Below are 53467 nucleotides of genomic sequence, written 5' to 3'. Positions count from 1 at the left end.
TTGCAGACTATCAGTCCATGCTCACAAGCACCCACACGAATTGCTTGATTCAATTTGTTAAAGAGCGGTTGGTTCGGCGTCTTTCGACTTGCTGAACCGAGGTGCGCATTCTACGCTTTCCTCAGAGCCTGTCAAGCGTTTATTTTGAAGTTTTTGTCGAGAAACTCGTTCAACTTCAACCACTTGACGCGCTGCGATCTCTCGTCAGCGGGAGGCGAATCATACAGCGTTGAAAACCGCTGTCAACCACCTTTTTCACCGCTGTCGATCTGTCGATCGAAGCCCTTCCCGCATCGCCTGAAACGCTTAACTCATTGATCTTCAAGGAGTTTCTCGTTCCAACTACGCTGGAAGTGGTGCGCATTATAAGGACCTGGAGAAATGCGTCAACCCCTTATTTCAACAAACATCAAATTAACCTAAAAACAACAAAGGGCGGCCTTCCGGCCGCCCTTTAGCTATATAGATAGTCACTGACCTTTCAAGGTAATGCGTGCAAAAGCCTTCTTGCCCGATTGGCAGACATGGGTGGCGCCCACAGCAAATACGAAGCCGCGGTCCACGACCGCTCCATCGACCTTCACGCTACCGGCCGCAAGAAGATCGCGAGCCGCAGCCGAATTCTTGACCAGCCCTGCCTTGTTGAGCACTGCAGCGATCGGCATGTCTTCAGCTGCCTCGACTTCTATCTCAGGCAGATCCTCTGGCAGCTCGCCATCCTTCATGCGATTGCCTGCGCCACGGTGCGCATTGGCCGACGCTTCTTCCCCATGGAAGCGGGCAACGATTTCTTCGGCTAGCTTGATCTTGATGTCGCGCGGATTGGCGCCGCGCTCGACGTCAGACCGAAACGCCTCGATCTCATCCATCGAGCGGAAGCTGAGCAGCTCGAAATAGCGCCACATCAATGTGTCAGGGATCGACACCAGCTTACTGTACATCACACCCGGCGCTTCCTGGATACCCACATAGTTACCCAGCGACTTGGACATCTTCTTCACACCATCCAGCCCCTCGAGCAGCGGCATGGTAACGATGTTCTGCGCTTCCTGACCGTAGCTGCGCTGCAGCTCGCGCCCCATCAGCAAGTTGAATTTCTGGTCGGTCCCGCCCAGCTCGACGTCAGCCTTGAGCGCCACCGAGTCGTAGCCCTGCACCAGAGGATAGAGAAACTCATGAATGGCGATTGGCTGGTTGCTGGTATAACGCTTGTCGAAGTCATCGCGCTCGAGCATGCGAGCGACCGTGTACTGTGATGCCAGACGGATGAAATCGGCAGGGGTCAGCTGGTCCATCCAGGTCGAGTTGAATGCAACCTCGGTCTTTGCCGGATCAAGAATCTTGAAGACCTGCTGTTTATAGGTCTCGGCATTGTCCAGCACCTGCTCGCGCGTCAAGGGCGGACGGGTCGCGCTCTTGCCGCTCGGGTCGCCGATCATGCCAGTGAAGTCACCGATCAGGAAAATCACCTGATGCCCCAGATCCTGGAACTGGCGCAGCTTGTTGATCAGGACCGTATGGCCCAGGTGCAGGTCTGGCGCTGTCGGATCGAAGCCAGCCTTGATGCGCAGCGGCTGACCACGCTTGAGCTTTTCGACCAGCTCGGATTCCACGAGCACTTCTTCCGCGCCGCGCTTGATAAGCGCCAGCTGTTCTTCCACCGACTTCATAAACAGACCCGCAAGGCTCAGATTCAAAGGGAGCCAACCATACAAGATCGGCCATCAAATACAAGATCTACCCAGGATGTGACCCGACCACCGTCTCGAAGCGTCTGTCACTCTTGCGCCGAAATGGATTTGGTTATATTTTATACAGTTATTTCATCTTCATCATGTCATTCATCTTTTCCATTTCACCTTTTCAAAGTCCTTTTCCCTATGACCAACGATACGCCTAAAGCGCCTCCGCTTTATCCGAAAAGCCATCTGTTGGCCGCGAGCGGCCTCGCCGCCCTTCTCAGCCTGGCGCTACTGGTATTCCCTTCCAGCGATGTAGAGGCCAAGAAAACCAGCCTCAGTCTCGAATTGGAAAGCCCTGCCGAACAACTCAAGGACGAGGCCAAGACCGCTCCACTGGTCCAGGCCGAACAAGACAATCCTTCCCCTTTCGTCCAGATAGAAAACGGCGAGTCAGCCACTGCCCAAAGCAATCAGGCTCAGCCTGTAGCCGAGGCGAAAGCCGAAGCCAAGGCACCTGACCACCGTGAAGTGACTGTGGCACGCGGAGACACCCTGTCGACGCTCTTTGCCAAGGTCGGTCTTCCATCCGCTGCAGTGCATGACGTCCTGGCCAGCAGCAAGCAGGCCAAGCAGTTCACTCAGCTCAAGCACGGTCAGGTATTGCAGTTCGACCTGGACAAGGATGGTCAGCTGAACACCTTGAATACCAAGGTCAGCAGTCTCGAGTCCATCCGCCTGACCCGCAGCACCAAGGGCTACAGCTTCGATCGAGTGATCAGCAAACCCATCGTACGTACCGCCTACGCACACGGCATCATCAACAGCTCGCTCTCGGCGTCCGCCCAGCGCGCGGGCCTTTCGCACAGTCTGACGATGGACATGGCACGCGTGCTCGGCTACGACGTCGACTTCGCCCAGGACATCCGCCAGGGCGATGAATTCGACGTGGTCTACGAGCAGAAGGTCATGGACGGCAAGGTTGTCGGCACAGGTAACATCCTGTCCGCGCGCTTCACCAACCGCGGCAAGACCTACACCGCTGTCCGCTACACCAACAAACAGGGCAACACCAGCTACTACACGGCCGACGGCAACAGCCTGCGCAAGGCCTTCATCCGCACCCCGGTAGACTTTGCGCGCATCAGTTCGCGCTTCTCGAATGGTCGCAAGCACCCGATCCTCAACAAGATCCGCGCCCATAAGGGTGTCGATTACGCTGCGCCACGCGGTACGCCGATCAAGGCTGCGGGCGATGGCAAGGTATTGCTGGCGGGACGTCGCGGGGGTTATGGCAATACCGTGATCATCCAGCATGGCAATACCTACAAGACTCTCTACGGCCACATGCAAGGCTTTGCCAAGGGCGTGAAGAACGGCTCCAACGTCAAGCAGGGCCAGATCATCGGCTACATTGGTACGACGGGTCTTTCTACCGGCCCGCATCTGCACTATGAGTTCCAGGTCAAAGGCGTCCATGTCGACCCGCTGAGTCAGAAGGTGCCCATGGCCGACCCGATCGCCAAGGCCGAACGTCAGCGCTTCCTTCAGCTGAGCAAGCCCCTGATCGCTCGCATGGATCAGGAAAAGGCAACCATGCTCGCCTCGAACAAGCGTTGACCCATGGCGCTCTACTTGGGAGTGATGTCCGGCACCAGCCTTGACGGTCTGGACATCGCGCTGGTCGATATGCAGCAGTGCCGATTGCTCGCCACGCACTACGTCCCCATGCCGACAGCATTGCGCAAGGATCTGCTGGCACTCTGTGCCAGTGGGGCGGACGAAATCGCTCGTGTGGCGATGGCGGAAAACCACTGGGCAAGCCTGGCAGCGCAAGGGATTCAACGATTGCTGAGCGAGCAGCGTGTCGATGCTGCCCGAATATCCGCCATCGGCAGCCACGGCCAGACCGTTCGCCATGAGCCCGCTCGTGGATTCACTGTGCAGATCGGTAATCCTGCGCTGCTCGCCGAGTTGACCGGGATCACCGTGATCAGCGACTTCCGTCGCCGCGACGTCGCGGCGGGCGGGCAAGGCGCTCCCTTGGTACCCGCATTCCATGAAACCCTGTTCGGCCATCTCGGCCAGCGCGTGGCGGTACTCAATGTCGGCGGCTTCAGCAACCTCAGTCTTATCGAGCAGGCTTCACCGGTGCACGGATTCGATTGCGGCCCCGGCAATGTGCTGCTGGACGCCTGGATAGAACGCAAGCGCGGGCAGCAGTACGATGCCGATGGCGCCTGGGCGGCCAGCGGTTCGGTGGTTCCAGAACTGCTCGAGGCACTGCTTGGCGATCCCTTCTTTGCCGGCACCGGGCCCAAAAGTACGGGGCGCGAGGTCTTCAACCTGACGTGGCTGGATGCACACCTGTGCAAACTGCCTGCTTACCGTGATGAAGACGTGCAGGCAACGTTGCTCGAACTCACCGCTCGCAGCATCCTCGAGTCATTGCAAACTGCGCAACAAGATACCGAAGCGCTGCTGGTCTGTGGCGGTGGCGCTCGCAACGGTACGCTGATGCGACGCCTGGCCGAGCTACTGCCAGGGACCACGGTCAGCAGCACGGCTCCCCACGGCGTCGACCCCGATTGGGTTGAAGCAATGGCGTTTGCCTGGCTGGCCCATTGCTGCCTGGAGCGGATCCCCGCAAACCGTCCCAGCGTCACCGGCGCTAGGGGGCTGCGTATTTTGGGCGCCATCTATCCGGCCTGAGCCGCCCTATCCAGCCCCGAAATGCAGAACGCCGCGTTAATACGCGGCGCTCTTGTTCCAGCTACCCAAGTCAGATCGAGAACGATGAACCGCAGCCGCAGGTCGTGGTTGCGTTCGGGTTCTTGATTACAAACCGAGAACCTTCCAGGCCTTCCTGGTAATCCACCTCTGCCCCTGCCAGGTACTGGTAGCTCATCGGATCGACCACCAAAGCTACACCCTCACGCTCGACGATGGTGTCATCCTCGGCAATATCTTCATCGAAGGTGAAACCGTACTGGAAACCCGAGCAGCCTCCGCCAGTCACGAATACCCGCAACTTCAGCCGATCATTGCCCTCTTCGCTAACCAGAGTCTTCACCTTGCTGGCTGCCCCTTGAGTGAACTGCAAGGCCTCGGGGGTAAAGGTTTCGACGCTCATGTTGATTCTCCCGGCGCTGTGCCGCCATAACACGTGATGACGCGCATTATCCGCTTCTCCGAGAAAATCGGTCAACAATACTATCCGGAAACTGACGGCCGTAGGTTGCAAGCCGAACAGACCGCTGCCTTTACGGCAGCAACCCTGCGTGGGACAGGCCCATCCGCTCGTCCAGGCCGAACAGGATGTTGAGGTTTTGCACCGCCTGGCCGGATGCGCCCTTCACCAGATTGTCGATTACCGACAACACGACGACCAGATCGCCATCCTGCGGCCGATGCACTGCGATACGGCAGACATTGGCGCCGCGCACGCTGCGTGTCTCGGGGTGGCTGCCAGCAGGCATCACATCGACGAACGGTTCATCGGCATAGCGTTTCTCGAACAGAGCCTGCAGGTCGACCGAGGTATCAGTGACCGTTGCATAAAGCGTGGAGTGAATGCCACGGATCATGGGCGTCAGGTGAGGCACGAAGGTCAGCCCGATATCGGTACCAGCCGCCAGGCGCAGACCCTGGCTGATTTCAGGCAAGTGACGATGGCCCTTTACAGCATAGGCTTTCATGCTTTCACCCGCTTCGCAGAACAGCGAACCCACCGAAGCACCGCGGCCAGCACCGCTGACGCCGGACTTGCAGTCAGCGATCAGGCGCAATGGATCGGCAAGGCCGGCTTCGAGCAAAGGCAGGAAACCCAGCTGGGTTGCGGTCGGATAGCACCCAGGCACAGCAATCAGGCGCGCCTGGCGAATCTTCTCACGGTTGACTTCGGGCAGGCCGTATACCGCGTCCGGAAGCAGATCGGGAGCGCCATGGGGCTGGCCATACCATTTTCCCCACTCGACCGCGTCCTGCAGACGGAAGTCAGCGGACAAGTCGATGACCTTGGTACCGGCGGCAAGCAGCTCACCGGCCAGCGCGTGGGCGACGCCGTGCGGCGTGGCGAAGAAGACCACGTCACAGGCGCCCAAGGCCTTGCTGTCCGGAACACTGAACGCCAGGCCGTCATAATGGCCGCGCAGGTTAGGGTACATATCGGCGACCGCAACCCCAGCCTCGGAGCGCGAGGTGATCACAGCGACCTCGGCCTGTGGATGCTGCGCAAGCAGACGCAGCAGCTCGACTCCTGTGTAGCCCGTGCCGCCGACGATACCGACCTTGATCATAACGCTTGCCCCTTATCAACGAACCGACTGGAAAGCCCACGATGATAGGCATCCCAGACGTCTGTAACAACTCTTGGGATGCCCTTCCGGCGCTTCGCCTCTACTATCTGACGACCGTGAAAACCTGAAGGAACTTCAAATGCTCTATCTCTGGATCAAAGCGCTGCACATCGTCAGCGTGGTCTGCTGGTTCGCCGGGCTGTTCTACCTGCCACGCCTGTTCGTCTACCACGCGCAGAGCAAGGACAGCATCAGCCAGGAACGTTTTGTCACGATGGAGCGCAAGCTCTACCGCGGCATCATGGGCCCGGCGATGATCGCGACCTTCGTCTTCGGCATCTGGCTGCTGGTGCTGAGCCCTGGATTCATGAGCCAGGGCTGGCTGCATGCCAAGCTCACCCTGATCGTGCTGCTGACCGGCTACCATCACGTCTGCGGCGCCAAGCTCAAGCGCTTCGCGCGCGGCGAGAATACGCGCAGCCATGTCTATTACCGCTGGTTCAACGAAGTACCGGTGGTGATTCTGTTGGCTATCGTGATTCTGGTAGTGGTCAAACCGTTCTGACGATAACCGCACTTTTTGCCGGAGCCTGCCATGCCCTTGCCCGCCTTGCTCGAACAACGCTTGCGCCTGCCCCTCGTCGCGGCACCCATGTTCCTGATCTCCAACCCACAGTTGGTGCTGGCCTGCTGCGGGCATGGCGTGGTCGGCAGCTTTCCCGCGCTCAACCAACGCGACACCGGAGGATTCAAGCGCTGGATTGAAGAGATCGAAGCCGGCCTCGCCGCTCTGGAGAAGCCTGCCCCCTATGCGGTGAACCTGATCGTCCACCCCAGCAATCCTCGTCTGCAAGCCGACCTGGCCGTTTGCGTGGAGCATCGCGTGCCCATCGTCATCACCAGCCTGGGCGCAGTGAAGGAAGTGGTGGAGGCCGTCCAGGCTTATGGTGGCCTGGTGTTCCACGATGTCACCACTCGTCGCCATGGAGAAAAGGCCGCCGAGGCCGGTGTGGATGGGCTTATCGCGGTGGCGGCGGGTGCAGGTGGACATGCCGGAACCTGGAGCCCCTTCGCCTTGGTAGCCGAGTTGCGACAGTTCTTCGACAAGACCCTCTTGCTGGCCGGATGCCTGAACCATGGCCATGAAATGCTTGCCGCGCAGATGCTGGGCGTGGACCTCGCCTACATGGGCACACGCTTCATCGCCACCGAGGAGAGCCAGGCACAACCCGCCTACAAGCAGATGCTTCTGGGAGCGAAGGCCATGGATATCGTCCACACCCCAGCGGTATCCGGCGTGCCTGCGAGTTTCCTGCGCCAGAGTCTCGAGCAGGCAGGCTTCGACATGACTGCACTCAAGACCCGTCATGATCAGGGTCGCCTCAAGCCGCTGGATGAAGAAGCCAAAGCCTGGAAGACCGTCTGGTCTGCAGGCCAGGGCGTAGGTGGAATCCAAGACCTGCCAGACACCGGCACGCTCATCGAACGCCTGCGTGACGAGTATCACCAAGCATTGGCTCGCGCCCACAACCTGCACGCCTGATCCATGTAGCAAAAGGCAACAACTTGCTTGGTCTAGCTGTACACTAGCTGCCCTCTTTTGCCGTCCCGGAGCCTTGCATGACCCGTTACGCCATGATCACCGGCGCCTCCAGCGGCCTGGGTCTTGCCTTGGCAGAGGCACTGGCGCGGCGCGGGCGCAATCTGATCCTGGTGGCACGGCAACGCGAGGCCCTGGAGCCGGTCGCCATCGAACTGACCCAACGCTTCGGCGTCGAAGTGCTTTTCCGTGCCTGCGACCTCAGTGAACCTTTGCGGGTGTCCGGCTTCGTCCTGGAATTGGAGGAAGGCGACCGACGCATCGACCTGCTGGTCAATTGCGCCGGGTTGCGCTCCTATGGCCCGTTCCTGGCCCAGGAGTGGGCCGACGAACAGGATTTGATAGAAGTCAACCTCGTCGCATTGACGCGGTTGTGCCACGCCATCGGCAACCTGATGGCCGTCCATGGCGGCGGGCAGATCCTCAACGTGGCATCGCTGGCGGGCTATGCACCTGGGCCTGGGATGGCTACCTATGCCGCAACCAAGGCCTACGTCTTGCACTTTTCCGAAGCCCTGCGTGAAGAGCTCAAGCGCACTGGGATAAAGGTATCGGTGCTCTGCCCGGGGCCCGTGCGTTCCTCGAAGCGGCGTATCCCTCGTCTCGAGGCGAGCAAGCGCAGTCTTACCGCTGAGGAAGTCGCGCTATACACCGTTCGAGCGCTCGACAAGAACCGCGCAGTGATTCTGCCAGGCCGGCGCAACCGCTGGCTGGCCCGCGCGCCGCGCCTGCTGCCGCGCTGGCTCACCCGCAAGCTCGCCGGACTGATCCATCGCACCTACCGCCCCCACGGCATACAATAGCCACTGGGCGCGTAGCGCCGGGCTGGGTACACTCGGCCTGACCCTCACCATGGAGCAAGCGCTGTGGAGACTCTCTTCACCAAGATCATCAACCGGGAAATACCGGCGAACATCATCTACGAGGACGACCAGGTACTGGCCTTCCACGATATCGCCCCCCAGGCCCCCGTGCATTTCCTGGTCATCCCCAAGAAACCCATCCGCACCCTCAACGACCTGGCCGAAGAGGACAAAGCCCTTGCAGGCCACCTCCTGCTCACAGCCCAGCGCCTGGCCAAGGAACTGGGTTGCGAGGAAGGCTTCCGCGTGGTCATGAACTGCAACGAATTGGGTGGCCAGACCGTCTACCATATTCACATGCACGTGCTCGGCCAACGCCAGATGCACTGGCCGCCGGGCTGATCCAAGGCAAGCCCGGGCCTTTGGATTGGGGTAGACTGTCGGGCACACTCTTGCGGAGGTGCCCGATGGCTACCGAACGTCACTATTCGCCGCTAGACCGCTTGTTGTTGCAGGCCGATACCGCCATGCGCACCTTGCTGCCCTTCAGCGGCCAACCGTCCCGCCCATCCCCGGCGATCATCCAACCCGACCCTGACCTGGGCGACACCCAGAGCCGTCATATTGCCGGGCTGATGCGCATCAACCACACCGGCGAAGTCTGCGCCCAGGCGCTTTATCAAGGCCAGGCTCTGACCGCCAAGCTGCCTGAAGTGCGCAAGGCGATGGAGCATGCGGCCGAGGAAGAGGTCGATCATCTGGCATGGTGCGAGCAACGCATCCGCCAGTTGGGTAGCCACCCCAGCGTACTCAACCCGCTGTTCTATGGCATGTCGTTCGGTATCGGCGCCCTTGCCGGCCTGGTCAGCGACAAGGTCAGCCTCGGTTTCGTGGCGGCTACGGAACGCCAGGTCTGCAAGCATCTCGATGAGCATCTCGAACAGCTGCCCCCAGAAGACGAGAAGTCCCGCGCCATCCTCGAGCAGATGCGCATCGACGAGCAACAGCATGCTGAATCGGCCTTGGACGCTGGCGGCTACAGGTTCCCCGCCCCCGTGCGTTTCGGCATGAGCATGCTGGCGAAGGTCATGACCAAGAGTACCTACCGTATCTAAGGTGCGAGCATGACGGAACGTCTCGAAGCCAGGGATCTGGCACGCGCGGTACAGGCAGGCATACTCCTGCCGGGCCAGGATCAGGCCCTGTTGACGTTCCTGAGCCAACAGCCACAGCAACGCGCCACGTTTCAACTGACCCATGTAGCCTTCTATTTCGGTGCCTTGCTGATCATGGGGGCGATGGGTTGGCTCCTCACCGAGGCATGGATGAGCGTCGGCGATCTCGCCCTGTTGGCCGGCGCGGCACTCTACATCTGTCTGCTGACCGCGCTTGCCCTCCGGCTGCAGGCCCGCGACCAGCCGATTGCCGCGGGTGTGCTGGCGGCCGTGGCGGTGAGCATCGTGCCTCTGGCCGTTTTCGCCCTTGAAAGGTTGACCGGTTGGTGGCCTCTGGAAGATGCCCAAGCCGACTACCACCAGTACTACACCTACGTGCAGGGAGGCTGGCTGCTGATGGAAGCCGCGACCGTACTGGCCGGCCTTCTGATGGTGCGCCTGGTGCCCTTCCCTTTCATCATCATGCCCATTGCCGTTGCCCTGTGGTTCATGTCCATGGACCTCAGCGAATGGTTTCACGGTGCCGAATTCACCTGGGAACAACGCCGTGGCGTATCGCTCTGGTTCGGCCTTGGCCTTTTGCTGGCCGTCTTGTCGGTGGATGGTCGCACGCGCTAGGACTATGCCTTTTGGGGATATCTGGCCGGCCTCCTGGCGTTCTGGGGTGGCTTGTCCTCGATGGGCAGTGACAGCGAAATGGGCAAGGCGTTGTACTGCCTGATCAACCTGGGCCTTATCGGGCTCGCGATACTGTTACGTCGACCACTCTTCCTGGTCTTTGGCGCACTGGGTGTAGCGGCTTACCTGGGTTACCTGTCATACGAAGTCTTTGCCGATTCGTTGCTGTTTCCCGTGGTACTGACCTTGATCGGCCTTGGCGTCATCGCACTGGGCCTGTTCTACCAGAAGCGTCGCGAGCGCTTCACCCATGCGCTTCGCGCAATTCTGCCGTCTTGGCTGCAAGACGCCCTGCCAGCGTTGCGTCGCTGACCTGCCGCGCGTCGTGGCCGCTGCGCGCCCGCACTCTTGCGGGACGCCAGCGGCCAGTGCGTTCAACTAGCGTGCTCAGCTCAACTCGACGATTTCGTAGCTATGGGTAATCTCGACACCTGCGCGATCAAGCATGATCGATGCAGAGCAGTACTTTTCCGCCGACAGTTCGACCGCACGCTTGACTTGCGCTTCCTTGAGGTTGCGCCCTTTGACCACGAAGTTCATGCGGATCTTGGTAAACACCTTCGGGTCCTCATCCGCGCGCTCCGCGTCCAGGAACGCCTCGCAGCTTTCAACCGCCTGACGTGATTTCTTGAGGATGCTCATCACATCGAAGCTGCTGCAGCCACCAAGCCCCAACAGGAGCATTTCCATCGGCCGCACGCCCAGATTACGACCACCCGCCTCGGGCGGGCCGTCCATGACAACGACATGTCCGCTTCCCGATTCCCCGAGAAACATGGCTTCACCGGCCCACTGGATACGTGCCTTCATCTAACCGGACTCCCTTGCATTGGAAAAGGGTGCCAGCTTAGACCTTGCGAGGCTGGCGGAAAAGCTCAAGAGAGACCGTTTTTGTGCCGATACAGGCAACAGCGTCTGATAAGCTGGCGCCAAATCACTGGCGCATCACGCCAGGCTGCTCGCCATAACCACTGTAGCGCTTTCGAACGGGATTTCGTGATGGTCGCCTCCGCCCTCTCCGCAAAGATCAAGAATATCGACAAGGTGCTGGTTCATTGCCAGCGCCGCCGCTATGCGGCCAAGAGCAACATCATCTGCGCAGGCGACCGAGCAGATACCTTGTCGTTCATCATCAAGGGCTCGGTGACCATCCTGATCGAGCACGATGACGGTCACGAAATGATCATCGCCTACCTCAATACCGGGGATTTCTTCGGTGAGCTGGGCCTTTTCGAACCTGCTGGCCAGCAGCAGGAACGCAGTGCCTGGGTGCGCGCCAAGACCGAATGCGAAGTGGCCGAGATCAGCTACGACAAGTTTCGTGAACTCGCCTGCCACGACCCGGAAATCCTCTACGCCCTGGGTGCACAGATGGCCCAGCGTCTGCGCAACACCACTCGCAAGGTGGGCGACCTGGCGTTCTTCGATGTGACAGGCCGAGTCGCGCGCTGCTTGCTGGACCTGTGCAAGCAACCCGATGCCATGACCCACCCGGACGGAATGCAGATCAAGATCACCCGTCAGGAAATCGGTCGCATCGTTGGCTGCTCGCGCGAAATGGTCGGCCGTGTCCTCAAGGATCTGGAAGAACGCAGCCTGGTGCAGGTCAAGGGCAAGACCATGGTCGTCCACGGCACTCGTTAATCCTTGGGCAACGTCTCGATCACCTCGGCATAGGCCTGGCTCAGACGCTCATACAAGGGCGCCTGGGGTGCCACTTCATGCAAGGCGATATGGCTATCCGCCTGGCAGCGCTGTTCAAGATCGCAGCATTCGTTGAAACGATTGACCGCCGCGACCATCGACTCGCGCTCGTTGTCCAACAGCAACGCGCCATGCACCAGGACCACGGGACGCTTGCCACCCAGCCCCTGGCGCCAGCGCTGGGCGGTGCCGACCAGCTTGCGTCCGTTCAGGTTGACGTTGTAACGGCCGTCACAGAACGCGCCCTCGATTTCTCCCACCGAGGCGACTCCACCCCATTCGCGCAACACCTCACACAGTGGCAGGCACAGACGTTCATAGGCATTCTCGATGCGCCCATGGTCGCCCTCGCTACGCGGCGCCACATACACCAGCGCCACGTTCACTACGGCAGATGACTGCGGAACCGGCTCTCCACCCGTTTCACGCAACAGGACCGGCCAACCGGCAATTGCCAGCTCAGCACAGGCGGCCTCGAAATTCTCCAGTCGACTCATGCGACGCGGCATGACCAGCGCCCGATCGGAAGGCCGCCAGAACAGCACCCCCGCTTCACGCTCCCCACGGCACACGGCCGCCAACAGATCTTGCTCGGCTTGCAGACCTGCCTCGACAGTCAGGCCGAGAGGTTTTCCCGTCATCACGATCACCTTGCGAATACAAAGAAGCCGGCGATTGCCGGCTCCGAAGTCGATCAGTCCAATGCCTGGACCACGTTATGCACTGCCCTTTGCGGGAAGAACAGGCGCTGAAGTTCCAGCCCCGGTTGCTCGGCACGCATGAACGCCTCGCCGACCAGGAAGGAATAGACCTCGTTGATTTCCATGAGCTCGACATCCGCGCGGTTGAAGATGCCGCTTTCAGTGATGGCCAGGCGGTCACGCGGGATACGGGGCAACAGGTCGAGAGTCGTCTCCAGGCTGACCTCGAAGGTATGCAGGTTGCGGTTATTGACACCGACCAGCGGAGTATCGAGGATTTTCAGGGCACGCTCCAGCTCGTCGCCGTCGTGTACCTCTACCAGCACATCCAGACCAACCCCTTTGGCGGTCGCCGCCAGCTCCGCCATCTTGACATCGTCCAGCGCGGAGACGATCAGCAGGACGCAGTCAGCCCCCAAGGCACGTGCCTCGACGATCTGGTAAGGGTCGATCATGAAATCCTTGCGGATGACCGGCAGGCTGCACGCCGCCCTCGCCTGCCGCAGGTATTCATCGGCACCCTGGAAATAATCGACGTCGGTCAGTACGGACAGGCAGGTCGCCCCGCCTTTCTCGTAGCTGACGGCAATTTCGGCAGGCACGAAGTGCTCGCGAATGACGCCTTTGCTCGGGGAAGCTTTCTTGATTTCGGCGATCACCGCCGGCTGCTTGCGCTTGGCCTGTTCCAGTAACGCACGGGCAAAGCCGCGTGGCGCATCAGCTGCCTTGGCCATCGTTTCGAGCTCGGCCAGGCTGACCCGCGCACTGCGCTCGGCCACTTCCTCGACTTTGCGCGCGAGAATCTTCTCCAGCACCGTCGGTACACTCATGCTTCGTTCTCCTGCTTGAACACCGCCGTAAAGGCGCCCAACTCCTGCAGCTTTTCCCACGCCAGACCGGTATGCAGCACATCGTGCGCCAGCTCCACACCCGACTTCAAAGTCATTGCGTGGTCGGCAGCGTACAACGCCGCACCGGCATTGAGTACGATCATTTCGGCAGCCTTCTGCCCGTTTTCGGTCTTGCGCCGACCCAAGGCATCGCGAATCAGCTCGAGCGATGCCTGCGGATCTTCTACCGACAGGCCGTGCAGGCTCTGACTCTTGATACCGAGATCTTCAGGCTCGACCCAATACTCGGTGATTTCGTCTTTATTGAGCTCCGCCACGAAGGTCGGCGCCGCCAGGCTGAATTCGTCCAGCCCATCCTTCGAATGCACCACCAGCACGTGCTTGCTGCCCAGACGCTGCAGCACTTCAGCCAACGGACGGCACAGCGCCTGGTTGAATACCCCGACGACCTGATGCCTGACGCCAGCCGGATTCGTAAGCGGGCCGAGCATGTTGAACAGCGTCCGCAGGCCCAGATCGCGACGCGGGCCGGCCGCATGCTTCATCGCGCTGTGATGACTCTGGGCGAACATGAAACCGATGCCCAGGCTGTCGACACAACGCGCCACCTGGACGGGCGTCAGGTTCAGGTAGATACCGGCCGCCTCGAGCAGATCGGCGCTGCCGCTCTTGCCGGACACCGCCCGGTTACCGTGCTTGGCCACCGTACAGCCGGCCGCCGCCAGAACGAATGCCGACGCAGTGGAGACGTTGAAGATGTTGGCGCCATCGCCACCCGTGCCGACGATGTCGACCACACCATCGAGAGTCTGCAGTTCGACCTTGCTCGCCAGCTCGCGCATCACTGAAACGGCACCGACGATTTCATCGATGCTCTCGCTCTTCATGCGCATGCCCATCAGGAAGGCACCGATCTGCGCTTCGCTGCATTGACCGGTCATGATCTGACGCATGACGTCGCGCATTTCCTCGGTGGACAGGTCCAACTGGCCGACGATGCGGCTCAACGCGCTCTTGATATCCATATGCGATCCTTAGCGGTGGCCGCCGGTCTGTTTGAGGAAGTTGGCGAACAGCTCATGGCCCTGCTCGGTGAGGATGGACTCGGGATGGAACTGCACACCTTCGACGTTCAGGCTCTTGTGCCGCAGCCCCATGATCTCGTCGGCCGAGCCGTCGTCATGGGCGGTCCAAGCGGTGACTTCCAGGCAATCGGGCAGCGTGTCGCGCCGGACCACCAAGGAGTGGTAGCGCGTCACGGTCAGCGGGTTGTTCAAGCCGGCGAAGACGCCGAGATCGCGGTGCAAGACAGGGCTGGTCTTGCCATGCATCACCTGACGGGCACGGACCACATCACCCCCGAAGGCCTGACCGATGGACTGATGCCCAAGGCAGACCCCAAGGATCGGCAGCTTGCCGGCGAAATGCAGGATCGCCTCGATGGAAACACCCGCCTCGCTTGGCGTGCAGGGACCTGGGGAAACGACGATACGCTCGGGTTCGAGCGCCTCGATCTGTGAAAGGGTCATTTCGTCGTTGCGAATGACCTTGACCTGCGCCCCCAATTCGCCGAGGTACTGCACGACGTTGTAGGTGAAGGAATCGTAGTTGTCGATCATCAGCAGCATACTGCACCTATGCACTTGATTCTAAGAGATGAAATTCCAGCAACCAGCACTTGGGATGCTTGCAGGTCACGCTGAAGAACGCGCATTGACTCCAACGCCACTGACGAGCCCGAGCCGTCCACGACTGGGCGAGGACGCCCACCGCGTTCCCGCCCAGGGCTCACACGCGCAATGTCTGGCCGTCGCCATGGAACGAATGAGAGCCACCCGCCGCCATTCAAAAGCGGACGCTTTGTGGAGGTCGTTCGATACGCAGGGGGAGATTGTTGCATGGTGCGTTCTCCTGGGGGTTGGAGCCGCCGCACCGGTGAGCTATCTGAATCCTGACCTGCTTGCCGATGCTGGCGGCAGGGTTCGGTTTCAAACCGCAACGACTTGCCGCTTCCTATTGGAAGCGCCACCACTGGGTGAGGAGGGTCGTTGCGAGACAGGTCATGCTACCTAACCATTCAAGGTTTCGAGACACAGCGAAGGGGTGTGCTCGATCAAATTTCACCGAGTATAGCGTTCACCCAAGCCGAGAGTCGATCCCTTTTTCCGGGGTTTCACGGCCTGTTGCGGTCCGCGGAATCTGATACGCAAAAGCGATGCACCAGGTGTGATGAACCCCCCTTTTGCGACGCAGATTGCGGCACACTGGCATGCCAAGACCTAGCTGGCGCTTTCCTAACAGGCCGCAAGCCCTGCAGCCGGGAGGTCATCCCCCAAGACGGTGGCGGGCAGGCCACCCAGGATCAGAACCGGTCCAGCCGGTACGCCATTGGACGTTTGCTTGCGCACGACGCAACCATTTCCCCTATCATCTCGGCGGTTACCGCTGCCTGGGTAAGCCCCAGATGCTGATGGCCGAACGCGAGCATGACTCGACCATCGCACACCTTGTCGATGATCGGCAGCGAGTCCGGCAAGGACGGCCGAAAGCCCATCCATGCAGTCGCACCCTCTACAGTGAGATCACTGCGGAACAGCCCCTTGCTCAGCTTATGCAGCTGCCAGGCACGCTCCATGTTCGGCGGACTGTCGAGCCCGGCGAATTCGACCGTCCCCGCCAGCCTCAGCCCGCCTTCCATTGGCGTCATGATGAATTTGCGCTCCAGCGACGTGACGGCAAACGGCAGCCGATCGCATTCGTGAGGCAACATCAAGTGATAGCCGCGTTCGGTATCGAGCGGAACGCTCTTTCCGGTCAAGGCTTCGGTAAGCCTGGCCGAGTGCGCGCCACAAGCGAGCAATACCTGCCGCGCCTCTACCTTCCCTTGCCCAGTCATCAAACACACACCGCCCTGATGCAGCTGGCCACCCTGGACCTTTTGCTCGATGAATCGCACTCCGCTCGCCTTTGCCGCCCTCACCAGCTCGCAGACGACCCGATAGGGATCGAGAAAGTGTCCCGTGCTCGGGAAGAACAGGGCTCCCTGGATCCGCTCGCTCAATTGCGGAGCGGCCGCACGCACTGTCCTTGCATCCCAGACATCCACCGGCACTGCCTGCTGACGCATACGCGCATGTACGGCGTCGAGTGCCGTACGTGATTCAGGACGCTCGAAGACCAACAGCGAGCCATCTTCCTTCAGCAGATCGGGACGATCGATCGCCGCCAGCAGTCGCTTCCAGGCTTGCAGGCTGCCTTCGTTGAGCGTCCGCAGACCCGCGACCGTCCGCTGGAACGGTGCCGATCGCAGGTTAAGCAGCAGACGCATGAACCAAGGCATGGCGCGTGGCATGTATTTCCAGTCCAGGCGTAACGGCCCCATCGGGTCCATGAGCATCGCTGGCAAGCGTTTGAGAATGGACAGATCGGCGATGGGAAACACCTGCTCCGTCGCCAAGTGTCCAGCGTTGCCGAACGACGCGCCATGGCCAGGCGCCTGCTGATCGATGACCGCTACGCGCAGGCCCTGGCGCGCCAGTTGCAGAGCGCAGGCGACGCCGATGATGCCGGCACCGATCACCGCAATGTCCACGGGGTCCTGTGAAGAATTTGACGCGCGGGTATCGAGCATGCGCCTAGCCTTCTCTCTGGCCATCGAGCAGGCGCCGCAACCCGAGCGGGTTGGCGTGCCTGAGCGCTTCAGGCAACAAGCTGTCAGGGAAGTCCTGGTAGCACACCGGGCGCAGGAAGCGCAGGATCGCCGCGGTACCGACCGATGTACTGCGCGCATCGGAAGTGGCCGGGAACGGACCACCATGAACCATCGCGTCGCACACCTCCACGCCAGTCGGCCAGCCATTGACCAGCACGCGACCGGCCTTGCGTTCCAGGGTCGGCAGCAGCGCACGGGCCGCATCAAGGTCGGCATCGTCCAGGTGCAGGGTCGCGGTCAACTGACCTTCCAGATGCTCGGCAACCTGACGCACCTGGGCATCGTCGGCGCACTGCACGATCAGCGACGCGGCACCGAAGACTTCAGCCTGGAGCGCAGGATCCGCGAGAAAGTCCTGTGCGCTGGTCATGAACAGATGTGCCTGGCATTGGTTCGGACCTCCGACCTGCTGGCCGGACGCCGCTGCCTGTGCGCGGACATTGTCGAACAGCGACTCGACGCCTTTTCCGTAAGCCTTGCAGATACCTGGGGTGAGCATGGTCTGCGCCGGGCTGCGCTGTAGATGCTCCGCCGCCGCCGCGACGAAACGGTCCAGGAACGCACCCTGCCGCGCGATGACCAGTCCCGGGTTGGTACAGAACTGGCCGGCGCCTTGTGTCAGCGAGGCAGCGAACCCCTGGGCCAGGGCCTCGCCGCGTGCCTGCAGCGCCGCGGGGAAAAGAAACACCGGATTGATCGAGCTCATTTCTGCATACACCGGAATCGGCTCGGCGCGACCGTTGGCGGCATTGCACAGCGCGATGCCGCCATTGCGCGAACCGGTGAAGCCCACTGCCTTGATGCGCGGGTCCGTCACCAGGGCAATGCCCACCTCACGACCGGAGCCGAACAATAGCGAGAACACGCCTTCAGGCATGCCACACCTGGCTATGGCATTGGCCACGGCCCGACCGACCAGCTCGCTGGTTCCGGGATGCGCACTGTGCGCCTTGACCACCACGGGACAACCGGCGGCCAAGGCAGACGCCGTATCACCGCCGGCCACGGAGAATGCCAGCGGAAAGTTGCTGGCGCCGAACACAGCCACCGGCCCCAAGGGTATCTGGCGCTGACGCAGGTCCGGACGTGGCAGCGGCTGACGCTCCGGCAGCGGGTTGTCCACACGTACGTCCAGCCACTCACCGGCGCGGACCGTGCGCGCAAAAGTGCGCAACTGACCACAGGTACGACCACGCTCTCCCTGGATACGAGCACGCGGCAGACCGGTTTCTGCCACGGCGCGATCGATCAGCTCATCGCCTAGGGCTTCGATCTCCTCGGCGATGCTTTCCAGAAACGCGGCACGCGCCGCCAGCGAGGTTTCGCGATAGCGGTCGAACGCGTCCCAGGCCAGAGCGCATGCCTGCTCGACCTGCTCGCCGGTGCCGCCGGGGTAGGCTGGTTCAAGGGGTTTGTCGGTAGCCGGATCGATTGCCCGGATCGTTTCGCGGCTGCCGGTAATGGCACGCTGGCCGATCAGCATGTTGCCTGTCAGGGTCATGGCGTTTCCTGGAAAAAAGAGTGGGCCCGACTGCGCAACGAAGGTTGCGCAGGGGGTTGGAAAGGTGCTGCGCAGTATCAGGCGACGTTCTGTTCGGCCGACCAGCTCGCATACCACTGGCGGAACAGGTTGTACTGATTTTCGGCGTAATGCCGCTGGGCATCGCTGAGCACGTCGGTCTCGTTGAAGTGCAGGCTGTATTCCTGGGCGCCGTTGAGCACCATCAGGTGCTTGTAGTACAGAACCAGATCGCAGCCTTCGTCGAACGAAGACAGCACGGCCAGGGCGGATTCCAGTTCTCGGGCCAGGCGACGTGCGCGGGCGTCGCCCTTGGCGGCCTGTTTGCTCAGGGCAACCAGGTGCAACACCTCACGCGGAAGGACGTTACCGATACCGGTGATGGCGCCAGTGGCATTGCAGTTGACGAAGCCGTGCACGACCTGGGTATCGACGCCGACCATCAGGATGACGTCATCGTCCTTGGACGTGATGTTCTCGGCGGCATAGCGCATGTCGGCGGCGCCACCGAACTCCTTGAAGCCGATCAGGTTGGGATAGTGCTCGCGCAGCTCGAAGAACAGGTCGGCGCGCGTGGCGAAGCCGTAGTAAGGGCTGTTGTAGATCACCGCCGGCAAGCCCGGCGCGGCTTGCAGGATCGCTGCGAAATGCGCTTTCTGCGCGGCGAGCGAAGCGCCACGGGACATGACGCGAGGGATCACCATCAGGCCATGGGCGCCGACCTTGGCCGCGTGCGCCGCATGGGAAACCGCTTCACGGGTGTTCACCGCACCGGTACCGACGATGGTCGGAATACCGGCGGCAACCAGGCGAGCCACGCCTTCCTGACGCTCGGCCTCGGTCAGCAGCGGCCAATCGCCCATGGAGCCGCAGTACACCACCGCGCTCATGCCGAGATCGATCAGCTCGCGCCCCTTGGCTACCAGTGCATCGAAATCCGGCTTGCGCTCGGCGGTGCATGGGGTCATCAAAGCGGGAATGGTGCCGGTGAAGATAGTGGTAGTCATTGTTGTCTCTCCTTGAAGCATCTATTCAGAGGTAATGAGGTGCAGGCGTAGCCGGGACTTCAGATGCCCCAGGCGAAAGGATCCTGTTCGTCGATAAGCAAGGTCGCGTCGGCGGTCATGTAGGCGCGGCCGGTGATGAAAGGGCGAATACGTTCGCCTTCCCATTCGTAGCGGCCTTCGAACTGGCTGCCGGTGATGCTGAGCTGGACCCAGGTTTCACCGGCCTGGAGTTTTCCATCGGCTGCCAGGCACGCGAGCTTGGCGCTGGTGCCGGTGCCGCAGGGCGAACGGTCGTAAGCTTTGCCCGGGCACATGACGAAGTTGCGGCTGTCGGCCTTGTCGCTGGCGGCGAAAAGCTCGACATGATCGATGAGCGCACCGTCCTCGCCATGAATGCCTTGGGCTTCCAAAGCCTTGAGCATCGCCCAGGTGAACTCCGTCAGCGCTTCGACGTTATCCATCTCCAGCGTCTGCCCGTGCTCGGAAACCAGGAAGAACCAGTTGCCGCCCCAGGCGATGTCGCCCAGTACCGGGCCATGGCCCGGTACCTCGACCGTCACCTGTCGCCGATAGCGATAGGAAGGGACGTTGCCAACGGTGACGGCTCCATCGTCGTGCAACGTGGCGCTGACTGGGCCGACCGGCGTGTCGATCTTGTGCACGCCAGGGCTGATATGACCCAGGTGATGCAGCGAGGCGACCAGACCGATGGTGCCGTGGCCGCACATGTTCAGGTAACCGGCATTGTTGAAGAAGATCACGCCGCAAGTGGCATCCGGCGAGACCGGCTCGCAGTACAGCGCGCCGACCAGGACGTCATTGCCCCGTGGCTCCAGCAGGCAGGCTCGGCGCCAGTGGTCATGCTGGTTGCGCAAGGCGTCACGCTTCTCGGCCATGGTGGCGCCGACCAGTTGCGGGAAACCTGTCATGACCAGGCGCGTGGGTTCGCCGCCCGTGTGTGAATCGATGATATGCACGTGCTTCATTGAACAATCCTCGTTAAAGCCTCAGGGCTTCGAATGCATCGAGCGAGTGCTAGACCAGCAAGCTTTCGATGTCCTGCAACAACGCTTGCTCGACCCACACCCCTTCACTGCGCGAACGCTGCCTTGCGGCGAAACGGCGTTGCGAAGGCAGGCGGGCACCTTGGTCGGTGATGGCCGAAAACAGCTGCTCGGCGCGTTCCTGACCTAGTGCAAGGTCATCGCCCAGGAAGCGCCGCGGATCGAACGCCAGCAGCAATTCACCGTGGCAGGGGGTAGCGCCCGCCCCATCGTCGAAGGCCAAGGATTGAGCGCTGGTCATGTCGCCGATGAGCGCCCCGGCCAGCAGCTCGATCATGGCCGCAAGCGCCGAGCCCTTGTGCCCGCCGAACGTCTGCATGGCGCCGGCGAGTACGGCCTGTGCGTCAGTGCTCGGGACACCGTCGACATCCACGCCCCAGCCCAAGGGGATGGGCTTTTGCTGACGGGCGTGCAGCTCGATGTCGCCACGGGCGATGGCGCTGGTGGCAAAGTCGAAAACGAAAGGTTCGCCCTGCGGCCGCGGCCAGGCAAAGGCCAGTGGGTTGGTCCCGAACACCCCTTTGCTGCCGCCTTCGGGCGCTACCCAGGCATGGCTCGGCGTCATCGCCAGACCGACCAGTCCGTGGGCCGCGATGGCTTCGACTTCCGGCCATAAGGCGGAAAAGTGGAAGCAGTTACGGATCACCAAGGCTGCCACACCTTGCCTGCGTGCCTGCTCGACCAGTACAGGCAGGCCAGTTTGAAACGCCAGCAACGAATAGGCGTGGTGCGCGTCGACCTTGATGATCGATGGCGCAGGCTGGCTTACCGTCGGCAGCGCAGCCGGATCGACCTTGCCTGAGCGCAACGAGCGAACGCAGACGAGCACTCGATACAGCCCATGGGAATGGCATTCGTCACGCTGCCCCTGGGTAATCACATCGGCAATCGCTCGGGCGTGTTCTTCGGCCATGCCGTTATGGATCAACGCACGCAAGGCCAGGTCATACACTTGCTCAAGGCTGAGATTGATACGCTCGCTCATGCTCTTTTCTCCGTCTGCCGATCGCTCAAGATGCCGCATGGAGGCGTACGCCCACGGTGTCTTGGACGGTGGCAAGGTGCTCGCCTGTTTCGCTTTCATCCTCATCGGCATCCAGTCGAACAAGACGCGCCGGTACCCCGGTAGCCGCGCCCCAGTAGTAGATGCCCATGGCGCAGGCCGCCACTACCAGGGTGTCGAACGGATGAGCGAGCACGCCCACCCCGCCGAAGCTGCCAAGTTTCGACAGAACGATGGTCACGGCATAGAAACCGATCAACCAGGCGGAAGAACGGACCTGCTGCGCAAGGCTCAGGTGGGCGGTAGGCACGAAACGGGCGCAGAGCAGGTACACGACGAACATCACGATCTGCAGACCGAGCAGCCAGGACACCGTGTTCCAGCCCGACCAGTAGACGATCAACGCAGCAATGATGAACGACAGCGGACCGAGCACGCTCATGCCTTTGACCCGGAACGGGCGTGGCATGTCGGGTGCGTTGCGACGCAGGGCAGCCACCGTGACCGGCGCGACGGCATAGCTGAGCACCAAGGCGGCGGACACCACATTGATCAGCGCTTCCCAGGATGGAAATGGCAAGGTCCAGAATACCGAGAGCGCGAAGGTCAGCCACAACGCCGGACGCGGAATGCCGGACTTCTCGTCGATGCGGGTGAAGATCTTGAAAAAGGTGCCGGTTTGCGCCCACCCGTAGATCACCCGTGGTGTCGCGTTCATATAGATGTTGCCGCAACCGCTCGGGGAGATCACTGCGTCGGCGACGACCAGGTAAGCCAGCCAGCCCACGCCCAGCGCCAGCGCGATATCACGATAAGGGAGAGCCAGTTCCTTGGTCACGCCGGCCCAGCCATTGACGAGCATCTCGGTCGGTACACCGCCGAGAAACGCCACTTGCAGCAAGACATAGATCGCGGTGGAAAGCAGTACGGAAAGAATCAGGGCGATTGGAATGGTGCGTTGTGGATTCTTCACTTCACTGGCGACCGAGATGATCGGTGTCAGCCCCAGGTAAGCGAAGATGATACCGCCCGCGGACACGGCCATTTCGACGCCCGACAAGCCGAAGGGCGCGAAACCCTGTACTTCGAAGTTCTCCGGTTTGAAGAAGGTGAACAGCACGCCGATGACCAGCAAAGGCACGATGAACTTGAACACGCTGACCAGGTTGTTGGCCTTGGCAAAGGTTTTCACGCTGCGGTAATTGACCGCGAAGAACAGGCACAACAGGCCGAACTGCATCAACCAGCCGAGAACTGTCGGGTCGCTGGAGCCGACCTTGGTCAATCCTGGAAACCACGCCGCCGCGTATTGGCGCGAGGCAACCACTTCAATCGCCACCAGGCTCGAAAAGGCGATCAGGGTGATGAAGCCCATCAGGTAACCGAGCAGCGGACCGTGAGAGAAGACTGGATAACGCACCACCCCACCGGCGCGTGGCAACGCAGCGCCGAGCTCGCAGTAAACGATACCCAGCAGCAACACTGCAAAACCGCCCAGCAGCCAGGAAAAGATGCCCGCCGGCCCCGCGATTGCGGACACATGGCTGGCAGCAAACAGCCAGCCCGAGCCAAAGATGGCCCCTAGTCCGATGAACGTAAGGTCTATCAATGAAAGTTGTTTCTTGAACTTGCCTTGGCCTGACATAGGGGTGCCTTCTTGTGGGTTATTGGATAGGCAGTTGTTGCTTGAAACATCAATGCGAAGCGTGCTCGCATGAAAGCGCGGCATTGACAGCCGCTAATTTATCGAGCGTCCATGTTCAGGGAACTGGCCGATACAATGGACTCATCGACGCGCTGGCGCTTGATGCTTTTCATCAGCGCCGATGACGAAATCGGCACAATGAAAAAATTTCTGCCAGGCTCGACAGCGCGTTGGGCATGGGGCAATCTCGATTGGAGCCCTTGCTAACCGTGGGAGATAGAACGTCATGAAGTCGAACCTGCTGGCGATGTTGCGCCAGGAGCACGACCGGTTCCGGCCAGAGAGCATGGAGCAGTTGTTATCCGGCGCGGCACTTCTGCTGCCCATGCTGGATGTCATACCCAATGCGGCAATCTTCATTAAAGATGTACAGGCGCGCTATGTACTGGCCAATCAAACACTGGTTCAGCGCTGTGGTTTGAAACAATTGGACCCCTTGCTGGGCAAGACCAGCGCCGAGGTGTTTCCCGCGCAACTGGGCCCTGGCTATACCGAGCAGGACCGCCGGGTTCTACAAGAGGGAATGGTGCTGGAAGACCAACTGGAACTGCACTTGTATGGCAGCCGCGAGCCTGGCTGGTGCCTGACTTACAAACGGCCGCTGTATGACCGCAAAGGTGAAATCATCGGACTGGCGGGTATCTCGGTAGATCTGCAATCGGCCAGCGAAAAGCATCCGGCCTACCAGCGGCTGGCGGCGGTAGACGACTACATCCGGGCAAACTTCAGTCGTCCCGTGACGATGCGCGAGTTGACCCGTATTGCCGGTATTTCCGTGGCCCAACTGGAGCGCTACTGCAAGCGGGTGTTCCACCTCACGCCACGCCAGATGATTCACAAGGTACGGCTGGAGCACGCCCACCGCCTCTTGCACACCGACATGCCCATTACCGAAGTCGCCCTGCAATGCGGCTACACCGATCACAGCGCATTCAGCCGGCAGTTCAAGACCCTGACGGGTTTTACCCCGCTTCAGTATCGGAAGGCGACTGCTTCATGACGATCGGGTTGCCAGCAGCGAAGCTGGCACGTGGTTGGGACGGAGACTTTCAAATTTGCTACAGGGCCGCATCGTGTTCAGACTGCAGAAACGAACGCACGCACCGCATCCGGCGTCAGCCAGCGCTCTGGAGGTGCAGTTCATGGATAGATAATGACGTCGCAACAGCTATGCCAGTCCTCAAGCGCCACCTGCCCGCAAACTAATCCATGAGTAGTGGAATGTTTTTTCATCACCTTGATGAGTTCGCCTCCTGTAGCTACCCCATTCATGCCCTGAGCAATAAGTGCATATCTCTGCCGTTTGTACTAGATCAGGATTGACCCCTGCTGCTTCTAACAAATAAAGACAGTAAAGAGATAGATCCAGCCAGGCTTCATTATGGCTAGCGGGAGCTCGACAAAATCTTAGGGACAGCTCTGATTCCTCGCGAGAGGTCGACCAAGGTGCAAGCCTCCCACGCCACAAATGTCCATGTACATATTCTATCTGGTGGTCAAGGGTCCTTCCAACTTCATAGCAACATGCCCGTATAGCAGGACTATCGCAATCTGCAAATCTTCTACAGAAACACCAGCTAAGCGGAACCTATCAAAAGAGTGTTCGATTATGCCCGCCGCTAACCCTTGCCAGCCACCATGTATGGCTGCGGCGAATCGACCATCTTCAGATGGCTATGAGGATAGGCAGGCAATCTGCCGTGACGATTCCTATTGGCCGCGCTGTACGTGTGAAGAGCGCATCGCCAGGCATCACTCCGGCTTCCTGCCCCTCGCCTACCTCAATGACGGTAGAGCCATTTTTCTGAGCGCAATAGAAAAGATCAGAAGGTTTGCTGATATCACCCACTGTACCAAATCCATGAGTTAGACCCGGTAGCGCCTCCAGGTTTTTAGCAAAAATCGGCATTTAGACCTCACCCGGATAAGAACATTGCTCAGGTACAGATCGGCAAAACAAAAACAATAATTAGTACGCTATATTTATTAATCACGAGCACGACTTATGGCCTTCCGGAAATGGTCAGAGCCGCAACCGGGTAGCTAGCAGCCTTCATATCATGAACCAGCCATATACCTGAGATCCTTATACATAAACATCGACATTCCAAGCACTAAAATTTTTCAGAAAACGTACAAGCGGCTCAATCCTCAATAAGCTTGGGAAATTTCCCTCTCCCAACACGGAAAGATCCGCTTTCTCTGTCACCGCATGAAATTCATCATCGCCATTTTAGTGTACGCCGCGCGCTCACTGACATGTTTGCAATAGCTATTGCCAGACGAAAACAACCCCTGTCGCGTACATAGCATCCTGATACCCAACAGAACTGCTGAACCATCCCTAACCAAGGAATACCCAAATGACCCCCATTGTCCTGGCCAGCCATCAACAACGCTGCCTCATTCACGGAGAGGTGAAGTCACCACTGGTGCCCTCTCCGTCACCGTCAACGGCAGGCCAGTAGCCCGCGTAGGCGCCGCCCCTCCCGCGGCGCGGTCATCGAAGTGTGCTCGCCAGGGCGATTCCACCACTCATGGCGAAACATTGATCGACGGTGAGCCGACATGGCGGGGTGGATTGACCATCGCCACTTGAACGCACTGCGTCGTCAGAGCCACGCGAACCCCCCAGGATTCGAGTACCAACGTCCCAGGTTTTGCTACTGTCTATGACGACCTTTCTCTAAAACAAAGAAAAGGATCTTCCCGATGCGTAACCCTCCCTTCCTGCGCTCGCTGCTCGGCATGCTGGTGCTTTCCTGCGGCCAGGCCATTGCCGCACCGGCGCCCTACTCCACCCTGTTGGTATTCGGTGACAGCCTCAGCGATGCCGGACAGTTCCCGGACCTCACCGGCCAGTCCAACGGCATGCGTTTCACCAACCGCGATGCCAACGGCAATTACGCGCCCGTCTCCCCGATGATCCTGGGCAGTCGGCTGGGGATCGCGCCTGCGGAGCTGGGTCCGTCGACTTCCGCCGTCAATGCGGCGCTGGGCCTGCCAGACGGCAACAATTGGGCCGTCGGGGGCTATCGTACCGATCAGATTCTGGATTCGATCACCGACACATCGGACGTCGCCATCCCTCCTGGAAATCCGGGTGCTGGGCTGCCCTTGCGCAATCGCCCCGGCTACCTCGCAAACGGCGCGTTAGCCGACCCCAATGCCTTGTACTACATCACCGGCGGCGGCAACGACTTCCTCCAGGGCCAGGTCAACAGCCCCGCCGACGCTGCCGCCGCTGGTGCGCGCCTGGCGGCCAGCGCGCAGGCGCTGCAACAGGGTGGTGCCCGCTACATCATGGTCTGGCTGCTGCCCGATCTGGGCCTGACACCCAACTACAGCGGTTCGCCTCTGCAAGGGGCGCTGTCGCAGCTGTCCGGGGTGTTCAATCAGTCGCTGGTCAGCCAGCTGAGCCAGATCGATGCCGAGATCATTCCGTTGAACGTGCCTGGACTTTTGCAGGAAGCACTGGCTGAACCCGCCCAGTTCGGCCTGGCAGCCGATCAGAACCTGGTCGGTACCTGCTACAGCGGCAACAGCTGCGTGGAAAACCCTCTGTATGGCGCCAACAGCGCCACTCCGGATCCGACCAAGCTGTTGTTCAACGACGCCGTGCACCCCACCATCGCCGGCCAGCAATTGATCGCCGACTATGCCTACTCGATTCTCTCCGCGCCCTGGGAGCTGACGTTGCTTCCGGAAATGGCCCACTCCACCGTGCGCGCCCATCAGGACGAGTTACGCAACCAGTGGCAGAACCCCTGGCAAGCCGTGGGTCAGTGGCAGGCGATACTGGCCACCGGGGCGCAAGACCTCGACTTCGATAGCCAGGACAGCGCCAGCAGCGCGGACGGTCGAGGCTACAACCTGACGCTGGGTGGCAGCTACCGTCTCGATGAGGCCTGGCGTATCGGTCTGGCCGCGGGCGTCTATCAGCAGAAGCTCGAAGCCGGCGAAGAGGACTCGGACTACAAGCTCGACAGCTACCTGGCGACGGTCTTCGCCCAGTACCGGCTGAACCGCTGGTGGGCGGACGCGGCGCTGACCGCCGGCCATCTGGACTACGGCAATCTCGAGCGGACCTTCGCCCTGGGCGTCAACACCCGCGCCGAAAAAGGCGATACCGATGGCGAAACCTGGGCAGTGACCGGGCGGCTTGGCTTCAACCTCGTGCCCGACACCAGCGCCTGGCAACTTTCGCCCTTCGTCAGCGCCGACTATGCCCGCGTCAAGGTCGACGGTTACGAGGAAAGAAGCGATCGCTCCACGGCCCTCGTTTTCGATGATCAGGAACGTACATCACGTCGCCTGGGCATCGGCCTGCTGGGCAGCGTCGATGTGGCACGCACGACCCGGGTGTTCGCCGAGGTCGCTCGCGAGCACGAGTTCGAGGATGACCGCCAGGACATCGACATGCACCTCAAGGGTCTGTCCGAGAACGATTTCACGCTGACCGGCTACACCCCTCAGAGCAACCTGACCCGCGCGAGCCTGGGCCTGAGCCACGAGCTGACGCCAGGGGTACATCTGCGTGGCAACTACAACTGGCGCAAGAGCGACGATCTCACCCAGCAAGGCATCAACCTTGCTCTGAGCCTGGACTTCTAGGTTGGCGGCATAAAAAAACGGCGCTCACCAGGAGCGCCGTTTTTTGTATGCCATTCAGGTGCGCGGTGTCTGCTCCGCCAAGGCCACGGCGCGGAACATCGCGCGGCGCTTGTTGATGGTTTCTTCCCATTCCAGGGCTGGCACCGAGTCGGCGACGATACCGCCGCCTGCCTGGACATGCAGCTCACCGTCCTTGATCACCGCGGTACGAATGGCGATAGCGGTGTCCATGTTGCCGTTCCAGGCGAAATAGCCCACGGCACCGCCATACACGCCACGCTTTACCGGCTCCAGCTCGTCGATGATTTCCATGGCACGGATCTTCGGCGCGCCGGACAAGGTGCCCGCCGGCAGGATCGCGCGCAGTGCATCCATCGCCGTGAGGTCCTGGCGCAATTGTCCGGTGACGTTCGAGACGATATGCATGACGTTGGAATAGCGCTCGATCACCATCTTCTCGGTCAGGCGCACACTGCCCGTCTCGGAAACACGACCAGCGTCGTTGCGGCCAAGGTCGATGAGCATCAGGTGCTCGGCGATTTCCTTCTCGTCCGACAGCAGATCATCCTCGAGCGCCCGGTCCGCTTCCTCAGTAGCGCCCCGTGGGCGGGTGCCAGCGATCGGGCGGACGGTGACCATCTTGTCCTCGACCCGCACCAGGACTTCCGGCGAACTGCCCACCACATGGAAGTCGCCGAAGTTGAAGAAGTACATGTACGGCGTCGGGTTGAAGCAACGCAGTGCCCGGTACAGGTCGATGGGCGCTGCCTTGAAGTCGATGGACATGCGCTGGGAGGGCACGACCTGCATGCAGTCACCCGCCAGGATGTATTCCTTGATGGTATCGACCGCGCGCTCGTAGTCATCCTGGGTGAAGCTCGAGCGGAAAGCAGGCTCGGCCGCTTGTGGGCCACTCAAGTCCAACCCTCGACGTGGAGCGATCGGCTGGCGGAGTGTCTCCAGCAAGCCTTCGAGGCGTGCTTTACCTTGCTCGAAGGCGTGCTCTTCGGCCGGATCGACCAGAACGATCGCGTGCATCTTGCCCGCCAGGTTGTCGAACACCACCACGGCATCGGAAACCATCAGCAGGATATCGGGAACGCCCAGTGGATCGGGATTCGGGCACTTGCCCAGGCGCTTCTCCACATAGCGTACGCAGTCATAGCCGAAGTAGCCGACCAGGCCGCCGTTGAAGCGCGGCAGACCCGCGATATCGGCGACCTTGTAGCGATCCTTGAACGCCTCGACGAAGGCCAGCGGGTCTTCGACGTCGTGGCGCTCGATGACTTCGCCATCCTGCGAGATGCTGACCTGATGATCGTGAACGCGCAGTACCGTGCGCGAAGGCAAGCCGATCATCGAGTAACGACCCCACTTCTCACCGCCCTGAACGGATTCGAGCAGGTAGGAGTTGGGCTGGTCGGCAAGCTTCAGGTAGATCGACAACGGCGTGTCGAAGTCGGCCAGGGTTTCACAGGCCAGGGGGATGCGGTTGTAGCCGGCAGTGGCCAGGCGCAGGAATTCTTCGCGGGTCATGGGTAGCCTCGTGGCAAGCAGCAATGGAGTCAGGCAAACGAACGGGCCGGCAAGCGCCGGCGAGCAGGGATCAGGCGCGCCAGCGCCAACGGGCCAGGGCCTTGATGACTTTCATCCAGAGTTTGCCGATAACTGCCACGATGGAGTGCCTGCCTTGTGAGGCTTCGAGATCGTCCAACGTTATCCCAGCGGACTGGCTTAAGCAACCGGGCAAGAGCGCGCGCAGATCGTCGATGACCAGGCTGGGCGCCTCTTCGCTGACGGGACGACCATGATTGTAGCCGTAGCTCAGCGCCACGCACTGCACACCAGCCGCCCTGGACGCCAGCACGTCGCTGCGCGAGTCACCGACGAACAGTGACTGCTCGGGGCTGACCCCGGCCATCTTCATCACCAGCAACAACGCCGACGGATCAGGTTTCTTCTGCGGCAGGGTGTCGCCGCCGATGATCCAGCGGAAGTAGCGGCCGATCTTCATCTGATCGAGCAAGGGGCCAACGAACCGCTCGGGCTTGTTGGTGATCAGGGCCATTTCGACGCCCTGCTTGTGCAGCCACTTGAGCGTGTCAGGGACCCCTGGATAGAGCACTGTCAGGTCATGGCTCCTGGCATAGGCTGCCATGAACAGCTCAAGGCCGCGCTCGGCCAGTGCCTCGTCCACCGAAGCATGCTCCAGGCCATCCGCCAGGGCACGGCGCACCAGTACCGGTGCGCCGTTACCGACCCAGTGGCGCACAGCCTCGAGGCCAGCGGGCGGGCGACCCAGTTCGAACAGCATATGATCCACGGCAGCGGCCAGGTCGGGGACAGAGTCGATCAGGGTACCGTCCAGATCGAACATCACCAGCCTGGGCAGCGTTCCCGGAAACAGCTGCTCGAAGCCACTCATGGACGGGCCAGGGCCAGTTCGGCGTGCATCTTGGCGATGACTTCCTGGTAATCCGGCGCATTGAAGATCGCCGAGCCGGCCACGAAGGTATCGGCGCCCGCGACAGCGATCTCGCGGATATTGCCGACGTTGACGCCACCGTCGATTTCCAGGCGGATGTCACGGCCACTGGCATCGATCAGGGCGCGGGCTTCACGCAGCTTGTCGAGGGTGCCGGGGATGAACTTCTGTCCGCCGAAACCTGGGTTGACGCTCATCAGCAGGACCATGTCGATCTTGTCCATCACGTACTTCAGCGCATCCAGGCTGGTGGCCGGGTTGAATACCAGGCCAGCCTTGCACCCGCCTTCACGGATCAGCTGCAGCGAACGGTCGATGTGCTGGGTAGCTTCAGGGTGGAAGGTGATGTAGGTCGCGCCTGCCTCGATGAAGTCGCCGATGATCCGGTCGACCGGGCTGACCATCAGGTGCACGTCGATCGGTGCCGTCACGCCGTACTTGCGCAGGGCGGTACAGACCATCGGGCCGATGGTCAGGTTGGGCACATAGTGGTTGTCCATCACGTCGAAGTGGACGATGTCGGCGCCGGCGGCCAGCACCTTGTCGACGTCCTCGCCCAAGCGGGCAAAATCGGCGGAGAGAATGGAGGGGGCAATAGCGTAGGGCTGCATGGCGCACCTGTTGGCAAAATCACGGTGGCGCGCATTGTACCTCAGGCAGATCGCTGGAGGCTGATTGGTATCACTGGCCTGATGAGCCTTGGAGCCGGTACGCGGCCCCAAGGCTCATCATGGCGTCAATGAACAGTGCCCAGCTCAGGCTGGCTGCTGTGTGCGCAGCTTCTCGCTACGCCCCCGCAGCCATTCCAGGGTCAGCAGCAGGAGCACGGAGAACGCGATCAGCAGCGTGGCCGCGGCGGCGATGGTCGGGCTCAGGTTCTCGCGAATGCCGCTGAACATCTGCCGCGGCAAGGTGGCTTGCTCCGGCCCTGCCAGGAACAGCGTCACCACCACTTCATCGAAGGAGGTGGCGAACGCGAACAACGCGCCGGAAATCACCCCCGGCGCGATCAAGGGCAAGGTCACCCGCCGGAATGCCGTGATAGGCGAGGCACCCAGGCTGGCCGCGGCCCGCACCAGGTTGTAGTTGAAGCCTTGCAGCGTCGCCGACACCGTGATGATGACGAACGGCACGCCCAGCACCGCATGCACCAGGATCAGCGAAACGAAGCTGTTGCCCAGGCCTAGCGGCGCAAAGAACAGATAACTGGCCACGCCGATGATCACCACCGGCACCACCATCGGCGAGATGACCAACGCCATGACCAGCGACTTGCCCGGAAAGTCGCCGCGGGTCAGGCCGATGGCGGCCAGGGTCCCGAAGACCATGGCCAGCACCGTGGCTGCCGGGGCGACGATGATGCTGTTGGTCAACGCGCGCATCCATTCCGCCGAACCGAAGAAGTCTTCGTACCATTGCAGCGAGAAACCCTGCAGCGGGTAGACCAGGAAGCTTCCGCTGTTGAACGACAGCGGGATGATCACCAGCACCGGCAGGACCAGGAACAGCAGGACCAGGCCACACAAGATACGCAGGCTGTAGAACCAGACCCGCTCCACGGGCGACATGTAAGGGCTCAGCATGACAAAGGCTCCTCAGCTCAGGCGCAGACGGCTGGCGCCGACCAGCCAGCTATAGATCAGGTAGAGCAACACAGTGGCCAGCAACAGCAGCCCGCCCAATGCGGTGGCCATGCCCCAGTTGATGCTGGTATTGGTGTAGAAGGCGACGAAATAGCTGACCATCTGGTCGTTCGGACTGCCCAGCAGTGCCGGAGTGATGTAGTAGCCGATGGCCAGGATGAACACCAGCAGGCAGCCGGCGCCTATGCCTGCATAGGTCTGCGGGAAATACACCCGCCAGAAGCTGACGAAAGGATGGCAACCGAGGGAAATCGCCGCCCGCATATAGCTGGGCGAGATGCCTTTCATCACGCTGTACAGCGGCAGAATCATGAACGGCAACAGGATATGGACCATGGAGATGTACACCCCGGTCCGATTGAAGACCAGCTCCAGGGGTTCATCGATGATTCCCATGGCGATCAGTGCGCTGTTGATCAGCCCTCCTGATTGCAACAGCACGATCCATGCTGCCACACGAACCAGGATCGAGGTCCAGAACGGCAGCAGTACCAGGATCATCAGCAGGTTGCCCTGCCGGGTCGGCAAGTTGGCCAAGAGGTAGGCCAACGGATAGGCGAGCAGCAGGCAGATGACCGTGATGACCACGCCCATCCACAAGGTGCGGGTGAAGATATCCAGGTAGATGGCCTGGTCGGGCGTGGCCTTGGCCACCTCGCCCAGATCATCGATACGATGATCCAGCGCCGCCAGCAGGTAATACGGCGTCACCGTGCTGGTATTGCGGCGGATCGCCTGCCAGTAGGCCGGATCCCCCCAACGCTCGTCGAGCGTTTGCAGGGCATCCTTGTAAGAGTCGGGTTCGGTCTTGAACGGCAGTGCCCGTGCGGTCTTCGACAGCAGGCTGCGGTATCCGGCCAGTTCCATGTTCAGGCGCTTGGAGAGGTCGCCCAGGGTCTGATTCTTGCGCGCCTGGGCGAGGTCCTGCGCCAACGCTTTGTAGACGTCCTCGCCGGGCAGGCTCTTGCCATCCCACTGGGCGATGGACTCGACGGTGCTCGGCAGGCCGCCCACCACCTCAGGGTTGCCAACGCTCTTGAACAGCAGCGCGGCGATCGGTACCAGGAACACCAGCAGCAGGAACAGCGCCAAGGGCGCGATCAATGCCTGCGCTTTCCAGCGGTTGACCCGCTCGGCGCGCGCCAGGCGTTGCTTGAGATTGGAACCGGCACCTTCATTGAGAGGCACTGCGATGGCCATAGCGAACTCCGAAAATCTGGGAAACAGGGAGCGTCGGCCCCATGGCCGACGCCCCGACGGCGCGGTTTACTTCTTCGCGGCCCAAGCGTTGAAACGCTGCTCCAGCTGCTCGCTGTTATCGGCCCAGAAAGCCACATCGATCTGCACCTGGTTGGCGATGTTCTCCGGCGTGGTCGGCATGTCCTTCTTGATGTCGTCGGACAGCAGGCTGACAGCCTTGGCGTTGGCCGGACCGTAGGCAATGTTTTCGGAGTAGATCTTCTGCTGCTCGGGCTGGACGGAGTAAGCGATGAACTTCTTGGCCTCTTCGCTATTCTTGGCACCCTTCGGAATCGCCCAGGCGTCGAAGTCGTAGATGCCGCCGTTCCACACCACCTTGAGGTTGCTCTCCTTCTGCACCGCGGCGATGCGACCGTTATAGGCCGAGCTCATGACCACATCCCCCGAGGCCAGGTACTGTGGAGGCTGTGCGCCTGCTTCCCACCACTGGATGCTTGGCTTGAGCTCGTCGAGCTTCTTGAAGGCGCGATCCTGGCCTTCTTTGCTGGCCAGCACCTTGTAGACCTCTTTCGGCGCGACGCCATCGGCCATCAAAGCGAACTCCAAGGTGTACTTGGCGCCTTTGCGAAGGCCACGCTTGCCCGGGAATTTCTTGGTATCCCAGAAATCCTGCCAGCTTGCGGGCGCGCTCTTGAGCTTGTCCGCGTTGTAGGCCAGTACCGTGGACCACACGAAGAAGCCCACGCCGCAAGGCTGGATGGCGCCTGGCACGTAATCGGCCTCATCGCCGAACAGCGCCGGGTCGAGCTCTTCGAACATCCCTTCGTCGCAACCGCGGGCCAGTTCCGGCGATTCGACTTCCACCAGGTTCCACGACACGCTCTTGGTATCGACCATGGCTTTGACCTTGGCCATTTCACCGTTGTACTCACCGGCGACGATCTTGCCCTTGCCAGCTGTCTCCCAAGGCTCGTAGAACGCCTTGACCTGGGCGGCCTTGTTCGCGCCACCGAAGGAAACCACCGTCAGGTCGGCGGCCATGACCTGGCTGGCGGCGAACAGGCCGAGTGCCAGGGCGGTCAGTTTCAACTGCTTGCGCATTGTTATTCTCTCCACGGTACAAGGTTGGTGAAGCAAACCATCAGCGGGCTTCGGCAATCGGATCGAGCGCGCGGGCGTGCTCCACCTGCCAGCCAAGCGGTACTACATCGCCCACGGCCAGGGCCGGGTCGAGTTCGGCGATCGGCTGCTTCACGAAGAAATCAGCCTTGCCGCAGACTTCCAGGCGAACCCGAACGTGATCGCCCAGGTAGATGAATTCGGCTACCCGACCGGAGAAACGATTGGCGCAGTTTTCGCTGTGGCCATTGAGGCGCACCCGTTCCGGACGAATCGACAGCGTGACCTGCTCGCCCGCCTCGCCAACGTTCACCGCCAGCGCCTCGACCCGCTCGCCGCGACCGAGCTGCACCTGGCAACGGTCGCCGTCACGCGCCAGCAGGATGCCGTTGAGGCGGTTGTTTTCACCGATGAAATTGGCCACGAAGGTATTCTTCGGTTCTTCATAGAGGGTGCGAGGGTCGGCGATCTGCTGGATCTGACCCTCGTGGAATACCGCCACGCGATCGGACATGGTCAAGGCTTCCCCCTGGTCGTGAGTCACGTACACCACCGTCACGCCCAGGCGCTGGTGGATGTGCTTGATCTCCATCTGCATGTGCTCGCGCAATTGCTTGTCCAAGGCACCGAGCGGCTCGTCCATCAACACCAGCTGTGGCTCGAACACCAGGGCGCGGGCCAGGGCCACGCGTTGCTGCTGCCCACCGGAAAGCTGGCCAGGGTAGCGCTGGGCGAAGGTATCGAGCTGAACCATGTTCAGCACGCGCTTGACCCGCTCGCTGATATCGGTCTTGCTCAGGTTGCGTACGGACAGCGGGAACGCCAGGTTCTCGGCCACGGTCATGTGCGGAAACAGCGCATAGTTCTGGAACACCATGCCGATATCGCGCTTGTGCGGCGGCACGTTGTTGATCGAACGTCCCGCCAGCTGGATCTCTCCGGCGGTGGGCGTCTCGAAGCCGGCCAGCATCATCAGGCTGGTGGTCTTGCCCGAGCCGGACGGCCCCAGCAGGGTCAGGAACTCACCTTTGCGGATATCCAGGTTCAGGTCCTTGACGATCAGCGATTCGCCGTCGTAGCTCTTCTGCACACCACGGAAGCTGACCAGCGTTTCGCCGCCCGCAGCGTTCGAATTCACCTCACTCATACCCGCACCTTCTTGTTGGATGACTGCCGTATCCAGAGGGTAGTGAAGGTGCCAATCCCCGCAAATCGGGGCTACTGAGAGAATGCCATCATCCCTGTGGAAGGTTTGCCGTAGGGATTGCCCTACAAGGATGACGGCTTTGGACAAGTCATCATCGATCGCCTCACGAGATGCCGAACCTGTACTGCCTTACCGAAAGCGGCGATGTCGCAAAGAGGACACTTACACCAGCTTGTGCTCCACCGCGTATTTGACCAGCTCTGCCAGGGAATTGACCTTGAGCTTCTGCATCAGCCGAGCCTTGTGGGTGCTGATGGTCTTGTTGCTGAGCGCGAGCTGCTGGGCGATGTCGTTGACGTTGGCGCCCTGTGCCAGCCGCTCGAACACGGAGAACTCTCGTTGCGACAGCAATGAATGCAGCGGGCGAGTCTCGGTCAGCCCTACCTCGAACACCATTCGGTCGGCCAGCGCCGGATCGATGTAGCGACCGCCACCAGCCACTCGGCGGATCGCCGTCAGCAGCAGGGCCGGATCGCTGTCTTTGGTGGCATAACCTGCTGCACCGACCTTCAAGGCACGCGCCGCCATCTGCGCTTCGTCGTGCATGGACAGCACCAGGATGGCCGGCGGTGTATTCAGGGCGCGAATCCTGGGGATCGCTTCCAGACCGTTGACGCCTGGCATGGAGATGTCCAGCAAGACAACTTCGCAATGGATGTGACGCAGGTTTTCCAGCAACTGCTCGCCGTTTGCGGCCTCGCCCACCACCTGCATGTCCTTGGCCAGGCCGATCAACTGCTTGATGCCCTCGCGGACGATGGTGTGGTCTTCGGCCACCAGAACTCGAATCACGTCTTGCTCTCCTGTTCGAGGGGAATTGCCACGCTCAGGCTGGTGCCTTCTCCTGGCTCGCTGTCCAGGGTCAGGGTACCACCGAGCATCAACACGCGTTCACGCAGACCGACCAGGCCGAACGAAGTCGGCCTGGCCTGCTCGGGAGTGAACCCCAGACCGTCGTCGATGACCGTCATCTGTAGCCGATCACCCAGGCGCACCAGTTCGATCTGGACGGTGTGCGCCTGGGCATGGCGCATGACGTTGGTCAGCGCTTCCTGCAGGATACGGAACAGGCCCGTGGCCTTGGCGTCACTCAAGTCCGGCAGATTGTCCGGCACCTGCACCAGACAGGGAATCTGCGTCCGCGCTTCGAAGCGACGCGCCTGCCATTCCACCGCCGAGGCAATGCCGGCGTCGAGAATCGGCGGACGCAAGGCCGTGGCAACGTCGCGCACCAGCTGGAAAAGTTGGGCGATCAGACGCTTCATGCTGGACAGGCGTTCGTCGAGTCCGGGATCGAGCTCGGCATAGGCCAGCTCGCACATCGACACCTCGAGCTTGAGCACCGTGAGCATCTGCCCCAGCTCGTCATGCACCTCACGGGCGATGCGCGCCTTTTCTTCTTCGCGCACGCTTTCCAGATGCGCCGACAGCTCGCGCAGTTGTTCCTGCGAACGCGCCAGTTGCAGTTCCGCCCGCTTGCTCTGGGTGATGTCCCAGACAATTCCGTCCCAGACCACCCGCCCATTGGCCAGGCGCCGTGTGCTGGCCTTGATGTCGGCCCAGCGCAGTTCGCCCTGCCGCGTGACGATGCGTCCTTGCCAGGACCAGTCCAGATCGTTGGCCAGGGCCAGGTTCTGGACCCGATGGTAATCGTCGCGATCCTGCGAATGGACCAGATTGCGCAGGCCCATGTCAGGATCCTGGAGGGCCGCGGGCGTATAGCCGACCAGAGCCTCGCTGCCCTCGCTGATGTAGGGAAACTCCGGATCGCCTTCAGCCGGATCTCGCTCCAGGCGGAACACCAGGCCAGGCACATTGGCGGCGATGCCCTTGAGCCGCGCCTCGCTTTCACGCAGCGCGGCCAGGTCGCGTCGGCGTTCGGTGACATCGGTAAGGAACACCACCAGGTACTCGGCGTCGCGAAAGCGCAGAAAGCTCAGTGACAGATCGACCGGCAGCAAGCGACCATCCGCGCGCAGGCAATGCGTCTCGAAGTGCTCGTCGCCGCCTTCGCCGGTCCGCGCGCGCTTCCACAGTTCGAGCCAACGGTCCATGTGCAGGGTCGGCTCGAAATCGATCAAGGGCCGCTCCAGTACTGCGCCCTCGGCATAGCCCAGCATGCGTTCGGCGGCATGGTTGGCATAGCGCACATGGCTGTCCCAGTTCACCCAGAGGATACCGACGGTGCTCTGATCGATGGAGAACTGGCTCAAGCGCAGCGCTTCTTCGCGCGCCTGACGTTCGGTCAGGTTTTCACGAGCGGCCAGCAGGCTGCGCTCCAGCTGATGCTGTTGCCGACGTTGCCAGACAAGCGTGGCGAGCGCGCAGAGCAGCAGCAGGCCAAACAGTAGCGCCAGGTTCTGCCAGAAGCCGGTGGATTCGCTCAGCCGCGAGTATTTCGGCTCTAGCCAGCGATGATGCAATTGCTCGAGCTCCTTGGCCGGAATCGCCTGCAAGCCGCGCTCGAGAATTTCCGCAAGCTGCGGCCAGTCACGCCGCGACCCGACCCGCAGCAACTGCGGCAGGCCGATATCACCGACGATGGCCAGGTCACCGAATTCGCTCTCGCGAGACAGACGGCTGAGCTGCGCCTCATCGAGCACCGCGTAGCTGGCCTGTTCACTGACCACCAACTGCAGCGCCTCGCGCTCCAGTGGCACGCCTTGCAGGTTGAGGTGGCTGTAATTGGCCCGCAAATAGTCGGCCAGCGAGCCGGGCATGCGTACGGCGACCCGGGTATCGCTGCTCAGCTTTTCAAGATCGACCGCCAGCGCCCCCCTGCGCGTGCCGACCACCAGTTGCGGCACGCGCATGTACGGATCACTGAATAGCCACCGCTGCAGGCTCGTCGGCGTCTGCACAAGGCCAGGAGCGAAGTCGATCTCGCCCACCTGCAGGGCATGCTCCAGGGCACCCTGATCGGGAAAGTGACGCCAGGTCAGATCCAGCGCGAGGCCGCGTGCCAGCCAGTCCACCAGCTCGACGTTGGCCCCGTACAACTGCTGCAAGCGGCGATCGAACTGAGCATACGGCGCTTGTAGCACCAGGCCGACCCGCAGGCTGCGATGGGCTTGCAGCCATTGTTGCTGCGCGGGTTCCAGGACGACTGTCGGCGGGACCTCTGGCCTGGCCAAGGCAACCACGGGCAGGCACAACCAGCCGATGACCAACAGGTAACGCAGGTGCTTCATCAATACCTCGTCTTGGCGGACGGGACCAGGATGCGTGGCCGTCGAGGACAAATACCATTAGGCTGCCGGTATCACTCCGATCTTGGGTCGAGCCATGTTCACACTCTATCGCACGACGCTGGCAGCGTTCTGCCTGTCCTCGATATTACCGCTCTCGGCACCGGCTGCCGATGCTGAAAAGCCGGATACCCCTGGCGAGACGCCGGTCACACCGCTGGTTCGCCCGCCGTTGGCCGAGCGCAGCCAGGAAGACGCCCAGGCCTTGGAACGGCTTGTTCCCAAGGCCGAGCAGCAGACCTTGCAGGCCGGTGACGAAAGTTTCCTGGCATTGTGGAAGCCTGCCAACGACAGCGACCCGCAGGGCGCGTTGATCATAGTCCCCGGCGCTGGCGAAACGGCCGACTGGCCGAAGACCGTCGGCCCGCTGCGGCAGAAATTCCCCGATGTCGGCTGGCACAGCCTGAGCGTGTCGCTTCCCGACCTGCTCGCCGACAGCCCGCAGGCCCGCGTCGAGACCCCACCAGCGCCGACGGCGGACAAGGGCGAAGGCGAGCGTGCCCCCGTCAAGGACACGCCTGACGACGCCAACGCCAATGTCGCCCAGGCCACCGCGCCCGATGCCGACACCGCGCAGGGCACGGATGCCGCGCAAGCCAGCGACGACAACGATGCAGCAGACGCCGAGCGGATCTTCGCGCGTCTGGATGCCGCGGTAGCCTATGCCAAGCAGCAGAATGCTCGACACATCGTCCTCCTCGGCAACGGCAGCGGCGCTTACTGGGCAGCGCGTTACCTGAGCGAGCGTCAGCCGCCCGAAGTGCAGAAACTGGTCATGGTCTCGGCACAGACGCCCGCGCGGGTGGAGCATGATCTGGAAAGCCTGGCACCGATGCTCAAGGTGCCGACCGCCGACATCTATTACGCTACCCGCACACAGGACCGGCGTAATGCCGAACAGCGCCTGCAAGCCAGCAAGCGACAGAAGGACAGCCAGTATCGGCAGATGCTCCTGATCGCCATTCCCGGCAACGCCGCAGCGGAACAGGAGCAATTGTTCCGCCGCGTGCGCGGATGGTTGAGCCCTCAGGAAGGCTGACCCGCAAGGTTTGAAGGCAGCGAGGACCGAAGCCGGATCGATGCCTAGAACCCCCGGCGCTTGCGTATGAGCGTGTATGCCTGGTGCAGCTCACGCGTGCGCTCGGTCGCTTCGCGCACTTGAGCGTCGCTGGCGCCGCTGCCGGCCAGCTTGTCGGGATGATGGCGGCTGAGCAGACGGCGGTATGCCTGCTTGATGCGATCGGCCTCGGTATCGGCCTCCACGCCCAGCAAGCGCAGCGCGCTGGCGAAGGTCAAGGGCACGCCTTCGAGTGCGGGCTTGCGCGGCTCGTAGTCCTGCGCCAAGGCAGTGATCTGACTACGGGTAAGGCCCAGTTGCTGGCCCCAACTCAACAATACTTCCCGCTCGTGGCGACCGGCCTTGCCATCGGCCCAGGCCATCCGCCAACAGGCGCGCAAGGTGCCTTCGGCCGCATGGGGCTGAAGCTTGAGCCGACGCAGGTAGCGAGACAGCTTCTCGCGTCGGGACTTGCCTCGGTTGAAGGCGGCGATCGCCCGCAATCGGGCCGGCTCGCTCATGCCCAGACGCGACATTTCCTGGCGAGCCTGCTGGATGTGACCCTCGGTAACGCGCCCGTCGCTCTTGGCCAGGCGGCCAAGCAGAACGAACAACACCTCGTCATCCCGCAGGGCAGGTCGACCACCCAGGCGTTCGCGCACATCCTCCCACCCCTGCAACTGCAAGCGGCGGTCCATCGCCTGGCCCAACAGGGCACCCAGCAAGGCCCCAGGGATACTGGCGATCGCAAATCCCGCGCCCGCGCCCAGCACCGTACTCGGCCACCACATTTCAGCTATGTCCTGCCAACAGGCGCTCGACCTCGGCAAGCCGCTCGAGCGTACCCACATCGACCCAGTGGCCCCGATGATGCTCACCGCTCACCTGACCGCGCGCCATGGCCTGACGCAGCAGCGGAGCAAGCTTGAACGACCCGGCCTGGCAGCCCTTGAACAAGTCCGGATGGAGCACCGAGATACCGCTGAAGGTCAAGGTATCGCCCTGCTCCCCAGCATCGGCGACTCGACCATCGCTCAGGCAGAAATCACCGCGCCCGTGATGGCCTGGATTGTCGACCAGCACCAGATGGGCAAGTCCATCCAGGGGTGCGATCAGGCGAGCAAGATCGTAGTCGGTCCAGATGTCACCGTTGACCAGCAGGAACGGCGACTCGCCGAGCAAGGGCAACGCCTTGAAGATGCCCCCACCGGTCTCCAGCGGTTCACCTTCCCGGGAGTAGCTGATCTTCAGCCCCCAGCGGCTGCCGTCGCTCAGGTGGTCCTCGATCTGCTGCCCCAGCCAGGCATGGTTGATCACCACCTCGGTGACCCCGGCCCGGGCAAGCGCGCGCAGGTGGTACTCGATCAACGGTACTCCGGCCACCGGCACCAGTGGCTTGGGGGTGTGCAATGTCAGGGGACGCATGCGCTCGCCCTTGCCAGCGGCGAGGATCATTGCCTTCATGAACGCACCCCGGCAGCGGCCTGGAGCTCGGCGATCAGCTGACGCAACTCCTCCAACTCGCCGCGCCGTCCCGCCACTTCATCTATATAGGCAAAGAAGCGCGGCACATCGGCCAGGTAACGGGGCTTGCCGTCGCGGTGGCAGATACGCGCGAAGATACCGATGACTTTCAGGTGACGCTGCACGCCCATCAGGTCGCTGGCCCGCTGAAACGCCTCGAAGTCGGCCTGAACCGGAATGCCGATTGCCTTGGCCTTTTGCCAATAGTCACGCAGCCAGGCTTCCACACGCGCCTGTGGCCAGCTGAGGAATGCATCCTTGAACAGGCAGGTGATGTCGTAGGTGACCGGGCCATAGACCGCATCCTGGAAATCCAGCACGCCAGGATTGGGCTCGCTGTACATGAGGTTGCGTGGCATGTAGTCGCGGTGCACGAGTACCTTGGGCTGGGCCAGCGCGCTGTCGATCAGCATTTGGCTGACGCGCTGCCAGGTCGCCTGCTGGGTCTCGCTGAGGGTCGTGCCCAGTTCGCGGCCTACGTACCACTCGGGGAACAGCTCCAGTTCCCGGCGCAGCAAGGCCACGTCATAGCTGGGGAGCGGCGCCTCCATCGGCAGTCGCTGGAAAGCCAGCAGGGCGTCGATGGCATCGCTGAACAGCGATTCGGCGTTGTCGCTGTCGATGATGTCCAGGTAGGTCTGCCGACCCAGGTCGCCGAGCAGCAGGAAGCCGCGCTCCAGGTCCTGGGCGTGAATGACCGGTACGTTCACGTCGGCGGTTGCCAGCAGGTGATCGATATCGACGAACGGTCGGCAGTTCTCCTGAGGAGGTGGCGCGTCCATGACCACGAAACTGCGCGCTTGCGACGCCCAGCGGAAGTAGCGGCGGAAACTCGCATCGCTGCTGGCGGCGCTCAGTGTGCCCTGGGGCACTTCACCCCAGCCATTGTCCCGGTAGAGGCCGTCGAGCTGTTCATCGAGCCAGACGGTCAGGTGTTGCAGGCGTACATCATGATCGGGCATTACAAGGGTCTCCGACGGCCCTAGCCGTCAAGCGGGTCATGCTTTATTATCCAGCATCTTTTTCAGACCATCGAGAGGCGTGCGGCCCCACACGCGGGCAGATGGCACGCAGGAAGCCCGGACTAATAAGATGGCATTGAAATCCCCCGCGTTTAGTAGAAAGTTCCCGTTGCTGGTGACTGGCAGTCTGCTGCTCCTGCAACCTCTGGCCACTTCATACGTGGTGGCAGCCGAGCAGTTTGACTGCCAAGTGTCCGCTTCCGGTGGCTGGGACTGCAAGCCCAGGACCGATGCCGCCAACCTGCCGCCACGCCCGGTACATGATGGCAGCGCCGTCAGTTCCAGCGGCGAGGTATCGGCCGAAGCCACCGAATCGGCCGCCGAACCCAAGCCGGTGCTGGTCACCGAGAGCAATGGCCGTGGCCTGAAGTCGCGTAGCGAAGATTACAGTCACCTGGACTGGGTCCCCCGCGAGCAGCTCACCCCCGCCCAGCTGGCCGAGACCGGTCCGTACTGCGCTGGCGCCTATATCGAGCCGACACGCCCGGGCATGGGTGACACCACGCCCAAGGACGAATCGCCGACCTACATCAATGCCAAGGTGTCCAAGTACCAGCAGGAGCAGCAGATCGCTACCCTCGCCGGCGACGTGGTCATGCGCCAGGGCAGCATGCAGGTCGAGTCCGACGAGGCCAACCTCTACCAGACCGAGAACCGCGGCGAGCTCAAGGGCAACGTCAGGATTCGCGACAACGGCTCCCTGGTAGTGGGTGACCGTGGCGAGATCCAGCTCGACACCGGCGAAGCCCAGGTCGACAACGCCGAATACGTGATGCACAAGTCGCGCATCCGCGGCAACGCGCTCTACGCCAAGCGCGCGGAAAACGCCATCATTCGCCTCAAGGACGGTACCTATACCACCTGCGAGCCGAACAGCAACGCCTGGCAGCTCAAGGGCAACAACATCACCCTGAACCCGGCCACCGGCTTCGGCACCGCGACCAACGTCACGCTCCGGGTCAAGGACATTCCGGTGTTCTACACACCGTACATCTACTTCCCGATCGATGACCGTCGCCAGTCCGGCTTCCTGCCGCCATCGTTCAGCACCAGCAGCGACACCGGCTTCATGCTGGTCACGCCGTACTACTTCAACCTCGCGCCGAACTACGACGCCACCCTCTACCCACGCTACATGACCAAGCGCGGGCTGTTGATGGAAGGCGAGTTCCGCTACCTGACCAAGTCGAGCGAAGGCCAGGTCGGCGGTGGTTACCTGAACGACAGCAACGACGATCGCAAGGACCAGACCGACTACGAAGAGCAGCGCTGGATGGTCAACTGGCAGCACAAGGGCGGCCTGGACGAGCGTCTGATGACCGAGGTGGACTACACCGACATCAGCGACCCGTTCTACTTCCAGGACCTCGAGTCAGACCAGATCGGCGTGGAGAGCCAGGACTTCCTCAATCAGCAGGGTGCCCTGACCTACCGTGGCGACAGCTACACCGCGCGCCTGAACGTGCACGCCTACGAGATGGCGACCATCTCGCAGATCACGCCGTACGACCGTCTGCCGCAGATCACCTTCAACGGGACCTTGCCGTATCATCCTAGTGGGCTGGACTTCAGTTACGAGACCGAAGCGGTTCGCTTCGATCGTGACCTGAGGGATGACTTCGTTCTGAATGAAGATGGTCTGCCTGACGACAGCGTAGGTATTCCCGGTCGTCGACTTGACCAGAACGTCACTGGACTTGCCCGCGCGAACGGCACTCGCCTCAACCTTGCACCGTCCATCAGCTTGCCGATGGAAACCTCGTATGGCTTCGTCAAACCAAAGCTGAAATATGTCTACACCAACTACGATCTTGATCTGGACAGCGATGGCAGGGCTCAGGCCATAACGCAATCGGCCGACCCGGCGTACGGTAGCTACAGCAGTACCGTAAACCGCGACGTTCCGATTTTCAGCGTCGATAGCGGCCTGTACTTCGATCGCAACACGCAGATGTTCGGTACCAACTATCGCCAGACGCTCGAGCCACGGCTGTTCTATCTCTACGTCCCCTACAAGGACCAGAAGGACATTCCGATCTTCGACTCCGGCGAGAGCACCTTCAATTACTCTTCGCTGTTCCGCGACAACCGCTTCGCTGGCACCGACCGTATCGGCGACGAGAACAAGCTGTCGCTGGGCGTGACCAGTCGCTGGGTCGAGGAGAACGGCTTCGAGCGTCAGCGCGTCAGCATCGGCCAGGCGCTTTACTTCAAGGATCGCAAGGTACAGCTGCCAGGCCTCGACTACCGCGACCGCAGCGATGCACAGAGCGATGTCTCGCCATACGCGCTGGAGTACGAATACAACTTCAACCGCGACTGGCGCTTCAATTCCGATTTCAACTGGGATCCGGACAGCCGCAGCACCCGTTCGGGCAGCGCGATGTTCCACTACCAGCCGGAAGACAACCCGAACAAGGTCGTCAACCTCGGCTATCGCTATCGCAACGACATGGTCACCTTCGACTCGCTGACCGGTACCTGGAAAGTGGGTGGCGGCGACTATGGCACTCCGGGCGACCCGAACTACATCAAGGACTACTACAAGATCCAGCAGCATGACTTCTCGGTCATGTGGCCGATCGTTCCGCAGTGGACCGCGATCGCTCGCTGGCAGCATGACTACAACCGCAACCGTACCCTGGAAGCCTTCGGTGGCTTCGAGTACGACAACTGCTGCTGGAAGCTGCGCCTGATCAATCGCTACTGGATCGACTACGACGATTTCAGCCAGGCGATTCCGCAGAACGAAAAAGGCGACCACGGCGTGTTCCTGCAGATCGTGCTGAAAGGCCTCGGTGGTGTAGTGGGCAACAAGGTCGAATCTTTCCTCGACCAAGGCATTCAAGGTTACCGTGAACGTGAAGACCAAGCTTATTGATCGACTGCGCCCGCTGATGCTGGGCGCCGCACTGCTGAGTGGCGCGGTACATGCCGCGGTACAGCCTCTGGACCGCGTGGTGGCCATCGTCGACAACGACGTGGTCATGCAGAGCCAGCTGGACCAGCGCACACAGGAAGTCCAACAGACCATCGCCAAGCGTGGCGGTGGTGTGCCGCCGGCCAGCGCCCTGCAGCAGCAGGTACTGGAGCGGCTGATCGTCGAGAACCTGCAATTGCAGATCGGCGAACGCTCGGGCATCCGTATCACCGACGAGGAACTCAACCAGGCCATCGCCACCATTGCCCAGCGCAACGGCATGAGCATCGACCAGTTCCGCGCCGCGCTGGCGCATGACGGTCTGTCGTACGACGATGCGCGCGAGCAGGTCAAGCGCGAGATGATCATCAGCCGGGTCCGCCAGCGTCGCGTGGCCGAGCGCATCCAGGTCTCGGAACAGGAAGTGAAGAACTTCCTCAACTCCGACCTGGGCAAGATGCAGCTGTCGGAAGAGTTCCGACTGGCCAACATCATGATCCCGACCCCGGAAAGTGCCAACTCGGAAGCCATCCAGGCCGCGGCGCTTCAAGCGGGCCAGGTCTATCAGCAACTCAAGCAAGGTGCCGATTTCGGTCAACTGGCCGTGGCTCGCTCGGCCAGCGAAAACGCCCTGGAAGGTGGTGAGATGGGCTGGCGCAAGGCGGCTCAACTGCCTCCACCTTTCGATCGTCTTCTCAGCTCCATGGCCGTCGGCGATGTGACCGAGCCGGTCCGTACGCCCGGTGGCTTCATCATCCTCAAGCTTCAGGAAAAGCGCGGCGGCGGCAGTGTGTTGCGTGACGAGGTCCATGTCCGCCACATCCTGATCAAGCCGAGCGAGATCCGCAGCGAAGCCGCTACCGAGCAACTTGCGGAGCGCCTCTACGAGCGTATCCGCAATGGCGAAGATTTCGGCGAGCTGGCGAAGAGCTTCTCGGAAGACCCGGGCTCGGCGCTCAACGGCGGCGACCTCAACTGGATCGACCCCAACAGCCTGGTACCCGAGTTCCGTGAAGTCATGGCCAACGCGCCTCAAGGCGAAGTGTCGCGTCCCTTCAAGACCCAGTACGGCTGGCACGTTCTGGAAGTCCTGGGTCGTCGCGCAACCGACAGTACCGAGCAGGCGCGTGAGCAACAGGCCCTGACCGTATTGCGCAACCGCAAGTACGACGAAGAGCTGCAAACCTGGCTGCGTCAGATCCGCGACGAAGCCTACGTGGAAATCAAGCTGCCTGGCGCCGACCAGGCCGCGCAGTGAAACCCCTGCGTTTCGCCGTCACCCCGGGCGAGCCCGCCGGCATAGGTCCAGACCTGTGCCTGCTGCTCGCCGCGCAAGCCCAGCCGCACCCTCTGATCGCCATCACCAGCCGTGACCTGCTCGTCGAGCGGGCCGCGCGGCTGGGGTTGGCCGTCGATCTGCTGCCGGTGGCCCCGGGTGCTTGGCCCGACCAACCCGCACCGCCTGGCAGCCTGTACGTCTGGGATACGCCATTGGCCGCTGCGGTGGTTGCCGGACAGCTGGACAAGGCCAATGCCGCCTTCGTTCTCGAGACCCTGACCCGTGCCGGGCAAGGCTGCCTCGACGGGACCTTTGCAGGGATGATTACCGCGCCGGTGCACAAGGGAGTGATCAACGAAAGCGGGATCGCCTTCTCGGGCCATACCGAATTCCTCGCCGATCTCACGCATACGCGACAGGTCGTGATGATGCTGGCCACGCGCGGCCTGCGCGTGGCATTGGTCACCACCCACCTGCCCTTGCGCGATGTCGCCGACGCTATCACCTCGGAGCGCCTGGAGCGGGTAACCCGCATCCTGCATGATGACCTGCGCAACAAGTTCGGTCTCAGCCAGCCACGCATTCTGGTCTGCGGCCTCAACCCGCATGCCGGCGAAGGCGGTCATCTGGGCCGCGAAGAAATCGACATCATCGAACCTACCCTGGCACATCTGCGCAACGAAGGCATGGACCTGCGCGGGCCGTTGCCGGCCGACACCCTGTTTACCCCCAAATATCTGGAGCACTGCGACGCGGTGCTGGCGATGTACCACGACCAAGGCCTGCCGGTGCTCAAGTACAAAGGCTTCGGCGCCGCGGTCAATGTGACCCTGGGCCTGCCGATCATCCGTACCTCGGTTGACCACGGCACCGCCCTCGATCTCGCCGGTACTGGCAAGATCGATACCGGCAGCCTGCAGGTTGCATTGGAAACCGCCTACCAGATGGCCGAGAGCTGATCATGAACGAGCAATACCAACACCGGGCGCGCAAGCGCTTCGGCCAGAACTTCCTGCACGATGCCGGAATCATCGACCGGATCCTTCGTGCGATCAACGCCAAGCCGGGTGAGCATCTGCTGGAAATCGGCCCGGGCCAGGGCGCCTTGACCGAAGGACTGCTGGGCAGCGGTGCGCAACTGGACGTCGTCGAGCTGGACAAGGACCTGGTCCCGATCCTGGAACACAAGTTCCGTGACAGTGACAATTTCCGCCTGCACCAGGGCGACGCCCTGAAGTTCGACTTCAACAAGCTGGGCACGCCGCCGCGCAGCCTGAAGGTGGTCGGCAACCTGCCGTACAACATTTCCACCCCGCTGATCTTCCATCTGCTGCAGCATGCCCACCTGATTCGCGACATGCATTTCATGTTGCAGAAGGAAGTGGTCGAGCGCCTCGCCGCCGGTCCCGGTGGCGGTGACTGGGGACGACTGTCCATCATGGTGCAATACCACTGCCGCGTGGAGCACCTGTTCAATGTCGGTCCGGGGGCATTCAACCCGCCGCCCAAGGTGGACTCGGCCATCGTCCGGCTGGTGCCGCACGAAGTGCTGCCACACCCGGCCAAGGACCCGCGCCAGCTCGAGCGCATCGTTCGCGAGGCCTTCAACCAGCGGCGCAAGACCCTGCGAAATACGCTGAAAGGCTTGCTCGACAGCCAAGCCATCGAAGCCGCCGGTGTCGATGGCAGCTTGCGGCCGGAGCAGCTGGATCTGGCGGCGTTCGTCCGTCTGGCGGACAAACTGACCGAGCAGCAGCCCGCGAGCTGACTCCCGGACTGGCGCTCGGGGCTGGCAAGCAGCCCCGGGCGTCCGCCAGGCGAACATCCGTCCTCCCACCCAAGCAGGCCATCGTCAAAGCCGCAGCCCCGGGTACTGGCCTCTCCCCCTCCCAATGACCTAGACTGCAGCCATAGCCGTATCCGCGTCTGCATGTCCAAGGCCCCCGTGAATGTCTGATCCCCGCTACCAGATCGACGTCAGTGTCGTGACCCGTTATCTCAAAGAACAATCCGACCCCGACAACGACCGTTTTGCCTTTGCGTACACCATCACTGTCCAGAACAGCGGCACCCTCAAGGCTCGCCTGCTTTCGCGCCATTGGCTGATCACCAACGGCGATGGCGAGGTCGAAGAGGTCCGTGGGTCCGGGGTCGTCGGTCAACAGCCGGTGATCGAGCCCGGCGGCAGCCATACCTATAGCAGCGGCGCCGTCATCAGCACCCCAGTCGGCACCATGGAAGGCAGCTACCAGATGGCCGCCGAAGACACTACACGCTTCGACGCGCCCATAGCTCCCTTCCGCCTGTCCGTGCCCGGAGCCCTGCACTGATGGCAGTCTATGCGGTAGGCGACCTGCAGGGGTGCCTGCAGCCGCTCAAGTGCCTTCTGGAGAGAGTCGCTTTCGATCCCGCGGTCGACCGTCTATGGCTCGTCGGCGACTTGGTCAACCGCGGCCCCGAGTCGCTGGAGACCTTGCGTTTTTTGTACGGCATCCGTGAATCCCTGGTCTGCGTGCTGGGCAATCACGATCTGCACTTGCTAGCCACGTGGCATAACGTCGAGCGGTTGAAGAAAAGCGATACCCTGCGCGAAATCCTCGACGCGCCTGATGCCGACCAACTCCTCGACTGGCTGCGCCGCCAGAAGCTGCTGCACTACGACGAGCAACGTGGCGTGGCGATGGTGCATGCCGGTATTCCGCCCCAATGGACCCTGGGGCGTGCGCTGGAACTGGCCAGTGAAGTCGAGAATGCCCTGCGCGACGAGACGCGTCTTCGCTTGTACCTGGACGGCATGTACGGCAACGAGCCGAACAAGTGGAGCAAGCAGCTGAGCGGTGTCGAACGCCTGCGGGTGATCACCAACTACTTCACTCGCATGCGTTTCTGTAGCGCAGAAGGCAAGCTTGACCTCAAGAGCAAGGAAGGCCTGGACAGCGCACCCAACGGCTACAAGCCATGGTTCGCGCACAAGGGACGTCGGTCCCGGCACGTGAAGATCATCTTCGGCCACTGGGCAGCGCTTGAAGGGCGTTGTGACGAACCGGGCGTGATCGCGCTGGACACGGGCTGCGTCTGGGGTAACGCCATGACCCTGTACAACGTCGACAGTGGTGAATTCCATCGCTGCGACTGCGCTGAAGACGGCACGCCGCGTATCGGCGCAACCCACTAGCATGAACATCCAGTCCTGAAGGAAACCCTCTCATGAGCGAATTCAAGCGCATCCCTCCCGAACAGGCCCAGGCTCTGCGCGAGCAAGGGGCAGTCGTGGTCGACATTCGCGACCCGCAAGCCTATGCCTCCGGGCACATCAGTGGCGCCACACATCTGGATAACCATTCGGTCGCCGAGTTCATCCGTAACGCCGATCTCGACGCGCCCACTCTGGTGGTCTGTTACCACGGCAACTCTAGCCAGAGCGCGGCCGCCTATCTGGCCGGGCAAGGCTTTTCCGACGTCTACAGCATTGATGGCGGCTTTGAATTGTGGCGCGCCACCTACCCTGGCGAAACCGCCCAAAGTCCATTGGAATAAATTTTTCATCTTCCTGCAGCCCGCGTCCTGTGCGGGCTGGCGCCCAGCCTGACGAACGGTCGCGGGCAACTTCCGGGCCCTCCGGCCTTGACCTCTCCGATAACCAACTATCCTTAAGCGCAGGCCATCCAAAAAGGGGAGAGCCGGTACACCGGCGTGCGGGTCATCGGTAGCGTGTTACAGGTGTTCTGGGGGGTATACAGCAATCGTTCATTCCGATTGCATGCCAGCATCATGCTGATCGATCCGGCGTCGGCTCCACGTATCGAGCGAGGTGACGTCATGAGTATTTTTAGCCACTTCCAACAACGTTTCGAGTCCACGCGTCAGGAAGAACTCACGCTGCAGGAGTACCTCGAGCTGTGCAAAGAGGATCGTAGCGCCTACGCTTCGGCCGCCGAACGGCTGTTGATGGCCATAGGTGAACCGGAGCTGATCGACACCTCTACCAATTCCAGGCTCTCGCGGATTTTCTCCAACAAGGTGATCCGTCGCTATCCGGCCTTTGCCGACTTCCATGGGATGGAAGAATGCATCGACCAGATCGTGTCCTATTTCCGCCACGCGGCGCAGGGGTTGGAAGAGAAGAAACAGATCCTGTACCTCCTGGGTCCTGTCGGGGGCGGCAAGTCGTCCCTGGCCGAAAAGCTCAAGCAGCTGATGGAAAAGGTACCCTTCTATGCGATCAAGGGCTCTCCGGTATTCGAATCGCCTCTCGGGCTGTTCAATGCCACCGAGGACGGGGCGATCCTCGAGGAGGAGTTTGGCATTTCCAAGCGCTACCTGAGCACCATCATGTCTCCCTGGGCGACCAAGCGCCTGCAGGAATTCGGCGGTGACATTTCCAAGTTCAAGGTAGTGAAACTCTATCCGTCCATTCTCAATCAGATCGCCATCGCCAAGACCGAGCCGGGTGACGAGAACAACCAGGATATCTCCGCCCTGGTCGGCAAGGTGGATATCCGCAAGCTCGAGGAATTCCCGCAGAACGACGCCGACGCCTACAGCTACTCGGGCGCCCTGTGCCGGGCCAACCAGGGCCTGATGGAGTTCGTCGAGATGTTCAAGGCGCCTATCAAGGTGCTGCACCCACTGCTGACCGCCACCCAGGAAGGCAACTACAACAGTACCGAAGGCCTGGGGGCCATCCCCTACTCCGGCATTCTGCTGGCCCACTCCAACGAATCGGAATGGCACAGCTTCCGCAACAACAAGAACAACGAAGCCTTCATCGACCGTATCTACATCGTCAAGGTGCCTTACTGCCTGCGCGTCAGCGACGAAATCAAGATCTACGACAAGCTCCTGATCAACAGCTCTCTGGCCAAGGCGCACTGCGCGCCGGACACCTTGAAGATGCTTGCCCAGTTCACCGTCCTCTCGCGCCTCAAGGAACCGGAGAATTCCAACATCTATTCGAAGATGCGCGTGTATGACGGCGAGAACCTCAAGGACACCGACCCCAAGGCCAAGTCGATCCAGGAGTATCGCGACTCGGCGGGCGTGGACGAGGGCATGAATGGCCTGTCGACCCGTTTCGCCTTCAAGATCCTGTCCAAGGTCTTCAACTTCGATCCGCACGAAGTGGCGGCCAACCCAGTGCACTTGCTCTACGTGCTGGAGCAGCAGATCGAGCAGGAGCAGTTCCCGGCCGAAGTGCGCGAGCGCTACCTGCGCTACCTGAAAGAATACTTGGCGCCTCGCTATATCGAATTCATCGGCAAGGAAATCCAGACAGCCTACCTGGAGTCCTACAGCGAATACGGCCAGAACATCTTCGACCGCTATGTGCTGTATGCCGACTTCTGGATACAGGACCAGGAATACCGCGATCCCGAAACCGGCGAGATCCTCAACCGCATCGCGCTCAACGAGGAGCTGGAGAAGATCGAGAAGCCCGCGGGCATCAGCAATCCGAAGGATTTCCGCAACGAAATCGTCAACTTCGTATTGCGCGCCCGCGCCAACAACAACGGCAAGAACCCAAGCTGGCTGAGCTATGAAAAGCTGCGGGTGGTGATAGAGAAGAAAATGTTCTCCAACACCGAGGACCTGCTGCCGGTCATCAGCTTCAACGCCAAGGCCAGCAAGGAAGACCAACAGAAGCACAACGACTTCGTCACGCGGATGGTGGAGCGTGGCTATACCGACAAGCAGGTCCGCCTGTTGTCGGAATGGTACCTGCGGGTCAGGAAATCGCAATAAGCGGCAGGTTGCAAGCCGCAAGCCGCAAGCCGGACGCCACGCACTGAGGTCGTGGCCCGGCTTGCCGCTTTCCCGGCTGCCTTGCCTTGCAGCTTATCGCTTGCAGTTCGAAGCTGCTGAGCACCGGAGGGCCTATGAGCTACGTAATCGACCGCCGCCTGAACGGCAAGAACAAGAGCACGGTGAACCGCCAGCGTTTCTTGCGGCGCTACCGTGAGCACATCAAGAAAGCCGTCGAAGAGGCCGTAAGCCGCCGCTCCATCACCGACATGGAGCATGGCGAGCAGATCAGCATCCCCGGACGCGATATCGACGAACCCGTCTTGCATCATGGTCGTGGCGGCAAGCAGACCGTCGTGCACCCCGGCAACAAGGAATTCACCGCCGGCGAGCACATACCTCGCCCTCAAGGTGGGGGCGGCGGCGGCGCAGGACGCGGCAAGGCCGGCAATTCCGGCGAGGGCATGGACGAGTTCGTCTTCCAGATCACCCAGGAAGAATTCCTCGAGTTCATGTTCGAGGACCTGGAACTGCCTAACCTGGTGAAGCGCCACCTCACGGGCACCGATACCTTCAAGACCGTGCGCGCCGGGATCAGCAGCGAGGGTAACCCCTCTCGTATCAACATCGTCCGCACGCTGCGCTCGGCTCATGCCCGACGCATCGCCCTCACGGGCAGCAGTCGCGCCATGCTGCGCGAGGCACAGGCGGAGCTGGCGCGCCTCAAGGTCGAGGAGCCAGACAACTTCACCGATATCCAGGCCTTGGAGATCGAAATCGAGCGCTTGAAGGCACGGATCAATCGCCTGCCTTTCCTCGATACGTTCGACCTCAAGTACAACCTGCTGGTCAAGCATCCGAACCCTAGCTCCAAGGCTGTCATGTTCTGCCTGATGGACGTTTCCGGG

The 53467-nt window shown here is 61.5% G+C and carries 47 protein-coding genes and 2 pseudogenes (1 of these 49 cut by a window edge); 21 read left to right on the top strand and 28 right to left on the bottom strand.

Features of this window, described 5'->3' with window-relative positions:
* Positions 1–470: 470 nt before the first annotated feature.
* A complete protein-coding gene (gene tyrS, locus G7009_RS08235; RefSeq protein ID WP_181129495.1) occupies positions 471–1670 on the bottom strand; it encodes a tyrosine--tRNA ligase in 1200 nt (399 codons plus the stop codon).
* Positions 1671–1880: 210 nt separating this feature from the next.
* Here tyrS and G7009_RS08230 point away from each other — a divergent pair, with 210 nt between their 5' ends.
* On the top strand, positions 1881–3299 hold the full coding sequence (locus G7009_RS08230; protein WP_181129494.1) for a peptidoglycan DD-metalloendopeptidase family protein: 1419 nt from the start codon (positions 1881–1883) through the stop codon (positions 3297–3299).
* 3 nt (positions 3300–3302) lie between these two features.
* The gene (locus G7009_RS08225; RefSeq protein WP_181129493.1) at positions 3303–4391 is read left to right on the top strand and encodes an anhydro-N-acetylmuramic acid kinase; all 1089 of its coding nucleotides are present in this window, start codon (positions 3303–3305) and stop codon (positions 4389–4391) included.
* Positions 4392–4461: 70 nt separating this feature from the next.
* Here the strand turns inward: G7009_RS08225 and erpA are convergent, their stop codons facing one another.
* Both erpA and argC read right to left on the bottom strand, forming a co-directional pair.
* Entirely contained in the window at positions 4462–4812 is a 351-nt protein-coding gene (gene erpA, locus G7009_RS08220; RefSeq protein ID WP_181129492.1) for an iron-sulfur cluster insertion protein ErpA, read from the bottom strand.
* Between the two features lie 130 nt (positions 4813–4942).
* Positions 4943–5977, bottom strand: a complete 1035-nt coding sequence (argC, locus tag G7009_RS08215; protein WP_181129491.1) for an N-acetyl-gamma-glutamyl-phosphate reductase — start codon at positions 5975–5977, stop codon at positions 4943–4945.
* Positions 5978–6116: 139 nt separating this feature from the next.
* On the opposite strand from argC, the gene hemJ reads away from it, so the two are divergent.
* From hemJ to G7009_RS08185, 6 genes and pseudogenes are all read left to right on the top strand, one after another.
* The gene (gene hemJ / locus G7009_RS08210) at positions 6117–6542 is read left to right on the top strand and encodes a protoporphyrinogen oxidase HemJ (RefSeq protein ID WP_181129490.1); all 426 of its coding nucleotides are present in this window, start codon (positions 6117–6119) and stop codon (positions 6540–6542) included.
* Between the two features lie 30 nt (positions 6543–6572).
* Positions 6573–7520 carry an NAD(P)H-dependent flavin oxidoreductase gene (locus G7009_RS08205; RefSeq protein ID WP_181129489.1) on the top strand — a complete coding sequence of 316 codons (948 nt, stop codon included), beginning with the start codon at positions 6573–6575 and terminating at the stop codon, positions 7518–7520.
* Positions 7521–7597: 77 nt separating this feature from the next.
* Complete coding sequence (locus tag G7009_RS08200; RefSeq protein WP_181129488.1) at positions 7598–8380, top strand: SDR family NAD(P)-dependent oxidoreductase; 783 nt, start codon at positions 7598–7600, stop codon at positions 8378–8380.
* A gap of 63 nt (positions 8381–8443) precedes the next feature.
* Positions 8444–8782, top strand: a complete 339-nt coding sequence (locus G7009_RS08195; protein WP_181129487.1) for a histidine triad nucleotide-binding protein — start codon at positions 8444–8446, stop codon at positions 8780–8782.
* Positions 8783–8847: 65 nt separating this feature from the next.
* The gene (gene coq7 / locus G7009_RS08190) at positions 8848–9495 is read left to right on the top strand and encodes a 2-polyprenyl-3-methyl-6-methoxy-1,4-benzoquinone monooxygenase (RefSeq protein WP_181129486.1); all 648 of its coding nucleotides are present in this window, start codon (positions 8848–8850) and stop codon (positions 9493–9495) included.
* A gap of 9 nt (positions 9496–9504) precedes the next feature.
* A pseudogene (locus tag G7009_RS08185) lies at positions 9505–10545 on the top strand (DUF2157 domain-containing protein).
* A 75-nt stretch (positions 10546–10620) separates the two neighbouring features.
* Here G7009_RS08185 and G7009_RS08180 read toward each other — a convergent pair.
* Positions 10621–11043 carry an OsmC family protein gene (locus G7009_RS08180; protein WP_181129485.1) on the bottom strand — a complete coding sequence of 141 codons (423 nt, stop codon included), beginning with the start codon at positions 11041–11043 and terminating at the stop codon, positions 10621–10623.
* A gap of 189 nt (positions 11044–11232) precedes the next feature.
* On the opposite strand from G7009_RS08180, the gene crp reads away from it, so the two are divergent.
* Positions 11233–11877, top strand: coding sequence for a cAMP-activated global transcriptional regulator CRP (gene crp, locus G7009_RS08175; RefSeq protein WP_181129484.1), 645 nt, complete (start codon positions 11233–11235; stop codon positions 11875–11877).
* On the opposite strand, the gene G7009_RS08170 is transcribed toward crp, so the two are convergent.
* The 10 genes from G7009_RS08170 to G7009_RS08125 form a co-directional block, all read right to left on the bottom strand.
* Positions 11874–12578 (bottom strand): lipoate--protein ligase family protein, encoded by a 705-nt coding sequence (locus G7009_RS08170; protein ID WP_181129483.1) that lies wholly within the window; start codon positions 12576–12578, stop codon positions 11874–11876. The genes crp and G7009_RS08170 overlap by 4 nt on opposite strands.
* 53 nt (positions 12579–12631) lie before the next feature.
* The gene (gene trpC / locus G7009_RS08165) at positions 12632–13468 is read right to left on the bottom strand and encodes an indole-3-glycerol phosphate synthase TrpC (protein WP_181129482.1); all 837 of its coding nucleotides are present in this window, start codon (positions 13466–13468) and stop codon (positions 12632–12634) included.
* Positions 13465–14514: an anthranilate phosphoribosyltransferase gene (trpD, locus tag G7009_RS08160; RefSeq protein WP_181129481.1), complete on the bottom strand. Its 1050-nt coding sequence runs from the start codon at positions 14512–14514 to the stop codon at positions 13465–13467. Before trpD ends, trpC begins: the two co-directional genes overlap by 4 nt.
* Positions 14515–14523: 9 nt before the next feature.
* Complete coding sequence (locus G7009_RS08155) at positions 14524–15117, bottom strand: aminodeoxychorismate/anthranilate synthase component II (protein WP_181129480.1); 594 nt, start codon at positions 15115–15117, stop codon at positions 14524–14526.
* A 734-nt stretch (positions 15118–15851) separates the two neighbouring features.
* Positions 15852–17120, bottom strand: coding sequence for an NAD(P)/FAD-dependent oxidoreductase (locus tag G7009_RS08150; RefSeq protein ID WP_181129479.1), 1269 nt, complete (start codon positions 17118–17120; stop codon positions 15852–15854).
* Positions 17121–17124: 4 nt separating this feature from the next.
* Complete coding sequence (locus G7009_RS08145; RefSeq protein WP_181129478.1) at positions 17125–18702, bottom strand: aldehyde dehydrogenase (NADP(+)); 1578 nt, start codon at positions 18700–18702, stop codon at positions 17125–17127.
* A 77-nt stretch (positions 18703–18779) separates the two neighbouring features.
* Positions 18780–19727: a dihydrodipicolinate synthase family protein gene (locus G7009_RS08140; RefSeq protein ID WP_181129477.1), complete on the bottom strand. Its 948-nt coding sequence runs from the start codon at positions 19725–19727 to the stop codon at positions 18780–18782.
* Positions 19728–19786: 59 nt separating this feature from the next.
* Positions 19787–20713 carry a 4-hydroxyproline epimerase gene (locus G7009_RS08135; RefSeq protein WP_181129476.1) on the bottom strand — a complete coding sequence of 309 codons (927 nt, stop codon included), beginning with the start codon at positions 20711–20713 and terminating at the stop codon, positions 19787–19789.
* Positions 20714–20762: 49 nt separating this feature from the next.
* On the bottom strand, positions 20763–21776 hold the full coding sequence (locus G7009_RS08130; protein ID WP_181129475.1) for an Ldh family oxidoreductase: 1014 nt from the start codon (positions 21774–21776) through the stop codon (positions 20763–20765).
* Between the two features lie 25 nt (positions 21777–21801).
* A complete protein-coding gene (locus G7009_RS08125; RefSeq protein WP_181129474.1) occupies positions 21802–23439 on the bottom strand; it encodes an APC family permease in 1638 nt (545 codons plus the stop codon).
* Positions 23440–23725: 286 nt separating this feature from the next.
* Between G7009_RS08125 and G7009_RS08115 the strand changes: the two genes are divergently transcribed.
* The gene (locus G7009_RS08115) at positions 23726–24499 is read left to right on the top strand and encodes an AraC family transcriptional regulator (RefSeq protein WP_181129472.1); all 774 of its coding nucleotides are present in this window, start codon (positions 23726–23728) and stop codon (positions 24497–24499) included.
* 180 nt (positions 24500–24679) lie between these two features.
* Here G7009_RS08115 and G7009_RS28185 read toward each other — a convergent pair.
* Together G7009_RS28185 and G7009_RS08100 are read right to left on the bottom strand one after the other, a co-directional pair.
* A pseudogene (locus tag G7009_RS28185) lies at positions 24680–25155 on the bottom strand (polyphenol oxidase family protein); the annotation flags it as partial.
* Between the two features lie 10 nt (positions 25156–25165).
* Positions 25166–25408 carry a laccase domain-containing protein gene (locus G7009_RS08100; protein WP_181129471.1) on the bottom strand — a complete coding sequence of 81 codons (243 nt, stop codon included), beginning with the start codon at positions 25406–25408 and terminating at the stop codon, positions 25166–25168.
* A gap of 803 nt (positions 25409–26211) precedes the next feature.
* On the opposite strand from G7009_RS08100, the gene estP reads away from it, so the two are divergent.
* The gene (estP, locus tag G7009_RS08095; protein ID WP_181129470.1) at positions 26212–28113 is read left to right on the top strand and encodes an esterase EstP; all 1902 of its coding nucleotides are present in this window, start codon (positions 26212–26214) and stop codon (positions 28111–28113) included.
* 54 nt (positions 28114–28167) lie between these two features.
* Here the strand turns inward: estP and trpE are convergent, their stop codons facing one another.
* The 9 genes from trpE to G7009_RS08050 all read right to left on the bottom strand — a co-directional run bounded on the left by trpE (position 28168) and on the right by G7009_RS08050 (position 38958).
* Positions 28168–29649 (bottom strand): anthranilate synthase component I, encoded by a 1482-nt coding sequence (trpE, locus tag G7009_RS08090; protein ID WP_181129469.1) that lies wholly within the window; start codon positions 29647–29649, stop codon positions 28168–28170.
* Between the two features lie 70 nt (positions 29650–29719).
* Positions 29720–30538, bottom strand: a complete 819-nt coding sequence (locus G7009_RS08085) for a phosphoglycolate phosphatase (RefSeq protein ID WP_181129468.1) — start codon at positions 30536–30538, stop codon at positions 29720–29722.
* Positions 30535–31209 carry a ribulose-phosphate 3-epimerase gene (rpe, locus tag G7009_RS08080; RefSeq protein WP_181129467.1) on the bottom strand — a complete coding sequence of 225 codons (675 nt, stop codon included), beginning with the start codon at positions 31207–31209 and terminating at the stop codon, positions 30535–30537. Before rpe ends, G7009_RS08085 begins: the two co-directional genes overlap by 4 nt.
* Positions 31210–31353: 144 nt before the next feature.
* Positions 31354–32181 (bottom strand): ABC transporter permease, encoded by an 828-nt coding sequence (locus G7009_RS08075; RefSeq protein WP_181129466.1) that lies wholly within the window; start codon positions 32179–32181, stop codon positions 31354–31356.
* A gap of 12 nt (positions 32182–32193) precedes the next feature.
* Positions 32194–33441, bottom strand: a complete 1248-nt coding sequence (locus G7009_RS08070; RefSeq protein WP_181129465.1) for an ABC transporter permease — start codon at positions 33439–33441, stop codon at positions 32194–32196.
* Between the two features lie 66 nt (positions 33442–33507).
* On the bottom strand, positions 33508–34542 hold the full coding sequence (locus G7009_RS08065) for an ABC transporter substrate-binding protein (protein WP_181129463.1): 1035 nt from the start codon (positions 34540–34542) through the stop codon (positions 33508–33510).
* Between the two features lie 40 nt (positions 34543–34582).
* Positions 34583–35707, bottom strand: coding sequence for an ABC transporter ATP-binding protein (locus tag G7009_RS08060; RefSeq protein WP_181129461.1), 1125 nt, complete (start codon positions 35705–35707; stop codon positions 34583–34585).
* 222 nt (positions 35708–35929) lie between these two features.
* Positions 35930–36559, bottom strand: coding sequence for a response regulator (locus G7009_RS08055; protein ID WP_181129459.1), 630 nt, complete (start codon positions 36557–36559; stop codon positions 35930–35932).
* Positions 36556–38958 (bottom strand): PAS domain-containing sensor histidine kinase, encoded by a 2403-nt coding sequence (locus tag G7009_RS08050; RefSeq protein ID WP_181129457.1) that lies wholly within the window; start codon positions 38956–38958, stop codon positions 36556–36558. Before G7009_RS08050 ends, G7009_RS08055 begins: the two co-directional genes overlap by 4 nt.
* A gap of 94 nt (positions 38959–39052) precedes the next feature.
* Between G7009_RS08050 and G7009_RS08045 the strand changes: the two genes are divergently transcribed.
* Positions 39053–40054 carry an alpha/beta hydrolase family protein gene (locus G7009_RS08045; RefSeq protein ID WP_181129455.1) on the top strand — a complete coding sequence of 334 codons (1002 nt, stop codon included), beginning with the start codon at positions 39053–39055 and terminating at the stop codon, positions 40052–40054.
* Positions 40055–40098: 44 nt separating this feature from the next.
* On the opposite strand, the gene G7009_RS08040 is transcribed toward G7009_RS08045, so the two are convergent.
* The 3 genes from G7009_RS08040 to G7009_RS08030 are packed head-to-tail and all read right to left on the bottom strand — an operon-like array spanning position 40099 to position 42558.
* Positions 40099–40863, bottom strand: coding sequence for a TerB family tellurite resistance protein (locus G7009_RS08040; protein ID WP_181129454.1), 765 nt, complete (start codon positions 40861–40863; stop codon positions 40099–40101).
* A 1-nt stretch (position 40864) separates the two neighbouring features.
* Positions 40865–41536 (bottom strand): N-acetylmuramate alpha-1-phosphate uridylyltransferase MurU, encoded by a 672-nt coding sequence (gene murU, locus G7009_RS08035; RefSeq protein WP_181129452.1) that lies wholly within the window; start codon positions 41534–41536, stop codon positions 40865–40867.
* Positions 41533–42558 (bottom strand): aminoglycoside phosphotransferase family protein, encoded by a 1026-nt coding sequence (locus G7009_RS08030; protein ID WP_181129450.1) that lies wholly within the window; start codon positions 42556–42558, stop codon positions 41533–41535. Before G7009_RS08030 ends, murU begins: the two co-directional genes overlap by 4 nt.
* Positions 42559–42688: 130 nt before the next feature.
* Here G7009_RS08030 and G7009_RS08025 point away from each other — a divergent pair, with 130 nt between their 5' ends.
* The 9 genes from G7009_RS08025 to G7009_RS07985 all read left to right on the top strand — a co-directional run.
* Positions 42689–45499 (top strand): LPS-assembly protein LptD, encoded by a 2811-nt coding sequence (locus G7009_RS08025; RefSeq protein WP_181129448.1) that lies wholly within the window; start codon positions 42689–42691, stop codon positions 45497–45499.
* Positions 45480–46796, top strand: a complete 1317-nt coding sequence (locus G7009_RS08020; RefSeq protein ID WP_181129446.1) for a peptidylprolyl isomerase — start codon at positions 45480–45482, stop codon at positions 46794–46796. Before G7009_RS08025 ends, G7009_RS08020 begins: the two co-directional genes overlap by 20 nt.
* Positions 46793–47776, top strand: coding sequence for a 4-hydroxythreonine-4-phosphate dehydrogenase PdxA (gene pdxA / locus G7009_RS08015; RefSeq protein ID WP_181129444.1), 984 nt, complete (start codon positions 46793–46795; stop codon positions 47774–47776). The genes G7009_RS08020 and pdxA overlap by 4 nt, the downstream gene beginning before the upstream one ends.
* Before the next feature lie 2 nt (positions 47777–47778).
* Positions 47779–48585 carry a 16S rRNA (adenine(1518)-N(6)/adenine(1519)-N(6))-dimethyltransferase RsmA gene (rsmA, locus tag G7009_RS08010; protein WP_181129442.1) on the top strand — a complete coding sequence of 269 codons (807 nt, stop codon included), beginning with the start codon at positions 47779–47781 and terminating at the stop codon, positions 48583–48585.
* A 181-nt stretch (positions 48586–48766) separates the two neighbouring features.
* Positions 48767–49147, top strand: coding sequence for a Co2+/Mg2+ efflux protein ApaG (apaG, locus tag G7009_RS08005; protein ID WP_181129441.1), 381 nt, complete (start codon positions 48767–48769; stop codon positions 49145–49147).
* Complete coding sequence (locus G7009_RS08000; protein ID WP_181129439.1) at positions 49147–49992, top strand: symmetrical bis(5'-nucleosyl)-tetraphosphatase; 846 nt, start codon at positions 49147–49149, stop codon at positions 49990–49992. Before apaG ends, G7009_RS08000 begins: the two co-directional genes overlap by 1 nt.
* Before the next feature lie 32 nt (positions 49993–50024).
* On the top strand, positions 50025–50354 hold the full coding sequence (glpE, locus tag G7009_RS07995) for a thiosulfate sulfurtransferase GlpE (protein ID WP_181129437.1): 330 nt from the start codon (positions 50025–50027) through the stop codon (positions 50352–50354).
* A gap of 282 nt (positions 50355–50636) precedes the next feature.
* Complete coding sequence (locus G7009_RS07990; protein ID WP_181129435.1) at positions 50637–52559, top strand: PrkA family serine protein kinase; 1923 nt, start codon at positions 50637–50639, stop codon at positions 52557–52559.
* Between the two features lie 134 nt (positions 52560–52693).
* On the top strand, positions 52694–53467 hold the 5' portion of the coding sequence (locus tag G7009_RS07985; protein ID WP_181129433.1) for a YeaH/YhbH family protein. It continues 501 nt past the right edge of the window; the window shows 774 of its 1275 coding nt (coding positions 1–774); it begins with the start codon at positions 52694–52696; its stop codon lies off the right edge, out of view.

Source organism: Pseudomonas capeferrum (assembly GCF_013523055.1).
Classification (GTDB): domain Bacteria; phylum Pseudomonadota; class Gammaproteobacteria; order Pseudomonadales; family Pseudomonadaceae; genus Aquipseudomonas; species Aquipseudomonas capeferrum_A.
Note: the sequence above shows the minus strand (reverse complement) of the source record. Positions and strands in the feature narration are given on the sequence as shown.

Excerpts from the sequence above, each read along its gene's own strand:
- tyrS (WP_181129495.1), bottom strand. The coding sequence starts at position 1,670 with ATGAAGTCGGTGGAAGAACAGCTGGCGCTTATCAAGCGCGGCGCGGAA.
- G7009_RS08230 (WP_181129494.1), top strand. The coding sequence starts at position 1,881 with ATGACCAACGATACGCCTAAAGCGCCTCCGCTTTATCCGAAAAGCCAT.
- G7009_RS08225 (WP_181129493.1), top strand. The coding sequence starts at position 3,303 with ATGGCGCTCTACTTGGGAGTGATGTCCGGCACCAGCCTTGACGGTCTG.
- erpA (WP_181129492.1), bottom strand. The coding sequence starts at position 4,812 with ATGAGCGTCGAAACCTTTACCCCCGAGGCCTTGCAGTTCACTCAAGGG.
- argC (WP_181129491.1), bottom strand. The coding sequence starts at position 5,977 with ATGATCAAGGTCGGTATCGTCGGCGGCACGGGCTACACAGGAGTCGAG.
- hemJ (WP_181129490.1), top strand. The coding sequence starts at position 6,117 with ATGCTCTATCTCTGGATCAAAGCGCTGCACATCGTCAGCGTGGTCTGC.
- G7009_RS08205 (WP_181129489.1), top strand. The coding sequence starts at position 6,573 with ATGCCCTTGCCCGCCTTGCTCGAACAACGCTTGCGCCTGCCCCTCGTC.
- G7009_RS08200 (WP_181129488.1), top strand. The coding sequence starts at position 7,598 with ATGACCCGTTACGCCATGATCACCGGCGCCTCCAGCGGCCTGGGTCTT.
- coq7 (WP_181129486.1), top strand. The coding sequence starts at position 8,848 with ATGGCTACCGAACGTCACTATTCGCCGCTAGACCGCTTGTTGTTGCAG.
- G7009_RS08180 (WP_181129485.1), bottom strand. The coding sequence starts at position 11,043 with ATGAAGGCACGTATCCAGTGGGCCGGTGAAGCCATGTTTCTCGGGGAA.
- crp (WP_181129484.1), top strand. The coding sequence starts at position 11,233 with ATGGTCGCCTCCGCCCTCTCCGCAAAGATCAAGAATATCGACAAGGTG.
- G7009_RS08170 (WP_181129483.1), bottom strand. The coding sequence starts at position 12,578 with ATGACGGGAAAACCTCTCGGCCTGACTGTCGAGGCAGGTCTGCAAGCC.
- trpC (WP_181129482.1), bottom strand. The coding sequence starts at position 13,468 with ATGAGTGTACCGACGGTGCTGGAGAAGATTCTCGCGCGCAAAGTCGAG.
- trpD (WP_181129481.1), bottom strand. The coding sequence starts at position 14,514 with ATGGATATCAAGAGCGCGTTGAGCCGCATCGTCGGCCAGTTGGACCTG.
- G7009_RS08155 (WP_181129480.1), bottom strand. The coding sequence starts at position 15,117 with ATGCTGCTGATGATCGACAACTACGATTCCTTCACCTACAACGTCGTG.
- G7009_RS08150 (WP_181129479.1), bottom strand. The coding sequence starts at position 17,120 with ATGCTCGATACCCGCGCGTCAAATTCTTCACAGGACCCCGTGGACATT.
- G7009_RS08145 (WP_181129478.1), bottom strand. The coding sequence starts at position 18,702 with ATGACCCTGACAGGCAACATGCTGATCGGCCAGCGTGCCATTACCGGC.
- G7009_RS08140 (WP_181129477.1), bottom strand. The coding sequence starts at position 19,727 with ATGACTACCACTATCTTCACCGGCACCATTCCCGCTTTGATGACCCCA.
- G7009_RS08135 (WP_181129476.1), bottom strand. The coding sequence starts at position 20,713 with ATGAAGCACGTGCATATCATCGATTCACACACGGGCGGCGAACCCACG.
- G7009_RS08130 (WP_181129475.1), bottom strand. The coding sequence starts at position 21,776 with ATGAGCGAGCGTATCAATCTCAGCCTTGAGCAAGTGTATGACCTGGCC.
- G7009_RS08125 (WP_181129474.1), bottom strand. The coding sequence starts at position 23,439 with ATGTCAGGCCAAGGCAAGTTCAAGAAACAACTTTCATTGATAGACCTT.
- G7009_RS08115 (WP_181129472.1), top strand. The coding sequence starts at position 23,726 with ATGAAGTCGAACCTGCTGGCGATGTTGCGCCAGGAGCACGACCGGTTC.
- G7009_RS08100 (WP_181129471.1), bottom strand. The coding sequence starts at position 25,408 with ATGCCGATTTTTGCTAAAAACCTGGAGGCGCTACCGGGTCTAACTCAT.
- estP (WP_181129470.1), top strand. The coding sequence starts at position 26,212 with ATGCGTAACCCTCCCTTCCTGCGCTCGCTGCTCGGCATGCTGGTGCTT.
- trpE (WP_181129469.1), bottom strand. The coding sequence starts at position 29,649 with ATGACCCGCGAAGAATTCCTGCGCCTGGCCACTGCCGGCTACAACCGC.
- G7009_RS08085 (WP_181129468.1), bottom strand. The coding sequence starts at position 30,538 with ATGAGTGGCTTCGAGCAGCTGTTTCCGGGAACGCTGCCCAGGCTGGTG.
- rpe (WP_181129467.1), bottom strand. The coding sequence starts at position 31,209 with ATGCAGCCCTACGCTATTGCCCCCTCCATTCTCTCCGCCGATTTTGCC.
- G7009_RS08075 (WP_181129466.1), bottom strand. The coding sequence starts at position 32,181 with ATGCTGAGCCCTTACATGTCGCCCGTGGAGCGGGTCTGGTTCTACAGC.
- G7009_RS08070 (WP_181129465.1), bottom strand. The coding sequence starts at position 33,441 with ATGGCCATCGCAGTGCCTCTCAATGAAGGTGCCGGTTCCAATCTCAAG.
- G7009_RS08065 (WP_181129463.1), bottom strand. The coding sequence starts at position 34,542 with ATGCGCAAGCAGTTGAAACTGACCGCCCTGGCACTCGGCCTGTTCGCC.
- G7009_RS08060 (WP_181129461.1), bottom strand. The coding sequence starts at position 35,707 with ATGAGTGAGGTGAATTCGAACGCTGCGGGCGGCGAAACGCTGGTCAGC.
- G7009_RS08050 (WP_181129457.1), bottom strand. The coding sequence starts at position 38,958 with ATGAAGCACCTGCGTTACCTGTTGGTCATCGGCTGGTTGTGCCTGCCC.
- G7009_RS08045 (WP_181129455.1), top strand. The coding sequence starts at position 39,053 with ATGTTCACACTCTATCGCACGACGCTGGCAGCGTTCTGCCTGTCCTCG.
- G7009_RS08040 (WP_181129454.1), bottom strand. The coding sequence starts at position 40,863 with ATGTGGTGGCCGAGTACGGTGCTGGGCGCGGGCGCGGGATTTGCGATC.
- murU (WP_181129452.1), bottom strand. The coding sequence starts at position 41,536 with ATGAAGGCAATGATCCTCGCCGCTGGCAAGGGCGAGCGCATGCGTCCC.
- G7009_RS08030 (WP_181129450.1), bottom strand. The coding sequence starts at position 42,558 with ATGCCCGATCATGATGTACGCCTGCAACACCTGACCGTCTGGCTCGAT.
- G7009_RS08025 (WP_181129448.1), top strand. The coding sequence starts at position 42,689 with ATGGCATTGAAATCCCCCGCGTTTAGTAGAAAGTTCCCGTTGCTGGTG.
- rsmA (WP_181129442.1), top strand. The coding sequence starts at position 47,779 with ATGAACGAGCAATACCAACACCGGGCGCGCAAGCGCTTCGGCCAGAAC.
- apaG (WP_181129441.1), top strand. The coding sequence starts at position 48,767 with ATGTCTGATCCCCGCTACCAGATCGACGTCAGTGTCGTGACCCGTTAT.
- G7009_RS08000 (WP_181129439.1), top strand. The coding sequence starts at position 49,147 with ATGGCAGTCTATGCGGTAGGCGACCTGCAGGGGTGCCTGCAGCCGCTC.
- glpE (WP_181129437.1), top strand. The coding sequence starts at position 50,025 with ATGAGCGAATTCAAGCGCATCCCTCCCGAACAGGCCCAGGCTCTGCGC.
- G7009_RS07990 (WP_181129435.1), top strand. The coding sequence starts at position 50,637 with ATGAGTATTTTTAGCCACTTCCAACAACGTTTCGAGTCCACGCGTCAG.